Annotated in this window: 51 protein-coding genes, 2 tRNA genes and 1 pseudogene (2 of these 54 cut by a window edge); 27 read left to right on the top strand and 27 right to left on the bottom strand. The window is 65.4% G+C overall.

Annotation, left to right across the window (positions count from 1 at the left end; translation table 11 throughout):
* The 3 genes from xerD to ACFFJK_RS21285 all read right to left on the bottom strand — a co-directional run.
* Positions 1-879 carry the 5' portion of a site-specific tyrosine recombinase XerD gene (gene xerD, locus ACFFJK_RS21295; protein WP_379681674.1) on the bottom strand. The gene continues 27 nt to the left of window position 1, outside the view, so only the first 879 of its 906 coding nucleotides appear in the window; it begins with the start codon at positions 877-879; the stop codon falls past the left edge of the window.
* Positions 852-1,376 (bottom strand): methylated-DNA--[protein]-cysteine S-methyltransferase, encoded by a 525-nt coding sequence (locus ACFFJK_RS21290; protein ID WP_379681673.1) that lies wholly within the window; start codon positions 1,374-1,376, stop codon positions 852-854. Before ACFFJK_RS21290 ends, xerD begins: the two co-directional genes overlap by 28 nt.
* Positions 1,377-1,730: 354 nt before the next feature.
* Positions 1,731-2,750, bottom strand: a complete 1,020-nt coding sequence (locus ACFFJK_RS21285) for a TRAP transporter substrate-binding protein (RefSeq protein WP_379681672.1) — start codon at positions 2,748-2,750, stop codon at positions 1,731-1,733.
* Between the two features lie 133 nt (positions 2,751-2,883).
* Between ACFFJK_RS21285 and ACFFJK_RS21280 the strand changes: the two genes are divergently transcribed.
* The 3 genes from ACFFJK_RS21280 (at position 2,884) to ACFFJK_RS21270 (ending at position 6,116) form a co-directional block, all read left to right on the top strand.
* Positions 2,884-4,887, top strand: a complete 2,004-nt coding sequence (locus ACFFJK_RS21280) for a sensor histidine kinase (protein ID WP_379681671.1) — start codon at positions 2,884-2,886, stop codon at positions 4,885-4,887.
* A gap of 76 nt (positions 4,888-4,963) precedes the next feature.
* On the top strand, positions 4,964-5,545 hold the full coding sequence (locus ACFFJK_RS21275; protein ID WP_379681670.1) for a response regulator transcription factor: 582 nt from the start codon (positions 4,964-4,966) through the stop codon (positions 5,543-5,545).
* Positions 5,546-5,735: 190 nt separating this feature from the next.
* Positions 5,736-6,116 (top strand): DUF3052 family protein, encoded by a 381-nt coding sequence (locus ACFFJK_RS21270; protein WP_379681669.1) that lies wholly within the window; start codon positions 5,736-5,738, stop codon positions 6,114-6,116.
* 38 nt (positions 6,117-6,154) lie between these two features.
* Here the strand turns inward: ACFFJK_RS21270 and queG are convergent, their stop codons facing one another.
* Positions 6,155-7,267, bottom strand: coding sequence for a tRNA epoxyqueuosine(34) reductase QueG (gene queG, locus ACFFJK_RS21265; protein ID WP_379681668.1), 1,113 nt, complete (start codon positions 7,265-7,267; stop codon positions 6,155-6,157).
* Between the two features lie 65 nt (positions 7,268-7,332).
* Between queG and tsaE the strand changes: the two genes are divergently transcribed.
* Genes tsaE through ACFFJK_RS21250 form a run of 3 tightly spaced genes read left to right on the top strand, consistent with a single transcriptional unit; the run spans position 7,333 to position 10,084 of the window.
* Positions 7,333-7,821 (top strand): tRNA (adenosine(37)-N6)-threonylcarbamoyltransferase complex ATPase subunit type 1 TsaE, encoded by a 489-nt coding sequence (gene tsaE, locus ACFFJK_RS21260; RefSeq protein WP_379681667.1) that lies wholly within the window; start codon positions 7,333-7,335, stop codon positions 7,819-7,821.
* Positions 7,782-9,230 carry an N-acetylmuramoyl-L-alanine amidase gene (locus ACFFJK_RS21255; protein ID WP_379681666.1) on the top strand — a complete coding sequence of 483 codons (1,449 nt, stop codon included), beginning with the start codon at positions 7,782-7,784 and terminating at the stop codon, positions 9,228-9,230. Before tsaE ends, ACFFJK_RS21255 begins: the two co-directional genes overlap by 40 nt.
* Positions 9,231-9,283: 53 nt before the next feature.
* Positions 9,284-10,084 (top strand): D-hexose-6-phosphate mutarotase, encoded by an 801-nt coding sequence (locus ACFFJK_RS21250; RefSeq protein WP_379681665.1) that lies wholly within the window; start codon positions 9,284-9,286, stop codon positions 10,082-10,084.
* Positions 10,085-10,259: 175 nt separating this feature from the next.
* Here ACFFJK_RS21250 and ACFFJK_RS21245 read toward each other — a convergent pair whose 3' ends face one another.
* Entirely contained in the window at positions 10,260-11,345 is a 1,086-nt protein-coding gene (locus tag ACFFJK_RS21245; protein ID WP_379681703.1) for a carbonic anhydrase, read from the bottom strand.
* A 120-nt stretch (positions 11,346-11,465) separates the two neighbouring features.
* Positions 11,466-12,110 carry a VTT domain-containing protein gene (locus ACFFJK_RS21240; protein ID WP_379681664.1) on the bottom strand — a complete coding sequence of 215 codons (645 nt, stop codon included), beginning with the start codon at positions 12,108-12,110 and terminating at the stop codon, positions 11,466-11,468.
* Between the two features lie 100 nt (positions 12,111-12,210).
* Between ACFFJK_RS21240 and ACFFJK_RS21235 the strand changes: the two genes are divergently transcribed.
* The 5 genes from ACFFJK_RS21235 (at position 12,211) to ACFFJK_RS21215 (ending at position 16,512) form a co-directional block, all read left to right on the top strand.
* On the top strand, positions 12,211-13,194 hold the full coding sequence (locus tag ACFFJK_RS21235) for a peptidylprolyl isomerase (protein ID WP_379681663.1): 984 nt from the start codon (positions 12,211-12,213) through the stop codon (positions 13,192-13,194).
* Between the two features lie 124 nt (positions 13,195-13,318).
* Positions 13,319-15,235 carry a DNA mismatch repair endonuclease MutL gene (mutL, locus tag ACFFJK_RS21230; RefSeq protein ID WP_379681662.1) on the top strand — a complete coding sequence of 639 codons (1,917 nt, stop codon included), beginning with the start codon at positions 13,319-13,321 and terminating at the stop codon, positions 15,233-15,235.
* A 19-nt stretch (positions 15,236-15,254) separates the two neighbouring features.
* On the top strand, positions 15,255-16,229 hold the full coding sequence (gene miaA, locus ACFFJK_RS21225; protein WP_379681661.1) for a tRNA (adenosine(37)-N6)-dimethylallyltransferase MiaA: 975 nt from the start codon (positions 15,255-15,257) through the stop codon (positions 16,227-16,229).
* A 69-nt stretch (positions 16,230-16,298) separates the two neighbouring features.
* Positions 16,299-16,375: transfer RNA gene (locus tag ACFFJK_RS21220), tRNA-Met, on the top strand.
* Between the two features lie 60 nt (positions 16,376-16,435).
* Positions 16,436-16,512, top strand: a tRNA-Met gene (locus ACFFJK_RS21215).
* A 59-nt stretch (positions 16,513-16,571) separates the two neighbouring features.
* Here ACFFJK_RS21215 and ACFFJK_RS21210 read toward each other — a convergent pair.
* The 8 genes from ACFFJK_RS21210 to ACFFJK_RS21175 form a co-directional block, all read right to left on the bottom strand.
* Positions 16,572-18,203 (bottom strand): hybrid sensor histidine kinase/response regulator, encoded by a 1,632-nt coding sequence (locus tag ACFFJK_RS21210; RefSeq protein ID WP_379681660.1) that lies wholly within the window; start codon positions 18,201-18,203, stop codon positions 16,572-16,574.
* Positions 18,204-18,246: 43 nt separating this feature from the next.
* On the bottom strand, positions 18,247-18,852 hold the full coding sequence (locus ACFFJK_RS21205; protein ID WP_379681659.1) for an MEDS domain-containing protein: 606 nt from the start codon (positions 18,850-18,852) through the stop codon (positions 18,247-18,249).
* Positions 18,853-19,174: 322 nt separating this feature from the next.
* Positions 19,175-19,333 (bottom strand): hypothetical protein, encoded by a 159-nt coding sequence (locus ACFFJK_RS21200; RefSeq protein ID WP_379681658.1) that lies wholly within the window; start codon positions 19,331-19,333, stop codon positions 19,175-19,177.
* 99 nt (positions 19,334-19,432) lie between these two features.
* Positions 19,433-19,750, bottom strand: a complete 318-nt coding sequence (locus tag ACFFJK_RS21195; RefSeq protein WP_379681657.1) for a putative signal transducing protein — start codon at positions 19,748-19,750, stop codon at positions 19,433-19,435.
* A 34-nt stretch (positions 19,751-19,784) separates the two neighbouring features.
* Positions 19,785-21,053, bottom strand: coding sequence for a DUF445 domain-containing protein (locus tag ACFFJK_RS21190; protein ID WP_379681656.1), 1,269 nt, complete (start codon positions 21,051-21,053; stop codon positions 19,785-19,787).
* A gap of 48 nt (positions 21,054-21,101) precedes the next feature.
* A complete protein-coding gene (locus ACFFJK_RS21185; protein WP_379681655.1) occupies positions 21,102-22,253 on the bottom strand; it encodes a CaiB/BaiF CoA transferase family protein in 1,152 nt (383 codons plus the stop codon).
* Between the two features lie 21 nt (positions 22,254-22,274).
* Positions 22,275-23,420, bottom strand: a complete 1,146-nt coding sequence (locus ACFFJK_RS21180; RefSeq protein ID WP_379681654.1) for an acyl-CoA dehydrogenase family protein — start codon at positions 23,418-23,420, stop codon at positions 22,275-22,277.
* An 11-nt stretch (positions 23,421-23,431) separates the two neighbouring features.
* A complete protein-coding gene (locus tag ACFFJK_RS21175) occupies positions 23,432-24,616 on the bottom strand; it encodes a lipid-transfer protein (RefSeq protein ID WP_379681653.1) in 1,185 nt (394 codons plus the stop codon).
* Positions 24,617-24,712: 96 nt separating this feature from the next.
* Here ACFFJK_RS21175 and ACFFJK_RS21170 point away from each other — a divergent pair, with 96 nt between their 5' ends.
* Entirely contained in the window at positions 24,713-25,369 is a 657-nt protein-coding gene (locus ACFFJK_RS21170) for a TetR/AcrR family transcriptional regulator (RefSeq protein WP_379681652.1), read from the top strand.
* 101 nt (positions 25,370-25,470) lie between these two features.
* Positions 25,471-27,168, top strand: a complete 1,698-nt coding sequence (locus tag ACFFJK_RS21165) for a cation:proton antiporter domain-containing protein (RefSeq protein WP_379681651.1) — start codon at positions 25,471-25,473, stop codon at positions 27,166-27,168.
* A 106-nt stretch (positions 27,169-27,274) separates the two neighbouring features.
* Here ACFFJK_RS21165 and ACFFJK_RS21160 read toward each other — a convergent pair whose 3' ends face one another.
* On the bottom strand, positions 27,275-29,230 hold the full coding sequence (locus tag ACFFJK_RS21160) for an AAA family ATPase (protein ID WP_379681650.1): 1,956 nt from the start codon (positions 29,228-29,230) through the stop codon (positions 27,275-27,277).
* Positions 29,231-29,817: 587 nt separating this feature from the next.
* Between ACFFJK_RS21160 and ACFFJK_RS21155 the strand changes: the two genes are divergently transcribed.
* Positions 29,818-30,087 (top strand): hypothetical protein, encoded by a 270-nt coding sequence (locus ACFFJK_RS21155; protein WP_379681649.1) that lies wholly within the window; start codon positions 29,818-29,820, stop codon positions 30,085-30,087.
* 225 nt (positions 30,088-30,312) lie between these two features.
* Here ACFFJK_RS21155 and ACFFJK_RS22950 read toward each other — a convergent pair whose 3' ends face one another.
* Both ACFFJK_RS22950 and ACFFJK_RS22945 read right to left on the bottom strand, forming a co-directional pair.
* Positions 30,313-30,612: a glutathione binding-like protein gene (locus ACFFJK_RS22950; protein ID WP_446686062.1), complete on the bottom strand. Its 300-nt coding sequence runs from the start codon at positions 30,610-30,612 to the stop codon at positions 30,313-30,315.
* 124 nt (positions 30,613-30,736) lie between these two features.
* Positions 30,737-30,913 (bottom strand): annotated as a pseudogene (locus ACFFJK_RS22945) (glutathione transferase GstA); the annotation flags it as partial.
* A 154-nt stretch (positions 30,914-31,067) separates the two neighbouring features.
* Here ACFFJK_RS22945 and ACFFJK_RS21145 point away from each other — a divergent pair.
* A complete protein-coding gene (locus tag ACFFJK_RS21145) occupies positions 31,068-31,397 on the top strand; it encodes a hypothetical protein (protein WP_379681648.1) in 330 nt (109 codons plus the stop codon).
* Positions 31,394-32,236, top strand: a complete 843-nt coding sequence (locus tag ACFFJK_RS21140; protein WP_379681647.1) for an HDOD domain-containing protein — start codon at positions 31,394-31,396, stop codon at positions 32,234-32,236. The genes ACFFJK_RS21145 and ACFFJK_RS21140 overlap by 4 nt, the downstream gene beginning before the upstream one ends.
* A 158-nt stretch (positions 32,237-32,394) precedes the next feature.
* Here ACFFJK_RS21140 and ACFFJK_RS21135 read toward each other — a convergent pair whose 3' ends face one another.
* Complete coding sequence (locus ACFFJK_RS21135) at positions 32,395-32,802, bottom strand: hypothetical protein (protein ID WP_379681646.1); 408 nt, start codon at positions 32,800-32,802, stop codon at positions 32,395-32,397.
* A gap of 620 nt (positions 32,803-33,422) precedes the next feature.
* On the opposite strand from ACFFJK_RS21135, the gene miaB reads away from it, so the two are divergent.
* The 10 genes from miaB (at position 33,423) to ACFFJK_RS21085 (ending at position 44,644) form a co-directional block, all read left to right on the top strand.
* Positions 33,423-34,799, top strand: coding sequence for a tRNA (N6-isopentenyl adenosine(37)-C2)-methylthiotransferase MiaB (gene miaB, locus ACFFJK_RS21130; protein ID WP_379681645.1), 1,377 nt, complete (start codon positions 33,423-33,425; stop codon positions 34,797-34,799).
* On the top strand, positions 34,796-35,920 hold the full coding sequence (locus tag ACFFJK_RS21125; protein ID WP_379681644.1) for a PhoH family protein: 1,125 nt from the start codon (positions 34,796-34,798) through the stop codon (positions 35,918-35,920). The genes miaB and ACFFJK_RS21125 overlap by 4 nt, the downstream gene beginning before the upstream one ends.
* The gene (gene ybeY, locus ACFFJK_RS21120; protein WP_379681643.1) at positions 35,901-36,368 is read left to right on the top strand and encodes an rRNA maturation RNase YbeY; all 468 of its coding nucleotides are present in this window, start codon (positions 35,901-35,903) and stop codon (positions 36,366-36,368) included. The genes ACFFJK_RS21125 and ybeY overlap by 20 nt, the downstream gene beginning before the upstream one ends.
* Positions 36,369-36,509: 141 nt before the next feature.
* Positions 36,510-37,388 carry a CorC family transporter gene (locus tag ACFFJK_RS21115; RefSeq protein ID WP_379681642.1) on the top strand — a complete coding sequence of 293 codons (879 nt, stop codon included), beginning with the start codon at positions 36,510-36,512 and terminating at the stop codon, positions 37,386-37,388.
* Positions 37,388-38,953: an apolipoprotein N-acyltransferase gene (gene lnt / locus ACFFJK_RS21110; protein WP_379681641.1), complete on the top strand. Its 1,566-nt coding sequence runs from the start codon at positions 37,388-37,390 to the stop codon at positions 38,951-38,953. The genes ACFFJK_RS21115 and lnt overlap by 1 nt, the downstream gene beginning before the upstream one ends.
* Before the next feature lie 250 nt (positions 38,954-39,203).
* On the top strand, positions 39,204-40,130 hold the full coding sequence (glyQ, locus tag ACFFJK_RS21105; RefSeq protein WP_379681640.1) for a glycine--tRNA ligase subunit alpha: 927 nt from the start codon (positions 39,204-39,206) through the stop codon (positions 40,128-40,130).
* Positions 40,131-40,145: 15 nt separating this feature from the next.
* A complete protein-coding gene (glyS, locus tag ACFFJK_RS21100) occupies positions 40,146-42,251 on the top strand; it encodes a glycine--tRNA ligase subunit beta (RefSeq protein WP_379681639.1) in 2,106 nt (701 codons plus the stop codon).
* 121 nt (positions 42,252-42,372) lie between these two features.
* On the top strand, positions 42,373-42,927 hold the full coding sequence (gene gmhB, locus ACFFJK_RS21095; protein WP_379681638.1) for a D-glycero-beta-D-manno-heptose 1,7-bisphosphate 7-phosphatase: 555 nt from the start codon (positions 42,373-42,375) through the stop codon (positions 42,925-42,927).
* Positions 42,928-42,956: 29 nt separating this feature from the next.
* On the top strand, positions 42,957-43,697 hold the full coding sequence (locus ACFFJK_RS21090; protein WP_379681637.1) for a lysophospholipid acyltransferase family protein: 741 nt from the start codon (positions 42,957-42,959) through the stop codon (positions 43,695-43,697).
* 44 nt (positions 43,698-43,741) lie between these two features.
* Complete coding sequence (locus ACFFJK_RS21085) at positions 43,742-44,644, top strand: M48 family metallopeptidase (protein WP_379681636.1); 903 nt, start codon at positions 43,742-43,744, stop codon at positions 44,642-44,644.
* A gap of 20 nt (positions 44,645-44,664) precedes the next feature.
* On the opposite strand, the gene ACFFJK_RS21080 is transcribed toward ACFFJK_RS21085, so the two are convergent.
* The 6 genes from ACFFJK_RS21080 to ACFFJK_RS21055 form a co-directional block, all read right to left on the bottom strand.
* Positions 44,665-45,216, bottom strand: a complete 552-nt coding sequence (locus tag ACFFJK_RS21080) for a YcxB family protein (RefSeq protein ID WP_379681635.1) — start codon at positions 45,214-45,216, stop codon at positions 44,665-44,667.
* A gap of 49 nt (positions 45,217-45,265) precedes the next feature.
* Positions 45,266-46,534: a lipid IV(A) 3-deoxy-D-manno-octulosonic acid transferase gene (gene waaA, locus ACFFJK_RS21075; RefSeq protein WP_379681634.1), complete on the bottom strand. Its 1,269-nt coding sequence runs from the start codon at positions 46,532-46,534 to the stop codon at positions 45,266-45,268.
* A gap of 10 nt (positions 46,535-46,544) precedes the next feature.
* Positions 46,545-47,525, bottom strand: coding sequence for a lipopolysaccharide heptosyltransferase I (waaC, locus tag ACFFJK_RS21070; protein ID WP_379681633.1), 981 nt, complete (start codon positions 47,523-47,525; stop codon positions 46,545-46,547).
* Between the two features lie 26 nt (positions 47,526-47,551).
* Complete coding sequence (locus ACFFJK_RS21065) at positions 47,552-48,934, bottom strand: phosphomannomutase/phosphoglucomutase (RefSeq protein WP_379681632.1); 1,383 nt, start codon at positions 48,932-48,934, stop codon at positions 47,552-47,554.
* Positions 48,935-49,124: 190 nt separating this feature from the next.
* A complete protein-coding gene (locus ACFFJK_RS21060; protein ID WP_379681702.1) occupies positions 49,125-49,457 on the bottom strand; it encodes an H-NS histone family protein in 333 nt (110 codons plus the stop codon).
* A gap of 78 nt (positions 49,458-49,535) precedes the next feature.
* Complete coding sequence (locus ACFFJK_RS21055; protein WP_379681631.1) at positions 49,536-50,636, bottom strand: glycosyltransferase family 4 protein; 1,101 nt, start codon at positions 50,634-50,636, stop codon at positions 49,536-49,538.
* A gap of 616 nt (positions 50,637-51,252) precedes the next feature.
* Here ACFFJK_RS21055 and ACFFJK_RS21050 point away from each other — a divergent pair.
* Complete coding sequence (locus tag ACFFJK_RS21050; RefSeq protein WP_379681630.1) at positions 51,253-52,113, top strand: symmetrical bis(5'-nucleosyl)-tetraphosphatase; 861 nt, start codon at positions 51,253-51,255, stop codon at positions 52,111-52,113.
* A gap of 54 nt (positions 52,114-52,167) precedes the next feature.
* On the opposite strand, the gene ilvD is transcribed toward ACFFJK_RS21050, so the two are convergent.
* The 3 genes from ilvD to ACFFJK_RS21035 all read right to left on the bottom strand — a co-directional run.
* Positions 52,168-54,030 carry a dihydroxy-acid dehydratase gene (ilvD, locus tag ACFFJK_RS21045; RefSeq protein WP_379681629.1) on the bottom strand — a complete coding sequence of 621 codons (1,863 nt, stop codon included), beginning with the start codon at positions 54,028-54,030 and terminating at the stop codon, positions 52,168-52,170.
* Between the two features lie 113 nt (positions 54,031-54,143).
* Entirely contained in the window at positions 54,144-54,875 is a 732-nt protein-coding gene (locus tag ACFFJK_RS21040) for a lysophospholipid acyltransferase family protein (RefSeq protein WP_379681628.1), read from the bottom strand.
* A 53-nt stretch (positions 54,876-54,928) separates the two neighbouring features.
* A protein-coding gene (locus ACFFJK_RS21035) for a dihydroorotase (RefSeq protein ID WP_379681627.1) crosses the window boundary here: on the bottom strand, positions 54,929-55,027 show its 3' end. 1,182 nt of this gene lie beyond the right edge of the window; the window shows 99 of its 1,281 coding nt (coding positions 1,183-1,281); the start codon falls outside the window, past its right edge; it ends in the stop codon at positions 54,929-54,931.

The raw sequence follows: 55,027 nt of genomic DNA, 5'->3' as shown, positions 1-55,027 counted from the left end.
CAGGTGCTTGAGGCGCTCGCGCGCAACATGCGTGTAGATCTGCGTGGTCGATATGTCGGCGTGTCCCAGCAGCAGTTGTACCACGCGCAAGTCGGCCCCGTGGTTCAGCAGGTGGGTGGCAAATGCGTGGCGCAGGGTGTGGGGCGACAGCGGGCCCTCGATGCCGGCCTTGCGCGCATGCTTCTTGATCAATATCCAGAACATCTGCCGCGTCATCGGTCCGCCGCGTCCGGTAACGAACAGCGCGTCGTCGACCTGGCCATTCAGGATGATCCCGCGCGCATCCTCCAGGTAACGCCCGAGCCAGATGCGCGCCTGTTCGCCGAAGGGCACCAGGCGCGTCTTGCTGCCCTTGCCCGTGATGCGCAGCACGCCGTCGTTCAAGCTCACTTCGACCAGTTTCAGGGCCACCAGTTCCGATACCCGCAGGCCGCTCGCATACATCAGTTCCAGCATGGTGCGCTCGCGCAACCCCAGCGGCGTGGCCACGTCCGGGGCGGCGAGCAGCGCCTCCACCTGGGCTTCGCTCAGCGTATGGACGAAGCGCGTCGGCTGCTTCGCCGAGGCCATCTTCTGGCAAGGGTCGGCATCGATCTGGTTGCGGCGCAGCGCCAGCCCGTAGAAGCGCTTGAGCACCGACAGGCGCCGGTTGGCCGAACTGGGCCGGGTGTCCGCGTGACGCTCGGCGAAATAGGCGGCGATGTCCTCGGGCTGCACCGCCAGCAGGCCGGCGCGCTCCGGTTTCTTCACTTCGAGCCAGCGCGCGAACAGGCGCAGGTCGCGGCGGTAGGCGTCGAGCGAATTTTTGGCCAGCCCCTGTTCCAGCCAGAGGGTGTCGCAGAACTCGTCGATCAGTCCCAGATCGATTGCTGCTGCCATGGGGAAGCGGTGGCGCCTTCGTGCCGCAGCAGCCAGCGCTTGACCGAAAGGTGGAAGCCGTTTTCGTCGTCCTGGTTCGAAAAGCCGCCCAGGCCGCCGGACGCGGTGACGCGGTGGCAGGGATTCACCAGGGGGAAGGGGTTGGCGCCGCAAGCCTGGCCGACCGCGCGCGGGGCCGAGCCGATCAGCTTGGCCACCTGGCCGTAGGTCTTGACGTTGCCGCGCGGGATGGCGGCGATCTCGGCCCAGACGCGGCGCTGGAATGCGGTGCCGGCCTCGAACAGGGGCAGGTCGAAGCGGTAATCGGGGTCGAGCAGGTACTGCGCGACCTGCCGCGCGGCCTGTTCGGCCACCGGGTTGTCCGCCGCTTTCGCCTCGAACGAGGGCGGCAGGTAGACCAGTTCGCGCACGCGGCCCTCGAGCGTCCGGATGCCGAGCGCGCCGAATGCCGCCGGCACGATGGCGTTGAACAAAGTGCTTCGCTGGTCTGTCTTCATGCTCGAATCTTAACCGCTGGAACATCCCCTTCGCCACCCCTTCTGGTGCGCAGGGACGAAAAAAAAGCGCACCTGCGGTGCGCTCCAATCGGGTCACGTCCCCGGCCGTTTAGCAGTGCTAACAGCTTCTGTAAAACGTGTGTCTCCTCGATTTGTCTCCGGTATGGATTACCGTGATTTTATCTATGCTCCCCAAAACCGTGTGTGTTCTGTTCGCGCACGCACCATGTGGGTGCGATAAGGCCCCATCATAACGCAAGCTCTTGGGTCAAGCGTATCTTTTTGACCACATTACCAAAATTATTTTACTTATGAAGAAATCGCATGACCGTTCGCTTGTGTGACAGAAATGTGTCACGGTGCGGGTGATGCGGCGACCTGGCGGCGGATCGCCTGGACCACATCCTTGCCGATGCGCTCTTCCATTTGTGCATACACGGGCTGCATCGCGCGGCGCCATTCGGCCTGCTGCTGCGGGGTAAGCGTATGGACAGTGGTCGTGCCTGCACGCCGGATCGCTTCCAGCGCGGCCTCGTTGGTACGCTGGGCGATGGTTTTCTCGTAGGCCGTGGCCTCGCGCATGGCGCGCTCGAGGTTGCGCCGGATGCCCGCCGGCAGGCCGTCCCAGAACTTCTTGTTGACGATGACCGCATAACCGAGATAACCATGGTTCGAGACGGTCAGGTGGCGCTGCGTCTCGTGCATCCGCTGCGTGTACATGTTCGACGGCGTGTTCTCGGTGCCCTCCACCACGCCGTCGCGCAGGGCCGGCGTCGTTTCCGAAAAGGCCAGCGCCACCGGCTGGGCGCCAAGCGTGCGCATCTGCACGTCCAGCACCTTGGAGGCCTGGATGCGCATGCGCACGCCGCGCAGATCGGACGGTTGCAGCAGCGGCTTGTTGGCCGACATCACCTTGAAGCCGTTGTCCCAGTAGGCCAGGCCGGTGATGCCCTTCGGTTCGAGCTTGCGCAAGAGGCTGCGGCCGATGCGGCCCTCGGTCACCGCGTACAGCGCCGCCTTCGAGGGGAAAATATAGGGCAGGTCGAAGGCTTCGAATTCCTTGACGCCCAGCGGCGAGAACTTGGCCAGCGACGGCGCCAGCATCTGTACCGCGCCCAGCTGCAGGGCTTCGAGTTCCTCGCGGTCCCTGTAGAGCTGGCTGTTCGGGTAGACTTCCACCTTTACCCGGCCACGGGTCATCTGCTCGGCCAGCAGCTTGAAGCGTTCGGCGGCGCGTCCTTTCGGCGTATCCGGTGCGACCACGTGGCTGAACTTGATGACGATCGGCGCCTGCGCCCGGGCGCCAGGGCTGGCGACAAGCGCGGCGCCGGCGAGCGCGGCAAGGAGCACGGCAGCCAGGGCTTTGTTCTGCATGGCGGTTCGGTTCTTCCTGATAACGATAAACGGTGGGGCCAGTCTGCGCGGCGCGCTGCGGCCGCGCCATCGTGGACTTCCACAATATAGCTGGACAATGAGCGGGACAGTGTAACCAAGTACGGAGCCCTCGATGAAATTTCCGTTTGCCCAGCCCCCCGGCCAGTTGCCGGCCACCGAGCGTGCGCGCTCCTGGCGCTGGCTGGTGCCGGTGCTGCTGGTGCTGCTGTTCCTGGCCGTCCTGATCTGGCTACCGTGGCAGGCACGCCAGATGGAAGCCACCGAACGCCAGGAGCAGTTGATTGCCGACACGTTGTGGGTCGAGCAGACCCTGCGCTTCGAGCTGACACGCAGCGAAGAGGCACTGGCCGCGCTGGGCACCGAGCTCGTCAGCCGTCCGCCAGCCCCGCAGGTGCTGCAGGCGCGCTTCGCCCAGATGTTCAAGAACGGCCCCGAGCTGCTGCGCGTGGTCTGGTACGACGCCGACGGCCAGGTCATGGCAAGCCACGGGCAAGAACCGCCCACCGCCCTGCCCGCTCCCACCCAGCTGGCGGCCGACGTCGCCAATGCCACCCGGCGCGGGCGCTACAGCGAGCCCTATGGCGCCACGGACGCCTCTTCCGGCGTGATCGACTTTTACCTGCCGCTGTACAAGGGCGGCCAACGCGCCGGCAGCCTGGTCGCCACCTACAGCCTGCAGGTGCTGCTCGACGAAGCCGTGCCCTGGTGGTTCGCGCAGGACAATGCCTTGTCCCTGCTCGACCGCGAGGACGATGTCGTGGCCCGGCGCGCGTCCGGCGGCCCGGGGCGCGGCGTCTACACGCACCGGCGCGAGCTCGACCTGCCGGGTGCGCTCGTGGTCCTGGCCACCGACAGCGTCAAGCGCGCACCCCAGCTGCTGCCGAACCTGCTGGTAGGGTCCGTCATCGTGCTGGCCCTCGGCCTGGTGCTGAGCCTGGGCGCCCTGTGGCGCCACATCTCGCGCACCCTGGCCGCCGAAGCGGCGCTGCGCCAGCAGATGGCTTTCCGCACCGCGATGGAAAATTCCCTGATCACCGGGCTGCGCGCGCGTGACCTGGAAGGACGCGTCACCTACGTGAACCGCGCCTTCTGCGAGATCGTCGGCTTGCCGGCGGAAGAGCTGGTGGGCAAGAAGCCGCCGATGCCCTACTGGGCCCCGGAAGTCATGCTCGAGTACGAGGAACGCTTCCGTGGCGTGCTGTCTGGGAACATCACACCGCAGTTCGAGACCGTGTTCCAGCGTCCCGACGGCACGCGCGTGCCGGTGCTGGTGTACGAAGCGCCGCTGGTGGACGCCGATGGGCGCCAGACCGGCTGGATGAGTTCGGTCCAGGACATCACCGACCGCAAGCGCGCCGAAGAACTCAACCGCCAGCAACAGGAAAAGCTGGAAACCAGCGCGCGCCTGGCGACGATGGGCGAGATCTCGTCGATGCTGGCGCACGAACTGAACCAGCCGCTGGCGGCGATCTCGAGCTATACGGCGGGCGCGCTCAACGTCCTGGATCGCAGCGCCCAGGCCGGCGAGCCGCTCAAGCCCGGCATGCTCAAGCATGCGCTGGAACAGGCGCGCCAGCAGGCCCAGCGTGCCGGCCAGATCATCCGCAGCGTGCACGAATTCGTGAAAAAACGCGAGCCGCGCCGCGAGACGATCACGATCCGCAGCGTGATCGACGGCGTGCACGCCCTGGTCGACCTGCAGGCGCGCCAGGCCGGCGTGGTGCTGCGCGTCGACATGGCGCCCCAGTTGCCGCCGGTGCTGGCCGACCGCGTGCTGCTGGAACAGGTGCTGCTCAACCTCACGCGCAACGCCATCGAAGCGATGCAGGACACGCGGGCGGACCAGCGCGTGCTGCGCATCGTCGCCGCACACGACGACGGCATGGTCACGGTGTCGGTGGTCGACCGCGGGCACGGCATCGCGCCGGAAGTGGCGGCCGGCCTGTTCTCGCCCTTCTATTCGACCAAGGCCGAAGGCATGGGCATGGGCCTGTCGATCTCGCGCACGGCGATCGAGTTCCACGGCGGCACCCTGACCCATGCGCCGAACCCGGAAGGCGGCACCATCTTTACTTTCGCGCTGCCCGCGCAAGCGGCAGGCGCGGCGCTGGGCTAAAATCCGCCTGCGGGAACCCTTGCTTCCCACGGCACCAACGACAACACGGCACAGCCCGACCTGACGGAGACACCCCATGCTGCACATCGTCGACGACGAAGACGTCATTCGCGACGCACTCGCCTGGCTGGCGCAGTCGCGCGGCCTGCCCGCACGCGGCTACGCGGGCGGACAGGCCTTCCTCGACGCCCTCGATGCGCCCGATCCGGCAGGCGACTGCGTGCTGCTGGACGTGCGCATGCCCGACATGAACGGCGTCGCCGTGTTTGACCAACTGGTAAAAAAAGGGCTGTTGCCGCGCCTGCCGGTGATCTTCCTGACCGGCCATGGCGACGTGCCGATGGCGGTCGATTCGCTCAAGCGCGGCGCTTTCGATTTCTTCGAAAAGCCCTTCAACGACAACATGCTGATGGACCGCGTGGAGGAAGCGCTGGCCGCCTCGCGCAAGGCGGCCGAGGTGGCGGCGGTGCAGGCGCGCCTGGCCACGCTGTCGGCGCGCGAGCGCGAAGTGCTCGACCTGATCCTGGCCGGGATGATGAACAAGGTCGTGGCCGACAAGCTCGGCATCAGCATGCGCACGGTCGAGGTCCACCGCGCGCACATCTTCGACAAGATGCAGGTCAAGACCGCCGTCGAGCTGGCCGGCCTGCTCAAGTAGGGTGGTCCGCCGTGCCGACCGCGCGGCCATCTTGCGAACACCGATACCGCCCTCAACTGTCCTTTGTTTTCCTCCCGTACACGCTTCCCAAGCGTCCCTGCGGTTTGCGGGAAGCCTTGTAAAATGAACCTGAACGCGCCGCCGCCGAGATAGCCCGCGGCGCAGCGGCGCACGCATTTTAGGAATTCTCATGAACGAAAAGACAGTTGCAGACAAGATGTTCCTGAGGGCGGCCAAGTCGATGCTGATCCTCAACGGCCAGGCCAATCCTGCCGTGGTGGCGCAGATGCCCGCCGAGCTCGTCAAGGAAGGCGATGGACCGTTCGACGTGATCCTGATGTTCGCGCTCAACCGCAAGGAACTCGAGCAGTATTTACCGGTTGCCAAGGAGCGCCTGGGCGACAAGGGTTCGCTGTGGATCGCCTACCTCAAGCAGACCGCCTCGAAGGCCACCGACATCAACCGCGATTCGATCAATGCCTATGCCAAGGAAAACGGCATCACCGGCGTGGCGATGATCTCGATCGACGGCGACTGGTCGGCCCTGCGCCTCAAGCGCATCGAAATCTGAATCGCGCGAGCGCCCGGCAAAACCCATGAGGGGAATTGTCAGGCGCTCACCGAGTGGCGGGCGAGCGCCCATTCGACGTGCTCCCGCACCAGCGCGGACGGGTGGGCGGCCCTTAAACGCAGGGCCGCCACGATCGCCGCGTCGCCCTTGCGCCCCACGGCGGCATTGCCCAGTCCCACGGCCAGGTTGCGCAGCCAGCGCTCGTGGCCGATCCGCCGGATCGGACTGCCTTCCATCCGGCGATTGAATTCCTCTTCTTCCCACCCGAACAATTCGACCATTCCGGTATCGCCGAGCCCATTGCGCTCGTCGAAATCGGGCAGTTGCGCGCGCTGCGCGAACTTGTTCCACGGGCAGGCCAGCTGGCAGTCGTCGCAGCCGTAGATGCGGTTGCCGATCAGCGGCCGGAATGCTTCCGGAATGCTGCCCTTCAGTTCGATCGTCAGGTAGGAAATGCAGCGCCGCGCATCCAGCCGGCCGGGGCCGAGGATGGCGCCGGTCGGGCAGGCGTCGATGCAGGCGTGGCAGCTGCCGCAGTGCGCCCCGGTGGGCGGATCGACCGGCAGCGGCAGGTCGACCAGGATTTCGCCGATGAAGAAGGTCGAGCCGGCACTGCGCGACAGCAGCAGGGTGTGCTTGCCGCGCCAGCCCAGGCCGGCCTTTTCGGCCAGCGGCAGTTCCATCACCGGGGCCGAATCCGTAAACACGCGGTAGCCCAGTTCGCCGACGGCCGCCTTCACGCGCTCGGCCAGTTGTTGCAGCCGGTTGCGCAAGACCTTGTGGTAGTCGCGGCCGCGCGCATACACCGACACCACGGCGGCGCCCGGTTCCAGCTGGCGCGCGGTCTCCCGTGCGCGCCAGTCGCCACCGTCCTCCATGCGCGCCATGGGCAGGTAATCCATGCGCGCGACGATGGCGCGCACCGTGCCGGGCACCAGTTCGCCCGGCCGCGCACGCTTCATGCCGTGGCTTGCCATATAATCCATCTCGCCATGGCAGCCGGCGTCCAGCCAGGCCTGCAGCCCGCTTTCCGCATGCGCCAGGTCGACGTCCGCGATGCGCACGTCGGCAAAACCGAGCTCCGCGCCCCACGCCTTGATGGCGCGCGCAAGCTCGTGCAGGTCGTGTGGGTCGGACGGGGAAGTCGGCATGGCAGGATGAACGACGCGGCGCCGGGTGCGCCGCATATGAGCTACTCAGCACGCTATTTTATTCGATGCAGCCTTTCAAAGCCTACTTGCCCGACGAATCCGCGACCGCCGCCCTGGGCGCGGCGCTGGCGCGCGCGCTCCAGCCCGGCCTGGTGATCTACCTGCACGGCGACCTCGGCGCCGGCAAGACCGCCCTCACCCGCGCGCTGATCCAGGCGGCCGGCCACAAGGGCACGGTCAAGAGCCCGACCTACACGCTGTCCGAGCCCTACCGCGTCGTGCTCGATGGACAGCCTGTCAACATCATCCACTACGACCTGTACCGGATGTCCAGCCCGGAAGAATTCCTGGACGCAGGCTTTCGCGAAGACTTCGACGGCAGGAACATTTGCATCGTCGAGTGGCCGGAAAAGGGCGACCCGGTGTTGCCGCCACCCGACGTCCGCGTGTTGCTTGACGTCAGCGGTCTCGGCCGTGAGGTAGAATTGCAGGCGTTGTCCCAATTAGGCCTGCTATGCCTCGACCGTCTCGCCTACGCCCCGCCGACTCCTTGATCCCCGGTTCGCCGCGTCGCCGCACCCTGCTCAAGGCCGGCGGCACGCTGCTGCTGTCCGTCATTGCGCCCCTGCCCGCCAGTGCGGCGCAGATCCTCGCCGTGCGTGTCTGGCCTGCGCCCGACTACACCCGGGTGACGCTGGAGAACGACACCAATCTCAAGGCCGAGCACTTCCTGCTCGCCGATCCGCCGCGGATGGTCGTCGACATCGACGGCCTCGGCCTGAACAACACGCTGAAAAGCCTGGTCGCCAAGATCGAGTCGAACGACCCTTACATCAAGCAGGTGCGCGTGGGCCAGAACCGCCCGAACGTCGTGCGCCTGGTGTTCGACCTGAAGGAAGAGATCAAGCCGCAAGTCTTTACCCTGGCCCCGGTGGCCGGCTACCAGCACCGCCTGATCTTCGACCTGTACCCGACCAGGCCGGTGGACCCGATCGCCGCCATGATCGAAAAGGGCGAGTGGACCGTGGACGGCACGCCGTCCGCGCCCACCGCCAGCGCCGCCGACGGCGCCAACCCGGCCTCTCCCCTGCCCGCCGCCCCGCCCGCGCAGACCCGCGCCGCGCCGGACGCGATCGCCAAGCTGGAAGCCGAGATGTCGGCGCTGGACGGCACCCCGCCGCCGCAGCGGGTGCAGCCGACGCCGGGCACATCGCCCGCCAAGCCGGCCCCGGCGCCGGCCGGGCAGAAGGTGATGCGCATGGTGACCATCGCGCTCGACCCCGGCCACGGCGGCGAAGACCCGGGCGCGATCGGCGCCAGGGGCAGCCGCGAGAAGGACATCGTGCTGGCCATTGCCAAGCGCCTGAAAACCAAGCTGGAGCAGTTGCCGAATACCCGCGTCATGCTCACGCGCGACGGCGACTACTTCGTGCCGCTCGGCCAGCGCGTGCAGAAGGCGCGCAAGGTGCAGGCCGACCTGTTCGTCTCGATCCACGCGGATGCCTGGATCTCGCCGACCGCGCGCGGCTCCTCGGTGTTCGTGCTGTCGGAAAAAGGCGCCAGCTCGAGCGCCGCGCGCTGGCTCGCCAACGACCAGAACAAGGCCGACCTGGTCGGCGGCGCCAATTTCGCGGTGCAGGACAAGCAGCTGGCCAGCGTGCTGTTCGACCTCTCCACCACGGCCCAGATCAACGACAGCCTCAAGGTCGGCAAGGCGGTGCTGCGCGAGATCGGCGGCATCAACCGCCTGCACAAGGCCTCGGTCGAGCAGGCCGGCTTCGCGGTGTTGAAGGCACCGGACATTCCGTCTATTCTGGTCGAAACGGCCTTCATCTCGAACCCGGAAGAAGAAGCGAAGCTGCGCGACGACCGCTACCAGGACCAGATGGCCGATGCGATCACCAAGGGCATCGCGCGCTACTTCGCCGACAACCCGCCGCTGGCCAAGAGCCGCCAGTCCTGACGAGCTGAACCGAGCTGAGCTGAATTGATCTGAACAAGAACCCGGAACCGGACATGACCCTCGCGACCCACACCACCTTCGGCCAGCTGCCCGCCATCCACCTCGTCGCGCCCGACGGCGCCGAAGCCGTCGTCACGCTGTACGGCGGCCACCTGGTCTCGTGGAAGGGCGCGGACGGCGCCGAGCGCATGTTCTGCAGCGCGAAGTCGGCGCTGGACGGCTCCAGGGCGATCCGCGGCGGCGTGCCGGTGATCTTCCCGCAGTTCGCCGAACGCGGCAGCGGCATGCGCCACGGCTTTGCGCGCGTCTCCACCTGGCGTTTCGAGGACAGCGGCATCGAAGAAGACGGGGCGGCCTGGGCGCTGTTCGGCCTGGCGCAGGGCGATTTGCCGGTGACCGTCGCCGATGCGTGGCCGCATGCCTTTGCCCTGGAGCTGCGGGTGGCGGTGCGCGCCAACGAGCTCGGCATGACGCTCACGGTGCGCAACCTCGGCGCGGAGACGCTCCCGTTCTCGGCCGCGCTGCACACCTACCACCTGGTGCCTGACGTGTGCGACGTGCGCATCGAGGGTATTTCCTCGGACGAGATCTCGATCATCGACAAGCTGGACAAGGTGTACCCGGACGTTACCGGCCGCGCAAGCATGGCCACCGGCGCCGGTGTGCTCGCCATCGAGCAGGACGGCTTTCCCGACGTGGTGGTGTGGAATCCCGGCGCCGTGGATGCGGCGGCGCTGGCGGACATGGAGAACGACGAATACAAGCGCTTCGTGTGCATCGAACCGGCCCTGCTCGACCCGCTCACGCTCGAGGCGGGCCAGGCCTGGACCGGCAGCTACCGCCTTTTGGCCTAGGACGGCGGTAGCAGCTATGCCGTTCAACCTATAGGGTGGCCGGCTTCGCCGGCCGCGCGGTCGACGCACGGATGCGCCGCGGTAGGTCACATTTGTGGTGAACGCGGGGCCGGGGAAACCCGGCCACCCTACGACCGATGCAAAAAAGCCTGCTTGCGCAGGCTTTCTTTATTGCTCAGTTCGATTCCTTGATCATGCGCCCGTTGCTCGGCTGGATCGGCCGCGCATTGAACGGATACAGGCGCGAGAACAGCGCCATCTGCGCCGGCGAGGCCTGCATCGGCTGCTTCATCACCAGCCACAGCACGTCCTCGGCACAGGACGGCTTGGTGACGGAGCCCATGTAGGTGAAGTATTCGCGCCGCTCCGGCAGGATGTCGTTGACGTCGATGACGATCGACGGCGACACGACCATGTGCTTTTCCAGCGGCAGGTTGTTCCACACCGTCTGGATCAGGTTGTTGGCCTTGCCGCGCTCGAGCAGCACGGCGAGGATGGCCAGCTTGCCGTCGAAGCTGCGGTGCACGAGCTGGACCTCCATTTCCGTGCCCTTGCCGTTGATGCGGTGCTCGGACGAGCGGTGGAAGTGGAACTGCTGCAGTTCGTAGGTGGTGTTGCCGACCGTGATGAAGTTGCCGCCGCCGACCGTCACCTGGATCGTGTGGCCGTTGTCGATCTCGCTGAACGAACTCGGGTGGTAGTCGAAGGTGATCTGCTCGAGGTCGACCTTGATGCCGTCGCGCAGGTCGATCGGCGACTGGCGCTTGCCGGTGCTGCACCTGGCCCAGTTCGAGTTGATGTCCGACCAGTTGGCCGGGCCATACTCGCCTTCGTAGGCCCAGTGGGTGCCGTTCTTCGGCTTGTTGGCGGCGGCGATCGCGGCTTCGGCTTCCTTGCGGCGCTTCGCTTCCGCCGCCTTGCGCGCCTTCGCGGCCGCGGCGGCGCGCGCGGCCTGCTGCTCGCGCAGCTGCGCCAGGCGCTCGGCGATGCGGACCGACAGGTCGACCTCGGCCTGGTCTTCGCTGGCGACCGGGTTGGCCGCCGCAGGCACGGGGCGGGCGGCAGCGGACCGCGCGTCCGCCGCGGCGGCCAGGGCCTTGATGTCCGGCTTCACGGCGCCGACGCTGGGCTTGCCTTCAAGGATGGCCTTGACGTCGGCCGTCTTGCCGTCGGCCGGCTTGGACGGTTTGGGAGCGGGGTCGCTCGCGCTTGCGGAGGCCATGACAAGGCTGCAAGCCAACAGGGCGATGAGGTGGCGCATGAGAATCCAGGGAGTGTCTGTCCTCATGCTTATCGGCAATAAAGACGGCAAACTTGAGTGCGCCAAAAGAAGAACGCCCCGAACATCCGGGGCGCTGCAAGGATGGCAACAGGCGCCGGCCTACCTGCCGAGCATGCGGCGGCCGAATTTGTACAGTCCGCCGATTGCCAGCGGCACCATTGCCGCCGAGATCCCGACCAGTACGATCTCGGTCAAGTGCTCCTTGACGATCGGGACATTGCCGAACAGATAACCTGCCGTGACCAGGCTCGCCACCCACAATACGGCGCCGGTCACGTTAAACAGCTGAAAACGTGCCAGCGTCATGTCGGACACGCCGGCGACCAGGGGCGCAAAGCTGCGCACCACCGGCACGAAGCGCGCCACGATGATGGTCTTGCCGCCGTGCTTTTCAAAAAAATCATGGGTACGCCGCAGCGCGCTCTTGTTGATCCAGCGGTAGTCATGCGTGAACACCCGGTGGCCGATGGCCCGCCCGATCGCGTAATTCAGGGTGTTGCCCGTGACTGCCGCCGTGATCAGGAGCGCCATCAACAGCGGAAAATGCATCTGGCCGGTAGCGCAGAAGGCGCCCGCGATGAACAGCAGGGTATCGCCGGGCAGGAAGAAGAACAGGACCAGGCCGGTTTCGCTGAACACGATCGCGAACAGCACGATGTACACATAGGTGCCGTACTGGGCCAGCAGCGTGCCCAGCGTTTTATCGACATGGAGAATCATGTCGATAAATTGCATCAGATCCATAGTCGCCCTAATTGGTAGCCGCGCATCATACCACCGCGTGCCTTTACGTTCTGACCACATTCCAGCACAATCGTCCGATACCATATCGACAGGAGACTGCATGACCGTTCCGTTCACCGCCCTGCCCGGCGCCGCGCGCCTTGCCACGGCCGCGCTGGCCCTGTTCGCTGTCGCCGCCGCCGCCGCAGTTGCTGCGCCCGCTGCGCCCGCTGCGCCCGCCGCGCCCGCCGCATCGGCCAAGGCGGCAAAGGAACTGCCGCCCAAGCCCTCGCTGGCGGACGTGGTCAAGGCCTCGAAGCCGGCCGACTGGCGGCCGCTCGACCCCGAGAACACGCTGTACATGGAGTTGCCGACCGGCCGCGTCATCCTCGAACTGGCCCCGGCCTTTGCGCCGAACACCGCCGCCAACATCCGCGCACTGGTGCGCGAGCGCTATTTCGACGACCTGTTCATCATCCGTTCGCAGGACGGCTTCGTGGTGCAGTGGGGCGACCCGGACGAAGACAATCCCAAGCCCTTCAAGGCCGCCAAGGCCGTGAAGGCCGAGTTCACCGCGCCGATCAAGGCCGCCGCCAGCTTCACCCGCCTGAAGGATGGCGACGTGTACGCGCCCCAGGTCGGCCACGCGGGCGGCTTCCCGGCGGCGCGCGACCCGGCCACGGGCCGGACCTGGCTGGTGCATTGCTACGCAATGGTGGGCGTGGCGCGCGACACCGATGCCGACACCGGCAACGGCTCCCAGCTGTACGTCGTGACCGGCCATGCGCCGCGCCACCTCGACCGCAACATCACCGTGGTCGGCCGCGTCGTGTCCGGCATGCCCTTGCTGTCGGTGCAACCGCGCGGCACCGGCGCCGCCGGCTTCTACGAGAAGCCGGAACAGCGCATGCCGATCAAGGCGGTGCGCATCGCGGCCGACGTGCCGGAAGCCGAGCGCTCCCGGCTCGAGGTGATGCGCACCGAAAGCGCCACCTACCAGGCGGTGGTGGAAGCCCAGCGCAACCGCGGCGGGCCGTGGACCAAGGTCGCGGCCGGCAAGATCGACCTGTGCAATGCGCCGATTCCGGTGCGCGAGCAGCAGTAAGCGGTATCGTGCATTGGTAGGGTTGGCGGGGAAACATGAATGGTCGCGCGGCTATTCCGCTCCGGCTGAACGCGTGGGCGGCATAGCCGCCCACCCTGCAAAAGCGGCGGGATATAATCGCCGCATGAACGCCCCTGCCCCCACCCACCGTCCGATCCAGCAGCTTCCGGACCAGCTCATCTCCCAGATTGCCGCCGGCGAGGTCGTCGAGCGCCCGTCGGCCGTCGTCAAGGAGCTGTTGGAGAACGCGCTCGACGCCGGCGCCACCCAGATCACCGTGCGCCTGGAAGAAGGCGGCGTCAAGCGTATCGCCATTACCGACAACGGCCGCGGCATCCCGCCAGAAGAGCTGCCGCTGGCCCTGGCGCGCCACGCCACCTCCAAGATCGCCTCGCTGCACGACCTGGAGCACGTGGGCACGCTGGGTTTCCGCGGCGAGGCGCTGGCCTCGATCGCCTCGGTGGCGGCGGTGCGCATCACCTCGCGCACGCCGGGAGCCGCCCACGCCTATGAGATCGTCGGCTCGCACGAGGGCACGGTGGCGCCCTCCTCCGGCGCCTTCGGCACCACTATCGACGTGCAGGACCTGTACTTCAACACCCCGGCGCGCCGCAAGTTCCTGAAGTCCGAGCAGACCGAGTACGGCCACTGCGCCGAGGTCGTGCGCCGCATCGCCCTGGCCAGGCCGGACGTTTCCTTCAGCCTCACGCACAACGGCCGCACCATCGACCACTGGAACGTGAGCGAAGGCGCCAAGCGCAGCGCCCAGATCCTCGGCAACGACTTCGCCGAAGCGCGCCTGCAACTCGACGAGTCGGCCGGCCCGCTGCGCCTGCACGGCTACGTCGGCCTGCCGACCGCCTCCAAGGCGCGCGCCGACGGCCAGTTCTTCTATGTGAACGGGCGCTTCGTGCGCGACAAGCTCCTGGTGCACGCGGTGCGCGCCGCCTACCAGGACGTGCTGCACGGCGACCGCTTCCCGTCCTACGTGCTGTCGCTCGACCTCGACCCGGCGCTGGTGGACGTGAACGTGCACCCGTCGAAGATCGAGGTGCGCTTCCGCGACAGCCGCGCGGTGCACCAGTTCGTGTTTCACGCGGTGCAGCGCGCGCTGGCGCAGACTTCCGCCACCGCGCACGGCAGCGCACCGGCGCCGATTTCCGCCGCCGAGATCCGGCCCACCGGCACGTCCGCATGGGCGCCGCGCCCGCACGAGCAGACCTCGTTCGGCGCGCAGCTGGCCCCCAGCTTCTCGCCTTCGCCGTTTGCGCCGGGCAGCCGCTGGGACGATCCGCGCCCGCAGCCGCATGGGGCGTCCTCGAGCGGCGGCGTGGCGCAGCGTACGGAAGCCTATGGCGCGCTGTTCGCATCGGAGGCGCCGGCCCGGCCTGCGGCTCCCATCGGTGTGCCGCTGTCCGCCTCCGAGCGCCCGCTGTCGAACGAGGACTTCCCGCTCGGCTTCGCGCTGGCCCAGCTGCACGGCATCTACATCCTGGCCCAGAACACCAAGGGCCTGGTGCTGGTGGACATGCACGCGGCGCACGAACGCATCCTGTACGAGCAGATCAAGAACGCGCTGGACGCACGGCTTGAGGGCGAGGAACTGCAGGTGCAGCAGCTCCTGATCCCGGTGACCTTCTACGCCGACGCCGTCGAGGTGGCGACCGCGCAGGACCACGGCGAGACCCTCAAAACGCTCGGTTTCGACATCGCCGCGCTGTCGCCGACCACCCTCGCCGTGCGCACCGTGCCCACCCTGCTCAAGAACGCCGACGCCCAGACCCTGGCGCGCGACGTGCTGCGCGACGTGCGCGAATTCGGCGGCTCGCGCGTGCTGATCGAGCGCCGCAACGAATTGCTGGGCACCCTGGCCTGCCACACGGCGGTGCGCGCCAACCGCATCCTCTCGATCCAGGAAATGAACGCACTGCTGCGCCAGATGGAGAACACGGAGCGCGCCGACCAGTGCAACCACGGCCGTCCGACCTGGGTCCAGCTCGAAATCTCCGCACTCGACAAGCTTTTCCTGCGCGGCCAATGATGCCGCCGCTTTAACGAACATGACTAGCAAGAAACCGATGGCCGTGGCCATCATGGGCCCGACCGCGTCGGGCAAGACCGCGGCCGCGCTGGCGATCGCCAGGACGCGCCCCGTGGAGATCATCTCGGTGGATTCGGCTCTGGTGTACCGCGGCATGGACATCGGCACCGCCAAGCCCTCGCCGGAAGAACTGGCGAGCGTGCCGCACCACCTGATCGACATCATCGACCCGCTGGAAGCCTATTCGGTGGCGCAGTTCCGCGACGACGCGATCCGCCTGGTGGGCGAGATCACGGCGCGCGGCGCGCTGCCGCTGCTGGTGGGCGGCACGATGATGTACTTCAAGGGCCTGACCGACAGCCTGGACGACCTGCCGACTGCCGACCAGGCCGTGCGCGCGGACATCGAGGCCGAAGCCGCCCGGATTGGCTGGCCCGGCATGCACGCGAAGCTGCGCACGCTCGACCCGGCCACGGCCGAGCGCCTCAAGCCGAACGACGCCCAGCGCATCAACCGCGCGCTCGAGATCATCGCCCTCACCGGCAAGCCGATGTCCGAGCTGCTGGGACGGCGCGAAAAGCCCGAGCTGCCCTTCGACCTGGTCTCGTTCGCGCTGGAGCCTTCCGACCGCGCGGCGCTGCACCAGCGCATCGCGCTGCGCTTCGACCAGATGCTGGGCACGCGCGACGACGCGGGCCTGGTGGCGGAAGTGGCGCGCCTGCGCGCACGCGGCGACCTGACGCCCAACCTGCCCTCGATGCGCTGCGTCGGCTACCGCCAGACCTGGGACTACCTCGACGGCGCCATCGACCGCAGCGCGTTGCGCGAGCTGGGCATCATCGCCACCCGCCAGCTGGCGAAACGGCAGATCACCTGGCTGCGCGCGATGCCGGAGCGGATCGTGATAGACTGCCTTGGCAGCGATCCCACGCAAGCCCTGCTCGACCGGCTGCGTGAGCTTGAACGCGAGTTGGAAGAAAAGCATCGCCCGTAGATTTTTCGTTGCGATGCGGCGTCCAGCCTTGACAGGCCGCGCCCCAGCTTGGATAATGCCTGCCGTTGCGGTGATATAGCTCAGCTGGTTAGAGCACAGCACTCATAATGCTGGGGTCGGTGGTTCAAGTCCACCTATCACCACCACAGAATTCCATGCGAATGGCTTGGCTCACAGGGTCAAGCCATTTTGTTTTACCCGTTTTCGGTGATATAGCTCAGCTGGTTAGAGCACAGCACTCATAATGCTGGGGTCGGTGGTTCAAGTCCACCTATCACCACCAGACAAGAATGGCCCGGTTCGCAGGAACCGGGCCATTTTTCTTTCCAGCCCCAGCCGCCCTCAAGTGTCGGATGGCGTACGCCCGACATCGTGCAACTGGGACAGCAGCGCCACCAGCCGCGCCATGTCGACCGGCTTGACGAAATGATGGTCGAACCCGGCGGCGGCGCTCTTTTCGCGGTCGCTCGCATGGCCATACCCGGTGATCGCGACGATGGTTGCCCGGGCGGCCCCGGGCTGCAGGCGGATGCGGCGCGCCAGTTCGTAACCGTCCATGCCCGGCAAGCCAAGGTCGAGCAGCAGGGCGTCGAACGTGCCGCTTTTCGCCGCCTCGATGGCGCGCGCAGGATCATGCTCCACCGTCACCACATGCCCACTGGCTTCCAGGTACATGACGAGGGTCGAGGCCGCATCCTCGTTGTCGTCGACGACCAGGGTGCGCAAGGCCTGGCGCGACTGCGCATCGGCCGGGGCCTGGACCGCGTCCACTTCGTCGCCCTGCGCTTCGCTGCGCGGCAACATCACCCGCAGGCGGCTGCCGTGGCCGATTCCCTCGCTGTGCGCACTGACCTTGCCGCCATGCAGGCCCACCAGGCTGCGCACGAGCGGCAGGCCCAGCCCGAGACCGCCCTGGCTCCGGTCCGGCGTGCGTTCGGCCTGCACGAAGAGCTCGAAGGCGCGCCGGATCAGGCCCGGCTCCATGCCGATGCCGTTGTCGCTCACCTCGATCGTCACCGTGTCCGGCGCGGTGGCTACCCGCACCCCGATGCTGCCGCCCTCGGGCGTATATTTGGCGGCGTTGTTCAGCAGGTTGACCAGCACCTGCACCAGCCGTTTGGCATCCCCGTCGACACAGGCCGGCCCCGGCGGCAGCTCCAGCGCGACGCGGTGGCGCTTGGCCTCGACCAGGGGCTGCGACTGCTCCAGCGCCAGTGCAACCAGGCGTTTGACGTCGACCGGCGCGCGTTCCAGCGCCACCAGCCCGCGCGTGACGCGCGACACGTCCAGCAGGTCATCGATGAGGCCCGTCATGTGCCGTACCTGGCGGGTAATGACGCCGCTGGCATGCCTGGCCTGCTCGCCGGCAGCAGTCATCGACAGCAGGTCGGCCGCTGCGCTGATCGGCGCAAGGGGATTGCGCAGCTCGTGGGCGAGCATGGCAAGGAATTCGTCTTTCGCGCGGCTGGCCTGCTCGCGTTCGTGGGTTGCCCGCGCCGCGTGCAGGCCGGTGACCGCCAGCGAGGTCGCGGCCCGCAGGAAAGCCATTTGGTTAAAGGTAGGAAATTGCACATCCGGCGAACCGAACAGGATCTTCCCGCCGAGCTGGCCATAGCCCATGCTCAGGCGCAGCAAGCGCATCGGTCCGAGCGGGGTGTCCGCCTCGAAGACGCGTCCGTCCGCTACCGGCGTGCGCAACAGCGCTTGGCAAGCCGTTGCCAGCGTAGCCTGCGCCTCCTGCTCCACCGGCAGGCCGTCGAGGTGCATGCGCACGAGCGTCGGCTGCTCGGGCAGCACCACGGTCTCGAGGTAGGACAGGCGTACCGGTACCACCCGATAGATGGCCTGCAGCATCAGCTGCAGGATGGTTTCACCGTCGCGCCCGGCCCACAGGGCCGGCAAAGCAAGCAGGCCCATCAGGTCTCGCACGCCCTGCTCGGCAGTGTCTTGCGGCGGCGCGTCCACTGCGGGCATGTCGTGCGCTTTCACTGGTTCGGCTGCCGGTCGGTGTACAGGTTCAGGCAGGCTGGGCAGCGCACGCCAGGTCGCGGCGCTCGAGCTCGGCGAGCATGGCCGATGCCGGGATATAGAACGGGTTTTCCTGCACCACGCCGTTGACCAGGGTGAGCGGATGGGTACGCAGCAAATCCATCATCATGGCGCCGGACAGCTTGGCGGTATCGTAGACGCAGATGGCAGGCTGGCGGTGATGCGACAGGACCTCGTTGACCTCGGCTTCATAGGCAAGCAGCTCGCGCTCGAGACCGGTGTTTGCGACCGTCCAGTCCATGTTGCCCATGATGCGCACGCGCGCATAACCGGCCTCGGCGGCCTCGCGGCACACCTGCTGCAGCGTTGCCAGCATGCGTTCGCGATCGAAGCGCATCTCGCTGTCCAGGTAAGCCCCGTACCACGATGCCAGTTCCAGCTGGCCGCAAGACTCGCAGGCATGCACATCGATACCGCTTTCGGACAGGCGGGCGCGGTGGTCGTCCATCATGTCCGGATTGACGATATGCAGCACTTTTTCGTTCTGCTCCAACCCTTCACGGAAGAAAGGGGCCAGGACATCGTATTCCTGCTCACGGCTGTCGAAAAATGCGCAGAGATGGAAATGTTCCATTTCCGTACCGGCCAACGATAACTGTTTCATAAGCGAGCCTACAAAAGGTGAGAGCGACAGGGACCGGACGCATGGCGACGTATCGGCCCAGGAAAGAAGTGCAAAGCAACAATTATTCAGCCCTGCTACGCGGTTGTTGCTATGCCGCAATTACTAAGCAGCGATCGCTCCTGGTGTTATTGCGTTGCTGCGAATAATCACGCATTTTACCGCGTCCATTCGCCAATGCCTTCCCGTCGGGCGGAATATGCCTTGAGCAGGTTCGAATACAACAATGGCCGGCTTCTCGCGAAACCGGCCATTGTTCGTGCTGCAAAGCGCCTCAGTGCTTCTTGCCGCCACCCGAGATCTTGTTCTCGGTGGCCCAGGCGCGCCGCTCGGCTTCCTTCTTCGGCACGCCCTTCTTCTCGTAGCCTTCCTCGATGTGCTTGACCTGGCGCTTCTGCTTGTCCGTGTAGGACGATTTATCACCTTGGGGCATGAGGGTTCTCCTTACGATGGTGGGATGGTCCACAATTGTCAGGCTACGCTCCTGTTCGCAACTTAAACGTTCGCCATCTCACGCAAGGAGGCGTTCTACTCAGCCGTCCACCGGCACATTCTCGTCCAGCGCATAGTCGCCGCGCGCCAGTCCCTCGAGCACGGAGCCGGCCTGCTGCAGGTAGTCGGAGGGCACCAGGATGCGCACGCCGCCCAGCGCGGGCGCCAGCAGCAGGTCGGTCTGCATCAGGTGGGCGTCTGCCAGCACGGCCGGGACGCCGGCGGCAACCAGGCAGCCCTGGGCCAGCGTGGCTTCCATCGGGATCAGGTACTTGGCGATGACGAACAGGTCGCGCCCCGGGATCTGCACCACTTCCGGGTTCGCGGCCAGCCAGGCGTTCAGTGCGAGTTGTTGCATGCTGCCCTCCTTGGGATTGCGTCCATCTTACCGCTCAGCCGAACAACTGCGGCGCATGCGACAGCAGGTACAGCGTCACGCCGATCAGGCCACCGACGATGGTGCCGTTGATGCGAATGTACTGCAAGTCCTTGCCGATGTTGAGTTCGATCTGCGCCGACATCTCGCGATCGTCCCACTGCTTGACGGTATCGGCGATGTGCCGCGTCAGGAAACCGGCGAATTCGGGCGCCACGCCGCGCGCGGCCGACTCCAGGTTTTCGCTCAGCGAGGCGCGCAGCTGCGGGTCTTCGGCCAGCACCTTGCCGACCCAGGCGCCGGTGGCCACCAGGCGCTGGCGCAGGCTCGAGTCCTCGCTGTGCAGGTCTTTCTTGAGCCAGGTTTTCAGTTCGCCCCACAGCGAGCCGAGGTAGCCGTTGAGGGTTTCGTCGCCCAGCAGGTAGGCCTTGATCTCGTCTGCCCTGGCGGCAAACGACGGGTCGGCCTTGAGGCGCTCGATGAATTCCTGCGTAAAGGTATCGAAGCGCTGGCGCAGCGGGTGTTTCGGGTCGGCCGCCACCTTGTTCAGGATGCCGGAGGCGAGCCGCACTGCCAGGCCCGCGCCCTTGCGCCCGATGAGCTCCGACGGCAGCATGCTTTCGATGAAGGCGTAGTCCTCCTTGAGCCAGTCGACGATGCCTTGCGAGATGGTGGCCTGGGTGTCAGCGTTGTCGAGCAGGCGCGCGAGCTGGGTGATGCCTTCGTCGAGCAGTTCCTGGTGGCGACCGTCGCGCGTCAGGCTTTCCAGGATGGTGCCGGCCGATTTCGACAGGTCGACGCTGTTCACCATCGCGTGCACGGCGCGCCGGATGAAGCCCTGCACCGCCTTGTCCTCGATGAAGTCGAGCATCCAGATGCCGACCCGCACCAGGTGCTGTCCCAGCAGCTCGGTGTTGGCCGGCTTGACCAGCCACTCGGCCACCTTCTGCACCGGATCGTGGCGCCGGATCAGGGCGACGATGGAATCGGTGTCGAGGAATTTTTCGCGCACGAACTGCGCCAGGTTGTCGGCGATGCGCTCCTTGTTCTTCGGGATGATCTCGGTGTGACGCGAGACGATCGGGATCGGCACGCGCTTGAACAGGGCGACCACGGCGAACCAGTCGGCCAGGGCGCCGACCATCGCCGCTTCGGAAAAAGCACGCAGCAGGCCGGTCCACCAGGTCTGCGGCAGGAACAGGGTGAGCACGAACAGCGAGGCCGCGCCCGCGAAGAACGCGAGCGCGAGCAGTTTCGACTGGCGCAGTTCGGCTTCTTTGGTCATAGGCTCCGAAGGTCGTAGGGTGGACGGCTACGCCGGCCACCTGCAATGCTATATGACTTCGCTGGCCTTCAGCGCTTCGATTGCCTCGTCCGTAAAGCCCCAGTCGGCCAGGATGGCCTCGTTGTCCGCGCCGGGGCTGGACGGCGCCGCCGGGGTGGGCGGGGCCGTGCGGCTGAAGCGGGGAGCCGGCGCCGGCTGGGTGACGCCGTCGATCTCCACGAAGGTGCGGCGCGCCGCATTGTGCGGATGGCGTGGCGCTTCGGCCATATCGAGCACGGGGGCGAAGCACACCTCGCTGCCTTCGAGCAGCCGGCACCACTCGTCGCGCGTCCTGGTGGCGAACAGGGCGGCGAAGCGCTCCTTCAGTTCGGGCCAGTGCGCCTTGTTCCAGCGTTTCGTGAACAACGGGTCATGCAGGCCGGTGCGCGACAGCAGCGTGGCGAAGAACTGCGGCTCGATGGCGCCGACCGAGATGAATTTTCCATCCAGGCAGGCATAGGTATCGTAGAACGGGGCGCCGCCGTCGAGCAGGTTGGCTTCGCGCTGGCCGCTCCAGGCGCCGAAACCGCGCAGGCCGTACATCATGGCGCCGAGCAGCGCAGCGCCATCGAGCATGGCGGCATCGACCACCTGCCCCTTGCCCGACTTGCGTGCTTCCAGCACCGCGCAGGCCACGCCGAAGGCCAGCATCATGCCGCCGCCGCCGAAGTCGCCCACCAGGTTCAGCGGCGGGGGCGGCGGGCTGTCCGCGCGCCCGGTCGCATGCAGCATGCCCGACAGCGCGACATAGTTGATGTCGTGCCCGGCTGCCTGCGCCAGCGGCCCGTCCTGGCCCCAGCCGGTGACGCGGCCGTACACGAGCTTCGGGTTGCGCTCCAGGCAGCAGTCCGGGCCGAGCCCGAGGCGCTCCATCACGCCGGGGCGGAAGCCCTCCAGCAGCACGTCGGCGCGCTCCACCAGGCGCATCGCGGCCTGGCGCCCTGCCGGTTTCTTCAGGTCGAGCGCCAGCGAGCGCCGCCCGCGCGCCATGACGTCGTAGCGCGTGCCCAGCACCGGATAGGGATTGTCCTCGCCGCTTTTCGCCTTGCGGTCGATGCGGATCACTTCCGCGCCCATGTCCGCCAGCATCATCGCGGCGAACGGGCACGGGCCGATGCCGACCATCTCGACGACCCGTAGTCCTGCCAATGGTCCTGTCATCTGTTCCTCCCAGCCGGTTGATTACAGCGAGCGTGCGATGATTTCCTTCATGATCTCGTTGGCGCCGCCGTAGATGCGCTGCACGCGTGCGTCCACGTACATCTGGGCGATCGGGTATTCCAACATGTAGCCGTAGCCGCCGAACAGCTGCACGCACTGGTCCACCACCTTGCACTGCAGGTCCGAGATCCAGTACTTGGCCATCGAGGCGCGCACGGTGTCCATGCGCCCGGCGAGCATGTCCTCGATGCAGCGGTCGATGAAGATGCGCGCCACCGTCGCTTCGGTCTTGATCTCGGCCAGTACGAAGCGGGTGTTCTGCATCTCGATCAGCGCCTGCCCGAATGCCTTGCGCTCGCGCGTGTGCGCGACGGTGAGCTGCAGGGCGCGCTCGATGGCGGCCACGCCGCACACGCCCAGGATGGTTCGTTCGTAGGGCAGCTCGGTCATGAGCTGCGCGAATCCCCTGCCCTCTTCGCCCCCAAGCACGTTGGCCAGCGGGACGTGGGCGTCGTCGAAGAACAGCTCGCAGGTGTCCTGCCCCTTCTGCCCCACCTTGTCCAGGATGCGGCCCACGCGAAAGCCCGGGTTGTCTTTTGTTTCCAGCAGCAGGAGCGACACGCCCCTGGCGCCCGCGGCCGGGTCGGTCTTGGCCACCACCAGGATCAGGTCGGCCAGGTAGCCGTTCGAGATGAAGGTCTTGGAACCGCTGACGCGGTAGCCGTCGGGGCCGCGCACGGCGCGGGTAGCAATGCCCTTGAGGTCCGAGCCGGCGCCCGGCTCGCTCATCGCGATCGCCGCGATCATCTCGCCGCTGGCAAGGCGCGGGAGATAACGGCGCTTCTGCTCCTCGGTGCCCTGGTTCAGCAGATAGTGCGCGACGATGGCGTGGACGTGGATGCCGAAGGCGGTGTCGCCGGCATACGAGAGCTCCTCGAACACCACGGCCATGTGGGCGAAGCTGCCGCCCGCGCCGCCGTATTCCTCGGGGATGTCGGCCAGCAGCAGGCCCATCCCGCCGGCCTGGCGCCATACCTCGCGGTCGACATGCCGCTGCGCGCGCCAGGCATCCTGGCGCGGCGTGACCTCGCCGGCCACGAAGCGGCGCACCGCGTCGCGGAACGCCGCCAGTTCCTCGTTCATCCACGGAGACGTCGTGACATCCATGCTCGCCTCCTTCAGTCGTTGCGGTACATGGTGACGACGCAGGCGCCGCCCAGGCCCAGGTTGTGCTGCAGCGCCACGCGCGCACCCGCGACCTGGCGTGCCTCGGCCGTGCCGCGCAGCTGGTGGGTCAGCTCGTAGCATTGCGCCAGGCCGGTCGCGCCGAGCGGGTGGCCCTTGGAGAGCAGGCCGCCGGACGGGTTGGTGACCACGCGTCCGCCGTAGGTGTTGTCGCCTTCGACGATGAACTTGTCGGCGCCGCCTTCCGGGCACAGGCCCAGCGCTTCGTAGGTGATCAGCTCGTTGTGGGCGAAGCAGTCGTGCAGCTCGACCACGTCGAGGTCTTCCGGGCCGAGGCCGGACTGCTCGTATACCTTGTTCGCGGCGGCGCGGCTCATGTCGTAGCCGACCAGGCGCATCATGTCGCCGGCATCGAAGGTGTCGGGACGGTCGGTCGTCATCGCCTGCGCGGCGATGTGGACATCCATGCGCAGGCCATGGCGTTTGGCGAAGTCTTCCGACACCAGCAGGGCCGCAGCGGCGCCGCAGGTGGGCGGGCAGGCCATCAGGCGCGTCATCACGCCTGGCCAGATGGCCGGCGCATCGAGCACGTCCTGGGCACTGACTTCCTTGCGCAGCAGCGCCAGCGGGTTGTTGGCGGCGTGGCGGCTGGCCTTGGCGCGGATGCGGGCAAAGGCCTCCAAAGGCGTGCCGTATTTGTCCATGTGCGCCAGGCCGGCGCCGCCGAAGTAGCGCAGCGCCAGCGGAATCTCGGGCTTGCCCACCAGGTGGTCGGTCACCGCGTCGAACGCGTCGAAAGGCGTCGGGCGGTCGGTGAAGACCGAACCGAGCGCGCCGGGGCTCATCTGTTCGAAGCCGAGCACCAGCACGCACTCGGCCGCGCCGCTGGCGATGGCCTGGCGTCCCAGGAACAAGGCGGTGGAGCCGGTGGAGCAGTTGTTGTTGACGTTGACGATGGGGATGCCGGTCATGCCGACCGCGTACAGCGCCTTCTGGCCGCTGGTGGAGTCGCCGTAGACGTAGCCGGCATAGGCCTGCTCCACCGACTCGTACGCGATGCCGGCGTCCTGCAGCGCGGCGCGCGCGGCCTGCGCCCCCATCTCGTGGTAAGGGCTGCTCGCGCCCGGTTTGGCGAAGGGAATCATCCCGACGCCGCTCACATATACTTTGCGGCTCATACCTGTCTCCTGTGTTCGATTAGGTCGCGCGACCTACTATCGGTCGATTATAGGTCACCCGTACTATGTTTTGTATGCCTCTGCGATAATCGTGTCATGACGCGCATTTCCGACAACTCCCTCGACCAATCGCTGCGCGCACTGCGCAACAAGACCTCGACCACCACCGAGAAAGGACGCGGCCGCGCGCACGATATCCTGCAGGTTGCGCGCCGCCTGCTGGCCTCCGAGGGATATGCCGGCCTGTCGATGCGGCGCGTGGCCGGCGCGGCCGGCATGAGCCTGTCGAACCTCCAGCATTACTACGGCAGCAAGGAACAACTGCTCGAAGCACTGCTGCTCACCACCATGGACGCGTTCCAGGCCAAGATGGACGGCATTGCGGTGGCGATGGCGGGACGGCCGCAGGTGGAGCGCTTCCTGACCACGGTCGACATGTTCCTCGACGAGATCACCGAGCCGACCATGCATGCGCTGTTCTTCGAGATCTGGGCGCTGGCCTCGCGCCATCCGTTCGCATCGAGCCTGATGGGCAAGATGATGGGGCGCGAGCGCAAGGCCGTCCACGGACTGATCCACGGCCTGAACCCGGCCCTCGACGAGGACGCGACCATGGAGCGCGCGGTCCTGATCGTGGCGCAGATCCAGGGCCTGATGCTGTTTCGCCTGGACCGGCATGCGCGTCCCGCGCAATACGACGCGGTGCGGGCATCCCTGCACAAAGTTCTGTTATCGCTCGCGACCGCACCGTGAATTGCACGTAATTCTCAACAAATCGGCAATAAAAATGCCGATAGGACAGCATCCGTCGCTTATACTCGCGGGGTTAACAACCTGCCACGGAGGCCGCACGGATGCACCATGAACTCAGTTTGATCACCACGATTGCCGCCGCACTGGGCCTCGGCCTCTTGTTCGGCATGCTCGCCATTCGCCTGAAACTGCCCGCACTGGTCGGCTACCTGGCCGCCGGCGTGTGCATCGGCCCGGCCACGCCGGGCTTCGTCGCGGACGTAGCGCTGGCTTCGCAATTGGCGGAAATCGGGGTGATGCTGCTGATGTTCGGCGTGGGCCTGCACTTTTCGCTGGGCGACCTGCTCGACGTGAAGAAGATCGCCCTGCCCGGCGCGCTGCTGCAGATTACGGTCGCGACCGTGATGGGGATGGGCCTGGCCCACTGGTGGGGCTGGGGCCTGGGTGCGGGGCTGGTGTTCGGCCTGGCGCTGTCGGTTGCCAGCACGGTGGTGCTGCTGCGGGCGCTGGAAGCGCGTGGGGTGCTCGATTCCATGAACGGCCGCATCGCGGTGGGCTGGCTGGTGGTGGAAGACCTGGTGATGGTGCTGGTGCTGGTGATGCTGCCCGCGCTGGCGGGGCCGCTGGGCGGCAAGGGCGATGCCGGCACCGAATTGTGGCCGGCGCTGGGCAAGACCCTGCTGCAGGTCGGCGCGTTCATCGCCTTCATGCTGATCGTGGGCCGCAAGATTTTCCCGTGGTTCCTGTGGCGCGTGGCCAAGACCAACTCGCGTGAATTGTTCACCCTGTCCGTCATCGCGGCGGCGGTCGGCATCGCCTACGGCTCATCGGCCCTGTTCGGCGTCTCCTTCGCGCTGGGTGCCTTCTTTGCCGGCATGGTGCTGCGCGAGTCGGAGCTGAGCCACCGCGCGGCCGAGGAATCGCTGCCGCTGCGCGATGCGTTCTCGGTGCTGTTCTTCGTGTCGGTGGGCATGCTGTTCGACCCGATGGTGCTGGTCGAGTACCCGCTGCAGGTGCTTGCCGTGGTGGCGATCATCCTGTTCGGCAAATCGGCCGCGGCCTTTGCGCTGGTGCTGGCGCTGCGCTACCCGATCAACACCGCCATCACCGTCTCGGCCAGCCTGGCGCAGATCGGTGAGTTCTCGTTCATCCTGGTCGCGCTGGGCATGCAGCTCGAGCTGCTGCCGGCACTGGGCCAGAACCTGATCCTGGCCGGCGCCATCATCTCGATCGCGGTCAATCCGCTGATGTTCACCCTGGGCACGCCACTGGAAAAATGGCTGCGCTCCAGGCCGGACCTGGCGCGCAGGCTGGAACGCCCGGCCGACCCGCTGGCAGAACTGCCGATGGAGACCGCGCGCGAGAAGCTGAGCGGACAGGTGGTGCTGGTCGGCTTCGGCCGCGTCGGCCGCCGCATCGCCGACGACCTGGTGGCGCGCGGGGTGCATTTCGTGGTGGCGGAACAGAACCGCGAGATCGTCGAGCAGCTGCGCGCACGCGGCATCCCGGCGGTGGCCGGCGACGCGGCCGAGCCGGCGGTGCTGATCCAGGCCCACATCACGCATGCGGCCTTGCTCGTCATCGCCACGGCGGACACGTTCCATGTGCGGCGCATGGTGGAGATCGCCCGCATGCTCAACCCGTCGATCGAGGCGGTGGTGCGCACGCACAACGAGAGCGAGGCGGCGCTGCTGCGCGAGGATACCGGCGGCAAGGTGTTCGTCGGCGAGCAGGAGCTGGCTGCCAGCATGTCGCGCCATGTGCTGGAAACGCTCGCGGAGCGGGTGCCGGCGCATTGAGAGGCCCGCGTCACCATTGTTCCGCCCCTTCCCTGCCCGCTTCCATAAAAAAACCCGCCGGCTTGCGCACGGCGGGTTCAGGAACAGCAAGGAAAATCGGTAATCGTCAAGCGGCAACCTCTTCCACGCACAGCTTGAGGTTGGCGTGTCGCCCGTGCAGCTGCGAGTGGATCAGTTCGCTGCGCTCTTCGAGCAGCGCGAACACCGCATCCTTCGACAGCACGTACTCTTCCATCAGCGTGTCCTTGAGCGACTCGATCACCAGCTTGTAGTCGCGGATCGCGTTCAGGGTATAGCTGTACAGCTCGTCCGCCTTCTCTTCCACCAGGCGCAGCGTGTGCTCGCCGCCGACTTCCTTCGACAGCTGGCTGTAGTCGAGCTTCGAGCGCGAGTACATCGACAGGCGGCTGACCATCAGGTTGAGCATCCTGGTGATCTTCTCGATGTCGTTCTGGCTGCCCACCGAGATGCCGCGCGGGCCGTAGAACAGCTCTTCCGCCGCCACGCCGCCGTACAGGCCGACCACGTCGCGCTCCAGCTCTTCGAGCGTGCGCAGCGACATGTCTTCGCCCGACTGCAGCACATAGCCGAGCGCGCCGATCTTCGACACCGCTTCGGTGCTGATCTTCAGCAGGTGCGACTTTTCCTTCACCTCGGCCAGGCTCATGCCGGCGCGCAGGTAGGGGTCGATCTGCATGAAGAAGTGACCCAGCTCGTGCAGGGCGATGCGCTCGCGCTGCTTGGTTTTTTCGGCCGTGGTCGCGCGGTCGGTCAGACCGATGGTGGCGCGCTCGTAGGCACGGAACAGCAGGTTGGTGTTGATGATCGTCTTTTCCTGGATCGACAGCATGCTGGCGCGCTCGACCACGGTCTCCAGCAGCGCCGGGCTCAGGTTCTGGGTGATTTCCGCCACCTGGTCCAGGTTGGTGTCGTTCCAGTCCACCAGGCCCTCCTTCTTGCGCGCCAGGAAACTGCGCAGCAGTTCCCTGCGCTCCTGCTTGTTCGGCAGGCGGAAGTTGATCTTCACCGAGAAGCGGCGCAGCATCGCTTCGTCCATGTCGGTCGACGAGTCGTCGAAGTTCGACGCGACCACCCAGATCACGCCCTGGCCCTTGTCGCTCTTCACGCCGTCCAGCAGGCCCAGCAGGGTGTTGGCGGTGTCGTCTTCCCACTTCTTTTCGCTGCGGCCGCGCGGCATGAACAGGGCCTGGGCTTCATCCAGGAAGATGATGCACTTGCCTTTGGCGCAGGCCTTCTTGTACAGCGCGTTGAGCGTCTTCGAACCGCCGCCCACGTAGCCCGATTCCAGCGCCGAGCCCGAGGCCGAGATCAGCGGCATGTTCAGGCGCTTGGCCAGGTAGCCGACCAGCTTGGTCTTGCCGGTACCGGCCGGGCCGGTCAGCATCACGTTGAACGGCTTGTCGATATTGTGCGACTGGTATTCGTCGCGGTTGCGGAGCATGTCTTCCAGGTGCAGCACTTCCTGCTTGATGTCGTCCATGCCGATCAGGTCGTCCATGCTGCCCTTGAGCTTGTCCGGGGTGATGACTGCGGCGCTCGCGCCCATGGTCGGCAGGCCGAACTTGATCAGGTACAGGATCAGCAGCACCACGGCGATGTTCAGGCCGTGCTGCTTGAAGAAGGTGCCGGTCTTGGCCAGCATGGTCTCGCCTTCGTCCATCACGGCCTTGTGGCTGGCCAGGAAGTCTTCCTTGGCGATCGAATACGGGATCGCGTTCTTGAGCAGCACTTCACGCTCGAGCGACAGGTGCGAGGTGCTCGGCACCTTGACCACGTGCAGCGCCGGCGCATCCTTGAACTTGTAGACGTAGCGCGGCGACTCCGACAGCGGCTTGGCGATCAGGAGGTACTCGAGGCGGTTCTTTTGCGCAGCCAGTTCGGTGATCTCGGCAATATTTTGCGAATGCACGACCGGGCTCGTGTTTTGGGGCACATTCGATTTCCAGATTGCCACCGCTGCGATTACGCCGAGCAGCGCCGCAATGGCGATACGCACGTAAACGTTCTTGAAGGCAATTTGGAGTCGGGCGAATTTCGGCATCGTTTGATCTCTAGCAAAGTTTGGGTCGGACAGCGACAGGTACTTCCGGGGTGCCGTGCCGGCGTGGTCTCGCGGGATCGGCTGCGGCGCATGATGGCCGCCAAGGTTCCAAACGTGTTCGTTTGGTATTGTTTTGATGCCCGAAGGCAATGGGGATATGGAGACTATACCCGCAAAAAAAACCGAGGTGTATACCGTGCGTCGAAAAAAATCTCGAACACAACGATAGTAGAAAAGAATATAACGGAATTGCTTGTCAGCCTGACAGCAGAAATAATCAATTATTCAAATCCACCCCAAGTATTTGTATAATCGATAATTAAATACTGCCATTTAATTACAATAATGACAGCAATCCTTGAGGAAATTTTGCGACAGTCCCACCCGATTTGATTGATCGCAAAATGTGCTCATCTGTATGCATCCTGATGACTTCTTTCTGCAACTCATCAGTTCAATTGAGCGCAACCATTGAAACGGTTTTGGTATGCTGGCGATGTCGATCGACGCCCGACGCACCTTCTCTTATATGGGGTTTGGCGGGCTCTACACAAGTACCAGCAGGAGTAACAGCAAGAGGAACGGCTATGAAAAGATATGCATTGGCAGCAGCGCTGGCGATCTGCCTTGGTAGTCCGGCGCAGGCTGCTGTTATCGATCTCGCTTCAAACCAGCAGGCGGCGGTCCGTACCCAGCAGCCGGTACGCAACCTGTCCGTCACCCAGCGCCAGGAAATCGTGACACCACCCAGCAACATGTCCGAGTTGCCCGAGCCGGAAGTGTTCGCCATGATGCTGTTGGGGCTGATCCTCATTGGCTACAAGGCAGGCCGCGACAGCAGCGAGAAGTTCAAGTAGTACCCGCATTGATCCCTGCGGCAGGCCCGCTGGCCTGCCCTGCCTGCGCCAGCCCCTTCCAGCCCGAATGTCAGGGCTCGCTGCACAATGCGTGCAGCTTCGAGAGCGTGCTCCAGTGTCGGGACGTCACCCCCTCACCGAGCTGCCCATCACCCAGCTGTTTTTCGAGCGCCGTCGCGGCGGCGCTATCCAGGATTCCTTCCGGACACCATACGTAGCGGCCGCTCAGGCCAGACCCTCGGCGCGCAGCGCTTCCTGCACCGCAGGAATGGCAGCAACGCGCGCCTGGTAAGCCTGCAGCGCCGGCCAGTCATCCAGGCCGAATTTCGCGAAACCGGCCCAGTTCAGTACGGTGAACAGGTAAGCGTCGGCGATCGTGAATCCGCTGCCCATCAGGAATTCGCCGCCTTCCAGCTTGCCCGCCAGGTAATGCAGCGGGCGCGCCAGCCCATGCGGCGTTGCGGCCTTCCTCGGTGCAGCCCGGGGTGAAGAGCGGCGTGAAGCGCTTGTGCAGTTCGGTGGCAATGTAGTTGAGCCATTCCATCACCTGGTAGCGTTCGAAGCTGCCCGGGGCCGGGGCCAGACCGGCTGCGGGAGCCTGGTCGGCGATGTATTGCAGCAGGACGGCCGCTTCGGTCAATACCTTGCCATTGTCCAGCTGCAGGGCCGGGACCGACCCCTTGTCGTTGATCTCGCGGAAGTCGCCGCCGCTGGCGATCGCCTTCGTCTTCAGGCTCACGCGCTCGACCGTGAACGGCAGGCCGGCAGCGATCAGGGCAATGTGTGGCGCAAGGGAGCAGGCGCCTGGGCTGACATAGAGTTTCATGGTTTCCTTTCGCAATCAAATGGGCGACCGTGTCGCAGCCTTACAAGCCTACAACATTTTTCTGGGGCTGCTGCGGGAACGCGACAGTTCTGCGTTGCCCGCTCCGCCACCGGCAGGCAAGGTGTAAGATCGAGCGGAATTGTTAGGAGGAAAAATGAGCGATCACTATGAATTGGTGCCGCTGGCGCACCTGTTCCCCGGCATGGTGCTTGCCGATGTGCTGCTCGACCAGCACGGCCAGGTCCTGCTGGCCGAAGGCGCCGTCCTGAGCGAAGCAACGATCCTGTCGATGGCGCGCCATGGCATCGGCGCGGCACCCATCGTGCGCGTTATGCCTGCGCCTGCGGCGGACCCGGCTGCGGTGCAGGCGCGGCTCGACCATCTCTTTCGCCGCAACGACCGCGACGACCACGACGTCTGGGCCACTGGCCTGCTGCGCCGCTATGTCGAGGATTACCGCCTGAAGAAGGAGCCTGCGGCATGAGCGGCCTGCCGATCGACGAACTCCTCGGCGGGGTCGACGACCTGCCCTCGCTGCCCGCCGTGGTGATGGAACTGCTGGGCAGTATCGAACAGGAAGACACCGACATCGCGGTGCTGGCCAGGAAGGTGTCCAGCGACCCGGCCCTGACGGCCAAGACGCTGCGCCTGGCCAACTCCTCCGCGTTCGGCCTGCAGGTGAAGGCCACCACCCTCCAGCAGGCGATGACCTATCTGGGCTTCCAGACCACGCGCAACCTGATCACGGCCGCAGCGCTCACCGGGTGCTTCCCGGCCGGCCGCTGCCCCGGCTTCAACGACAAGGCGTTCTGGCGCCACTCGATCGCGGCCGCCGCCTGCGCCCGGGTCCTGGCGCGGCCCTTGCGCTTCAATCCGGATGTCGCCTTCACGGCCGGCCTGCTGCACGACATTGGACGGCTGGTGCTGGTGGCGCGCTTCCCGGAGCGCTACCAGGCGGTACTGTCGCTGCGCGACAAGCGGGACTGCGAACTGATCGAAGCGGAGCGCGCCCTGCTCGGCGTGGACCATGTGGACGCCGGCGTGGCGCTGGCGGAACATTGGAATTTTTCCGACACCATGCGCCATGCGATCGCCTTCCACCATGCGCCGGAAGCGCCCGGTGCCGGCTTCCTGGCGACCATCGTGCATGTGGCAAGCGCGGTGGTGCACGCACTGGACCTGGCGGACAATCCGGACGAGCTGGTGCCCCGCGTATCGGCGGTGGCATGGACGGCGCTGGGAATGACGGAACAAGCCTGGCTGCAGGCGTTCCACGATACGGAGCTGCAGTACGAAGAGATGACGGCCATCCTGATGGCCTGAGGGCAAACCGAAAAGGTGAAAAGGCACGCCGCGCGAAACAACGACGCGGGAGCCGGAGAGCTGGGTCCAGACCGCCGGCGCGGCACTGCGCTCAGCGCGCGGTGCCGCAGCCCGCTGAAGCCGAAGGCATGACAGGCGCGGCTGTCATGCCCACGGCATCAGTGAGCATAATTGCCGGACGACGACTGGCCTTGTTCGGTGGTTTGCTGCTGCGGCTGTTGCTGCTGCTGTTGCTGGGCTGCCGCCGCGGCGGCGGCCTGGGCTGCCTTCTCTTCTGGCTTCGGGCGGCCCTGGGCATCCGACAGGCGGTACTTGGTGCGGCGGTCGCCCATCAGGTCGCGCAGGTCACGGATGCTCATCCCGGTCACTTCGTGCATACGGATCAGCAGCGAGGCGCCGACCGGCAGGCGGTGGTGGCGGATCTTGCTGATGACTGGCGGCGCAACTTCGAGCATGCGCGACAGCGCGGCGTCGTTCTTCAGCTGCATTTTGCCGAGCAGGATGTCCAGCAGATGGTTCGGGTTGTAGCTTTCTTGCGAAGACAAAGCATGGTGCTGTTGTGCCATGATATTTACCTCTTGAGTTTGGTTAAAATAGTTCCCTTACGAACTTTTGTTAAAGACTACATTTCATCAACATAAGTTCCCGGACTACTCTTAGGAAATTAAACAGGTCAAACCTGAAGAACTCCTTAAGAACGTACCGGTCGCATGCCCCGCGTTATCCCCCCGCATGCGCACTTGTCTTTCAAACAAATTATCAGGCTCATACGCCCCCAGTACATCCGAGCGGCGCATGTGACTCATTGTCGGAACTCAAGCTATCGTGCGGAAAGCTTGTCACATAGGCATTTCAGCACATGGGGATTATTTGTGGCGCACGCAAGAGATTTCCGCAATAAATTTTCCTAGTCAGAAGTTGACTGGAAGCTGTTGATTTACAAGAAGAAATAGTTTGATCCAGCCGACATTCCATGACCCTGTGTCGGATTCAGCGATGAAATTCACATTTAACAATCTGAGCACATTGGCAATAACTTTAGGTTAAGAAACTTATCATTCCGGATGGCACAAGAATTTCCTCCAAGCGGGTCGCGCACGGCCCCTTTTTCGGGCCTGCGGGAGATTTAAGCTACACTGGAACCTGTATTGCCAAAGCATCAGCTCTCCTTTCAATTTAGTATTCCATGCAGAAAAAAGTATTCATCAAAACCTTCGGCTGCCAGATGAACGAGTACGACTCGGACAAGATGGCCGACGTCCTCGGGGCCGCGGAGGGACTGGTCCGGACCGACTCGCCCGAAGACGCCGACGTGATCCTGCTGAACACCTGCTCCGTGCGCGAAAAAGCGCAAGAAAAAGTGTTTTCGGATCTGGGCCGCTTCCGCGCGCTCAAGCGCGACAAGCCGGACCTGGTGATCGGCGTGGGTGGCTGCGTGGCCTCGCAGGAAGGGGAAGCCATCGTCAAGCGTGCGCCGCACGTGGACGTCGTGTTCGGTCCGCAGACCCTGCACCGGCTGCCGCAGATGATCCGCGAGCGCCGCAATACGGGCACGGCCCAGGTCGACATCAGCTTCCCGGAAATCGAGAAGTTCGATCACCTGCCGCCAGCCAAGGTGGAAGGCCCGGTCGCGTATGTGTCGATCATGGAAGGCTGCAGCAAATATTGCAGCTACTGCGTGGTGCCCTACACCCGCGGCGAGGAAGTCTCGCGCCCGTTCGAAGACGTGCTGACCGAATGCGCGGGCCTGGCCGCCCAGGGCGTGAAGGAAATCATGCTGCTGGGCCAGAACGTGAACGCCTACCGCGGCACCATGGAAGGCGGCGAAGTAGCGGATTTCGCCCTGCTGCTCGAATATATTGCCGACATCCCCGGCATCGAACGCCTGCGCTACGTCACCAGCCACCCGAAGGAATTCACCCAGCGCCTGATCGATGCGTACGCGAAGATCCCGCAGCTGGTCAACCACATCTACCTGCCGGTGCAGCACGGTTCCGACCGCGTGCTCGGCGCCATGAAGCGCGGCTACACCGCGCTCGAATACAAGTCGATCATCCGCCGCATCCGCGCGGTGCGTCCGGAGATGGCGTTCTCGTCCGACTTCATCGTGGGCTTCCCCGGCGAAACCGATGCCGACTTCGAAGCCATGATGAAACTGGTCGAAGATGTCGGTTTCGACAACAGTTTCAGCTTTATCTTCAGCAAGCGTCCGGGCACCCCGGCCGCCAACCTCGAAGACGATACGCCGCATGAAGTCAAACTCGGCCGGCTGCAGCGTCTCCAAGCCCTGATCGATGCGAATACCCGCAGGTATAGTGCAGCAATGGTCGGCAGCGTCCAGCGCGTGCTGGTCGAAGGCCCGTCGAAGAAGGACCCGGAGCAGTTGCAGGGCCGGACCGAGAACAACCGCGTGGTCAATTTCCTGTCAGATGAGACCGGCATGTCCGCGACCGGCACGTCCCTGGCCGGCCAGCTGGTCGACGTACGCATCGTCGCAAGCCACGACTACTTCCTGCGCGGCGAACTCGTCGCTAACCTTGATACGATTGCCAAAGCCAGTTGAAAAACACACCTACCCAGCCTTCGTACTTCATCCCCGAGCCGCTCGACAACACGCGACTCGCCCACCTGTGCGGCCCGCTCGACGAAAACCTGCGCCAGATTTCGGCCGCGCTTGACGTGACCGTCTTCCGGCGCGGCGAGAAATTCATCGTCAGCGGCGCCAATGCCGAGCGCGCGGTCGAACTGCTCGAACGCTTCTACGCGGTGGCCAACAAGGTCGTGCCGATCGAGGAAGTGCAGCTGGCGCTGGTCGAGCAGCGTTCCGGCCTGAAGCCGCGCACCGGCGCCGATGCCGACGCGGCCGACAGCTCCGCCGGCAGGCAGGGCGCCGAGCGCCAGGCCGAGAAAGGAACGGACAAGGGGACCGACGAGGCGGCCGACGGCCAAGCGCCGCTTGAACTGGTCAGCCCGACGCTCAAGACCCGCCGCAGCGACCTGCGTGGCCGCACGCCGCACCAGATCCAGTACCTGAAAGCCGTGCTCGAGCACGACATCAGCTTCGGCGTCGGCCCGGCCGGTACCGGCAAGACCTACCTGGCGGTGGCCTGCGCCGTGGACGCCCTCGAACGCGACGCGGTCAAGCGCATCATCCTGACCCGTCCTGCCGTGGAAGCCGGCGAGCGCCTCGGCTTCCTGCCGGGCGACCTGAGCCAGAAGGTCGACCCCTACCTGCGCCCGCTGTACGACGCGCTGTACGACCTGCTCGGTTTCGACCGCACGCAAAAGATGTTCGAGAAACAGATCATCGAGATCGCCCCGCTGGCCTACATGCGCGGCCGCACCCTGAACCACGCGTTCGTGATCCTCGACGAGGCCCAGAACACGACGGTCGAGCAGATGAAGATGTTCCTGACCCGTATCGGTTTCGGCAGCAAGGCCGTGGTCACCGGCGACGTGACCCAGGTCGACCTGCACAAGACACAGCGCTCTGGCCTGGTCGACGCGATGCACGTCCTGAAAAACGTGCGCGGCATTGCGTTCACCCAGTTCTCCAGCGCCGACGTGGTGCGCCATCCGCTGGTGGCGCGCATCATCGATGCCTACGAGACCAATTCGTCCATCGAGGAACTCGCCGCCCTTCCCAAACCGACCCCGGTAAAAAATGCAAGAAAAAAATCATAAGCTCGACCTCGAGGTCCAGTACGCCGACACCCGCCTGCAGGAAGCCATCACGGAAGAGATGCTGCAGCGCTGGGTGCAGGCCGCCCTGCTCGCGCCCGCCGAACTGACCATCCGCTTCGTCGACGCCGAGGAAGGCCAGACCCTGAACCGCACCTACCGCGGCAAGGACTACGCCACCAACGTCCTCACCTTTGCCTACAACGAAGACGAGGACCTGGGCGACGAGGATCCGACCCAGGCCGACATCATCCTCTGCACCGATGTGTTGCAGCGCGAGGCGGACGAGCAGAAAAAGACGGTCGAGGAGCATGCCGCCCACCTGGTGGTGCACGGCGTGCTGCACGCGCAGGGCTACGACCACGAGCACGACGAGGAAGCCGAGGAAATGGAACAGTTCGAGCGCGATATCATGGAAGTGCTCGGCTATCCGGATCCGTACGCGGATTGATTTGCCATACCTGGATGGCCCGTCGGGTGGGCGGGTCTTTCCGCCACCCGGCGACACCCGGATACGTACACACCGCCGGATTCAGCCCTCTGCCCTTTTGGTGTATCCTATACCCATCGCAACAACGGCTTCACGCCAACTATGCCCGAGTATCCCAGTGACGTCCGATCGGACGCCAAACCCCACCGGTCGCTGTTCGAACGGCTGACCGCGCTTATCTCCCCCGAGCCTGAAAACCGCGCAGAACTGCTCGAAGTCCTGCACGAAGCCCACGAACGCAAGCTGATCGACGCCGACGCACTCTCGATGATCGAGGGCGTGTTCCAGGTGTCGGACCTGTCCGTACGCGACATCATGGTGCCGCGTTCGCAGATGGACGTGATCGACATCACCAAGCCCATCGACGAATGGCTGCCGATCGTGCTGGAAACCCAGCACTCGCGCTTCCCCGCCATCGAAGGCGAACGCGACAAGGTGGTCGGCATCCTGCTGGCCAAGGACCTGCTGCGTTACTACGCCGAGGAATCGTTCGACGTGCGCGCCATGCTGCGCCCGGCGATCTTCATCCCGGAATCGAAGCGCCTGAACGTGCTGCTGCGCGATTTCCGCGCCAACCACAACCACATGGCCATCGTCGTCGACGAATACAGCGGCGTGGCCGGCCTGATCACCATCGAGGACGTGCTCGAGCAGATCGTCGGCGACATCGAGGACGAGTACGACTTCGACGAGGAAGAAGACAACGTCCTGTCGATCAAGGAAGGCCAGCTCGGCCCGCGCTGGCGCGTCAAGGCCCTGACCGAGATCGAGCAATTCAACGAAGAGGTCGGCGCCGACCTGCCGGAAGACGAAGTCGACACCATCGGCGGCCTGGTCGCGAGCCACCTCGGCCGCATGCCGCACAAGGGTGAGGTATTCGACCTGCAGAACCTGCGCTTCGAAGTGCTGCGCGCCGACGCGCGCCAGATCCACGTGCTGCTGGTCGAGAAGCTGCCGCTGTCCGAGGACCACGACGACTGATGCTGCGCCGCCGCACCCAGCCCGGAACGCCGGAGCGTGCTACTGGCGCCCGGGGCGCCGGGCCGTCTCCCAAGGCCCTGGTGGCGATGGCGCTGGCAGGCAGCACTGCCCTGCTGTCGTTCGAGCCCGTCGGCTGGTGGCCGGTGCAGTTCCTGGCGCTCGCGTATTTCTTCTACCAGGTCGGCATGGACAGCGCGCCGCGCCGCGGCACCCTGCTGGGCTGGGCGTTCGGTTTCGGCTGGTCGGTGGCCGGCATGCACTGGCTGTACATCGCCATCACCCGCTTCGGCGGCCTGCCTGCCATCCTGGGCGCCATTGCCATCGTCCTGCTCGGCCTGTACATGGGCTTGTTCGGCGCCTTTGCCGGCGGCGTTGCCACCTGGCTGCGCCGTAAATGGTCGCTGCCGGTCAGCGCCTTCGTGCTGCTGGTGCTGCCCGCCATCTGGGGCGTATCGGAATGGATGCGTGGCTGGGTCTTCACGGGCTTCCCGTGGGCCGCTTCCGGCTACGCCCATAACGTCTCCCCGCTCGGCGGTTACGCCCCCATCGTCGGGGTGTACGGCGTGGGCATCCTCGCCGCGTTGTGCGCCGGCGCCCTCGTGATGCTGACCCAACGCGCGCGCTGGCCTGCGCTCGGGCTGTTCGCCGCCGTCATGGCGGCAGGTTTCGGTTTGAAACAGATCGCATGGACCCAGGAAGTGGGCCAACCGGTGACGGTGCGCCTGCTGCAGGGCGACGTGCGGCAGGACCAGAAGTTCGACGCTGCCTACCTGTTCGACATCATCGAGCGCTACCGCGGCATGATCACGGCGGCGCCGGCCGACTTGATCGCCACGCCCGAAACCGCGATCCCCGTCACGCCGCAGCAGTTGCCGGACAGCTATCTCGCCGCGCTGGACAATTTCGCCAAGGAGAGCGGCAGCCATCTGATGATCGGCATTCCGATGATGGACAGTCCGACGCGCTACGCCAACAGCGTCATTGCGATCGGTCCCGAGACGACGGCTTACCGCTACGACAAATTCCACCTGGTGCCCTTCGGTGAATTCATCCCGCCGGGCTTCCGCTGGTTCACCGACCTGATGAGCATCCCGTTGGGTGACCAGACCCGCGGCAAGGCGCTGCAGGCGCCGTTCCCGGTGAAGGACCAGATGGTGCTGCCGAATATTTGTTACGAAGACGCCTTTGGCGAAGAGATCGCCGCCCAGTTGCGCAACGCGCCGCAACCGGCGACCTTGTTGCTGAACGTGTCGAACCTGGCCTGGTACGGCGAATCGGTGGCGATACCGCAGCACCTGCAGATCTCGCAGATGCGCGCGATCGAAACCGGCCGCCCGATGCTGCGCTCGACTAACAACGGTGCCACCGCCATCATCGACGGGCGCGGGAATATCCTGCACCGCCTGCCGTTCTACGAACGCGGCGTGCTGTCGGCAACCGTGCGCGGCACCGAAGGTTTTACTCCCTACGTCCGCTTCGGTAACTATGCGTTCCTGCTGCTCGGCGCCTTGATGCTGCTGGGCGCATGGTTCGCCGGCCGAAGCTACCGGCAGAAGGTTTCGTAGGGTGGGCGGGTCTTCCCGCCCACGCGTTCAGCCATGGCATACGTAGCCACAACGCATCCGTGAGTTGAACGCGTGGGCAAGAAACTTGCCCACCCTACGAACAACCATTACAAAAATAAATCCCCAATTCGAACGGCTGAGCTGAATCCGCCCCCAGAGGGCCGGGAAAATTCAGTAGAATTGGTCATTTGGCAAACTTACCGTGTTCGCGGCCCCGTCCCGCGCCGCCCCACATGTCGCTTACATTCCGATGCTCACATTCCAACAAATCATCCTGACCCTGCAGACCTACTGGGACAAGCAGGGCTGCGCCCTGCTGCAGCCGTACGACATGGAAGTCGGCGCAGGCACCTTCCACACCGGCACCTTCCTGCGCGCGATCGGCCCGGAGCCGTGGCGCGCCGCCTACGTGCAGCCGTCGCGTCGCCCGAAGGACGGCCGCTACGGCGAGAACCCGAACCGCCTGCAGCACTACTACCAGTACCAGGTGGTGCTGAAACCCGCGCCGGAAAACATCCTCGACCTGTATCTCGGCTCGCTCGAGGCGCTGGGCCTGGACCTCAAGAAGAACGACGTGCGCTTCGTCGAGGATGACTGGGAAAGCCCGACCCTGGGCGCCTGGGGCCTGGGCTGGGAAGTCTGGCTCAACGGCATGGAAGTGACCCAGTTCACCTACTTCCAGCAGGTCGGCGGCCTCGATTGCAAGCCGGTGCTGGGCGAGATCACCTACGGCATCGAGCGCCTGGCCATGTACCTGCAGGGCGTCGAGAACGTGTACGACCTGGTCTGGACCGAGTGGGAAGAGAATGGGGTGAAGAAGACGCTGAGCTACGGCGACGTCTTCCACCAGAACGAAGTCGAGCAGTCGACCTACAACTTCGAGCACGCGAACACCGAACTGCTGTTCCAGGCTTTCTCGAATCACGAAGCCGAGGCCAAGCGCCTCGTCGAGCTGCAACTGACCCTGCCGGCCTACGAACAGATCATGAAGGCCTCGCACAGCTTCAACATGCTGGACGCGCGCGGCGCGATCTCGGTGACCGAGCGCGCCGCCTACATCGGCCGCGTGCGCACGCTGTCGCGCCTGGTCGCCCAGGCCTACTACGACTCGCGCGAGAAGCTCGGCTTCCCGATGCTGCCGGCTTCTGCTGAAGCCATCGACAAAGCCGCCGCCTGAAAAGAACAAGACACCATGAATCAGACTCTCCTCGTCGAACTGCAGACCGAAGAACTGCCGCCGAAAGCACTCGTCAAGCTGGGCGCCGCATTCGCCAACGGCATCGCCAACGGCCTGAAGGCCCGCGACTTCCTGAACGCTGACAATGCCGACAGCGTCGTCACGCCGCATGCCACCCCGCGCCGCCTGGCAGTCACCATCACCAATGTACGCGCCACCTCGCCCGACAAGACCATCCGCGAGAAGGTCCTGCCGGTCTCCGTCGCGCTGGACAAGGATGGCAACCCGAGCGCACCGCTGGCCAAGAAGCTGGCCGCGCTGGGCTTCCCCGACCTGACCGTCGCCGACCTCGAACGCGCCCAGGACGGCAAGGCCGAATCCTTCTTCCACACCTACACCGCAGCCGGCAGCCAGCTCGCCGGCGCCCTGCAGGACGTGCTGCAGGACACCGTCGCCAAGCTGCCGATCCCGAAGGTCATGAGCTACCAGCGCCCGGACGGCGCCACGGTGCAGTTCGTGCGCCCGGTGCACCTGCTGCTCGCCCTGCACGGCGAACAGGTGCTGCCGCTCTCGCTGCTGGGCCTTTCCGCCGGCCGCCACACCATGGGCCACCGCTTCCTGTCGCACGGCCAGCCGATCGCCGTGCCGCACGCCGACCAGTACGCGGCCGTGCTGGAACGCGAAGGCAAGGTGCTGTCCTCCGCCGAGGCGCGCAAGGAAAGCATCCGCCGCCAACTGCTGGAAAAGGCTGGCGGCGACCAGGTCCTGATGCCGGAATCGCTGCTGGAAGAAGTGGCGGCCCTGGTCGAATGGCCGGTGGTCTACGAATGCCGCTTCGAGGATGAATTCCTGGCCGTGCCGCAGGAATGCCTGATCCTGACGATGCAGACCAACCAGAAATACTTTGCCCTGACCGATGCGTCGGGCAAGCTGCGCTCGCGCTTCCTGATCGTGTCGAACCTGGAAACCGACGACCCGTCGGCCATCGTCGGCGGCAACGAGCGCGTGGTGCGCCCGCGCCTGTCCGACGCCAAGTTCTTCTTCGAGCAGGACAAGAAGAAGACGCTGGAGTCGCGCCTGCCGCAACTGGCGAACGTCGTCTACCACAACAAGCTGGGCACCCAGCTCGAGCGCAGCCAGCGCGTCATGACCCTGGCCAGCGCCATCGCACGCCGCCTGGGCTTCGACGTGGCGCTGGCCGAGCGCGGCGCGCGCCTGTCCAAGGCCGACCTGCTGACCGACATGGTGGGCGAGTTCCCGGAACTGCAGGGCATCATGGGCACCTATTATGCGCGCCACGACGGCGAGCACGAGGAAGTCGCCCTGGCCGCCTCCGAGCACTACCAGCCGCGCTTTGCCGGCGACCTTCTCCCCTCGACCAATACCGGCCTGGTGGTGGCGCTGGCCGACAAGCTGGAAACCCTGGTCGGCATCTGGGCCATCGGCCTGCAGCCGACCGGCGAAAAGGACCCGTTCGCGCTGCGCCGCCACGCCCTGGGCGTGATGCGCATGCTGGTCGAGAAGCGCCTGCCGCTGTCGCTGTGGGACCTGGTGGACGATGCATGCCGCGTGTTCGAGGGCCAGGCGGCATTCAAGGATCCGCGAGGCGAGGTCATCCCCTTCATGCTCGATCGCCTGCGCGGCATGCTGCGCGAGCGCGGCTTCTCGCCGAACGAGGTCGAGGCCGTGCTGGCCCAGAACCCGGACCGCGTCGACGACGTCGTCCAGCGGCTGGAGGCGGTGCAGGCATTCGCCGCGCTGCCGGAGTCGAGCTCGCTGGCCGCCGCCAACAAGCGCATCACCAACATCCTCAAGAAGAACGAGGACGCGCTGCCGCAGGAGGCCTCGATCAAGGACGACCTGCTGGTCGAGCAGGCCGAGGCCAAGCTGGCCGCGAAGATGAAGGTCCTCGAAAGCGACGTGAACGATGCGTTCGCGAAGGGCGACTTCGCCGGGGCCCTGAAGACGCTGGCGCTGATGAAGGAGGAAGTGGACGCCTTCTTCAACGACGTGATGGTGATGGCCGACGACCTGGCATTGCGCAACAACCGCCTGGCGCTGCTGTCGCAGCTGCACGGCATGATGAACCGCGTTGCCGACATCTCCAAGCTCGCGGCTTAAGAGTGCGTGAAAAATTCGTCCATGGCTGCGTTGCCTCGTCTCGCCGTACAAGCGTACTGTCTTCGACTCGGCACCTTGCCCTGGCCGTTTTTTCACACACTCTACGTTTTAAGGTAATGCCATGAAACTCATCATCCTCGACCGGGATGGGGTCATCAACCACGATTCGCCGGACTTCATCAAGTCGCCGGCGGAGTGGACTCCCATTCCCGGCTCGCTGGAAGCGATCGCCCGCCTGAACCAGGCGGGTTACCGGGTCGTCATCGCGTCGAACCAGTCGGGCATCGCGCGCGAACTGTTCGACATGACGACCCTGAACGCGATCCACCAGAAAATGCACGACAGCGCCCAGCTGGTCGGCGCCGACATCGACGCCATCTTCTTCTGCCCGCACTCGGCAAGCGACAACTGCGACTGCCGCAAGCCCAAGGCCGGCATGTTCGAAGAGATCAGCAAGCGCTTCAAGGTGAGCCTGAAAGGCGTGCCGACGGTCGGCGATTCGCTGCGCGACCTGCAGGCCGGCTTCATCATGGGCTGCGTGCCCTACCTCGTATTGACCGGCAAGGGCGAAAAGACCCAGCAGACCGGCGGACTGCCGCCCGGCACCCAGGTCTTCCCCGACCTGGCGAGCATGGTGAATGCCTTCCTCAAGACCGCGACACAGCGGCCAGAATAACCATAACAGTAATCCAGTCCGGAGCCCCTTTGCGTACTTTCAGCCTGTTCCTGCGTTCCCTGCTCTTCAAGATCGTGATGATCGTGGCCACCGTGGTGTGGGCCTGTATCTGCTTCCTGGCGGCGCCGCTGCCCTACAACCAGCGCTTCTGGGTGACCTCGCGCTGGAACGTCTTCATCATCTGGTGCGCAAAGGTGATCTGCGGGATCCGCTACGAGTTCAAGGGCTACGAGAACCTGCCGGACGGCCCCGCCATCATCCTGTCGAAGCACCAGTCGGCATGGGAGACCATCTTCCTGCTCCCGAACCTCACGCGCCCGCTGGTCTACGTGTTCAAGAAGGAAATCCTGTATATCCCCTTCTTCGGCTGGGGCATGGCGCTGCTGCGCATGATCCCGATCGACCGCTCGCAGGGCAAGAACGCGTTCGCGCAAGTGGTCAGGCACGGCCGCCGGCGCCTGGCCGACGGGCAGTGGATCATCATGTTCCCCGAAGGGACGCGCATCCCGGTGGGCCAGAAAGGCAAGTACAAGAGCGGCGGCACACGCCTGGCTGTCGAAACCCAAACGGTCGTCGTGCCGATCGCGCATAATTCAGGTGAGTGCTGGCCGAAGAATTCCTTCATCAAGCGCCCTGGCCTGATCACGGTCTCGATCGGCAAACCGATTTCGCCAGAAAACCACACCCCCGACAGCATGATGCAAGAGGTCGAAAATTGGATAGAATCCGAAATGCGCGTCATTTCGCCCCACGTCTACAGAGGTGGCTGAGCGATGTCAGCGCCCAGATCAGGAATTCGAAACCGCAGCACGATATGAACGCTTCCAAGATCGACGGGCACCAACTGGAACTGTTCGCTCAGGACTTCTTCGCGGCGCTCAAGCCCTCGGATAAACCAGCGCAGCCCGCACAACCCCTCTTCAAGGCGCCGCCCCCGGCGCCGCGTCACATGATCCCATCGCCGCCGGTCGCGATGGGCGACCCTCCCCTCAAGCGCATCGTGCTCGGCCCCCATACCGTCGATTACGCCCTGCGCCGCTCCTCGCGCCGTTCGATCGGCTTCATGATCGACGACGACGGCCTGCGCGTGACCGCGCCGCGCCGCTGCACCCAGCCCGACATCGACAATGCGATCCGCGCCAAGCAGCGCTGGATCCTGAGCAAGCTGCTCGAACGCGGCGAGCGCCGCGCCCAGCGCCAGGAACGCCCGCCGCTCGAATGGAAGGATGGTGCGCGCCTGCCCTACCTGGGCGGCGAGATCACGCTGCGGCTGGAAGAAGCCTCGCGCAGCCACTGCCAGTTCGACGCGGCCAGCCAGGAGCTGTGGATCGGCGTGGTACCCGGCCTGTCGGAGTGGCAGCTCAAGGAGCGCGTGAAACTGTGGTTCCAGGGCGAGGCGAAGAAGCTCTTCAAGACGAGGCTCGAGCACTTCGCGCCGCTGCTCGGTGTGACCTACAAGGCCTTCGCGCTGTCGTCGGCCGGCACGCGCTGGGGTTCGTGCACGATCGAAGGGAACATCCGCCTGAACTGGCGCCTGATCCACTACCCGCCCCTGCTCATCGACTACGTGGTGGCGCACGAACTGGCGCACCTGCGCGAGATGAACCACAGCCCGCGCTTCTGGGCGGCGGTGGGCGAGGTGTATCCGGATTACGACGGGGCGCGCCTGGCGCTGCGCAAGCGTTCGCACGAGATGCCGGTGTTGTTCACCGACTGAGACCGTTGGCGATCGCGCCTCTACAGGAGCGAATCGCGGCGCGCCGCCGCCAGTTCCTTCATCGCCCCCATCTGCGCATCCGACAGGGCACGGTACGGAATGGGTAGCGTCCCGCGCTTGAGTACCATCATGAAGCCGCGCGAGTAGGTGCGCACGCCGATGACGTCTTCCCACCCGATCAGGGTCACGCCGCCGCTGGTGCGCACGATGCCATGCTGGTCGATGGTGAATTCATAGGTGCGCCGCCCGCGCCCGAGCAGGATGAAGTGCAAGGCCGCGCTCAGGGTGCTCTTGAGGCGCAGGTACAGGCTGGCCGGCCAGCGGATGCGCCTGCGGCGGATCAGGAAGCCGCCATGCTGCCACATGAAGCTGATGTATTCGCCCAGCGTGTAGCGCACGAAGAAATGCAGCTCGCATACGGGAGCGGGGACCGGGATCGATGGCGTGACGGTGGCGTCTCCGCTTCCGGTACCGACAGGCATGTGCAGGATCTTGTCGCCAAGCTGCTGCTGCGCCAGGGAAGCGACGGGCTTCCCGTTGTTGACCGGTCTCGGGTGATTAAACGACAACATTGCGCATCCCCTTGTTATATCCGAGCTCGAACCGGAATGGTAGCAAAACCTACCCGATAAGTTGTCGCAGGAGTTCAACAGTGCGCAGGGTCGCTCCCCGGTGGCGGCCCGCGAATGCCAGGGCATGCGCGCCCATCCTGGCGCGTGCGTTTTCGTCGTCCAGCAGGCGCAGCGCGGCGGCCACCAGCGCCTCGGCGTGCGCCAGGCGCAGCGCCGCGCCGTCGCTCACCGCTTCCTCGGTCGCCTCGGCGAAATTGAAGGTGTGCTGGCCCACCAGCACCGGTTTGCCGAGGGCGCAGGCTTCGATCAGGTTCTGGCCGCCCAGCGGCATCAGGCTGCCGCCGATGAAGGCGCAGTCGCAGGCTGCATAGTAAGCGAACATTTCGCCCATCGAGTCGCCCAGCAAGACGTCGGCCGTGCCGATGCCCTGTTCGAGCTGCGAGCGCCGCGCGACACGCAGGCCGCGCGCGGCGATCATGTCCTCGACCTCGTCGAAACGCTGCGGATGGCGCGGCACGATCGCCAGCAGCGCGTCATGCCGCTTGTCCGCCACCCGCTGCCAGGCATCGAGGATCAACGCTTCCTCGCCTTCGCGCGTGCTGGCACACAGGAAGACCGGGCGGCTCCCGACCTGGCCGCGCAGCCATGCGCCCTTCTCCAGCGCCGCGGCGGGCGGCACCACGTCGAACTTGATGCTGCCGGTGACCGCGACGCGCGGCGCGCCGAGCGAGCGGATACGGGCCGCATCCGGCTCGGTCTGGGCGGCAACCAGCGTGATCGCCCGTGCGGCGTCGGTCATGAGGGCGCCCATCTTGCGCCCGCGCCGCAGCGAGCGCTCCGACAGGCGCGCGTTGACCAGCGCCACCGGCACCTTGTTTTTCGCGCAGCCGGCAATCAGGTTCGGCCACACCTCGGTCTCCATCAGGACGCACACGCGCGGATGAAAGCGGCGCAGGAAGCGCGCCACCATGAAGCCGGTGTCGTACGGCAGGTAGGATTGCACCACGCGCTCGCCGTGGTGCCCGAACAGCGATTTGCCGGTGGCGCGGCCGGTCGGCGTCATGTGGGTGAGCAGGATGCGGCTGGCGGGATACTGCGCCAGCAGGGCTTCGACCAGGGGCTCGGCGGCGCGGGTCTCGCCCACGGACACGGCATGCACCCACAGGGTCGGGCGGTCGAGCGGCGCGGCGCCGGGAAAACCCAGGCGCTCGGCCCAGTGCGTTCGATAGCCGGGTTCCTTGCGCCCGCGCCACCACAGCCGCGCCAACACCAGCGGCAGCGCCAGCCACCAGGCCAGCGAGTACAGCAGACGGCTCACACCCGCCCTTTCACACGGCCTCCAGCAGCCGGCGTGCGGCCGCGATGACCTCCGGTGCGGACGGGGGCGCCTTCATGTCGCCCAGGTTGACGATATTGGCCGACCAGTTGCCCTCGGTCTTCCACTTCGGCGAATCGCAGTAGATCTCGACGGTGGGACGCACGAAGGCGGCGGCGATGTGGGTCAGGCCGGTGTCCACGCCGACCGCGAGCCGCGCGTGCTGGGCCGTTGCCACCGCGTCCATCATCGACAGCTTCGGCAGCACGCGCGCATTCGGCAGGCTGCCGGCAATCGACTGGGCTTCGTCCAGTTCCCCCTGCGAGCCCCAGGGCAGCAGCACCGGCATCGGCGCCAGCGCGCGCCCGAGCGCGATCCAGTTCGCGTGCGCCCACTTCTTGGCGTCGCGCGCCGTGCCGTGGAAGAACACGGCGTAGTCTGCCTCGGGCAGGAAGGCCGGGCGCAGCGCGGCCTGCGGCGCCGGCAGGCCGAAGTCGGGCGGGGTGTCGACGGCATAACCCAGCGCCGCACCGGCCACCATGCGCCCGCGCGCCACGGCATGCGTACGCGGGCTCAAAGGGATGCTCTCGGTGTGGAAGATGCGCGAGATGCCTTCGTAGCCGGAGCCTTCGCTGCCGTTGGCCAGGCCGACCTTCTTCCCGCCACGCTTGACGCGGGCGGCGCCCATGATGATGCCGGTCTTGAGCAGGCCCTGGGTGTCGAACACGACATCGTATTCTTCCTCGCGCAGGCTGCGGAAGAAAGCCTTGATCTCGGCCCGCGTTTCAGGCTTGCCGAGGCTCTTGCGCCAGCGCCGCAGCGCCCACGGGATGATCCGGCGCACGTGGGGGTTCAGGCGCACCAGGCTGGTATAGCCCTCTTCCACCACCCAGTCGATCGTCGCGCCGGGATGGTGGCGCAGGATGTCGGCCACCATCGGCAGGTTGTGCAGCACGTCGCCGAGCGACGACACGCGCACCAGGAGTATCTTCAAGCGCTATTCCTTACTATTGAACAAGCTTAGAACGGCAGTTCGGCGTCCGGCTTGGCGGCCAGGATCACCCCCTTGAACTCGGCCTGGATGCGTGCGAGGGCTTCCGGGTTCTCGCCTTCGAAACGCAGCACCACCACCGGGGTCGTGTTCGAGGAACGGGCCAGGCCGAAGCCGTCCGGGTATTCCACGCGCAGGCCGTCGATGCCGTTGATTTTTTCCGAGGTCGGGAAGGTCGCATTGGCGCGCAGGCTGTCGATCAGGGCGAAGTTCTCGCCTTCCTTCAGGTGCAGGTGCAGTTCCGGGGTGCTTGCGGTGATCGGCAGGCTGTTGAGCAGCGCCGACGGGTCCTGTTCCCTGGTCAGGATCTCGAGCATGCGCGCGCCCGCGTACAGGCCGTCGTCGAAGCCGTACCAGCGGTCCTTGAAGAAGATGTGGCCGCTCATCTCGCCGCCCAGCGGGGCGCCGGTTTCCTTGAGCTTGGCCTTGACCAGCGAGTGGCCGGTCTTCCACATCAGGGGGCGTCCGCCGGCTTTCTCGATCCAGGGGGCGAGGTGGCGGGTGCACTTGACGTCGTACAGGATCTCGGCGCCCGGGTTGCGCGACAGGACGTCGCTGGCAAACAGCATCATCTGGCGGTCCGGGAAGATGATCTGGCCATCCTTGGTGACGATGCCGAGGCGGTCGCCGTCGCCGTCGAAGGCCAGGCCGATCTCGGCGTCGGTGTCCTGCAGCGCCTTGATGAGGTCCTGCAGGTTTTCCGGGTGCGCCGGGTCAGGGTGGTGGTTCGGGAAGTGGCCGTCCACCTCGCAGAACAGTTCGACCACCTCGCAACCCATGCCACGGAACAGATCGGGGGCAAAGGCGCCGGCCACGCCGTTGCCGCAGTCGACCGCGATCTTGATCGGACGCGCAACCTTGACGTCGCCAATGATGCGCTCGAGGTAGGCAGCACGGATGTCATGGGTGCCGTAGGCGCCGCGCTGCTCGGCGATCGCACCATCGTAAGCGGCGATGCTGTCGTGCAGGCCCAGGATGGCGTCGCCGTAGATCGCCTCGCCCGCCATGACCATCTTGAAGCCGTTGTAGTCCGGCGGGTTGTGGCTGCCCGTGACCATGATGCCCGAACGGGTGTCGAGCACATTGGTGGCGAAGTACACCATCGGGGTAGCGACCATGCCCAGGTCCACCACGTCGACGCCGGCGTCGCGCAGTCCTTCGGCCAGGGCCGCGGCCAGCCCGGGGCCCGACAGGCGGCCGTCGCGGCCGATCACGACCTTGCGCTCGCCCTTCGCCAGCGCCGCGGCGCCGAATGCGCGGCCGATGTGGCGCGCAATCCCTTCGTCCAGCGTCTTGTCGATGACGCCGCGAATGTCATAGGCCTTGAAGATCGTTTTCGAAAGAGCAACCATGGTTTCCTTGGAAAGCTGGGGCGTGGGCAGGCTCGTCAAGCCGGTGACGGTGGACGTCGACGCCAAAAATTGGTGGAATGACAAATGACCGCTATTGTAGCGGCAAGCGGCGCCCTTGGGGAATCGGGCGGACCGCTTGCGGGACGCTATGACTGATGCGCCGGCAAGGCCGGTGGGGACCGGCGAAAGCTTAGACGCGCAGCTTGTCGAGCGACTTGCCGCCTTCGACCCATTCCTTGACCCACTTCGGCTGGCGGCCACGGCCGGTCCACTGCTGCGATGCATTGTCAGGGTGGCGATAACGCACGGCGACGGTATTGCCTTTGGTCGAATTGCCCTTGGACGAGGCATTGCGGCCGCCGGTTGCCAGCAGGTCTTTCAGAGGAACGCCAACGCTCTGAGCGATCGCCAGGATTTGCTCGCGCGCTTTTTGCACTTCCTGTGCTTCGCGCTGTTTCATCTCCTGCTTGATTTGCTCCTGCAGGTTGCGCAAATCGCCTACGGACATATTAGACAGATCCATCTTCGTTCCCTCGATAGTTAAGGTTGATACGGCACGGCGAAAACTCACCAAAATGTCGCAATATACTACATTAATAACTTATTTCCAGTCTTTCCTGTGCAAAAAAAGCCAGCGCGGTGACTTAAATCGAACAATACGCGCATATAACCACAGGTAACTGATTATAAACAACAAACTGAAGAAGATGAGCACACCTGTATTTTTCCAGAACACGGTAGCGGGTATCACCGCCATCAGCGAAAACAACCATAAATAAGGCGAGGTGCGCGCGTTCCGTTTCATCAGTGCGCGCGCTTCCCGCGGGCCCACGGTCCATTGCACGATACGCCGGAATATCAAACTGTGCAGGTGAATACCATCCGGCAGCGCCGGCGATTTACCGCGCACGAACATGCGCCGGTACGCCGAGAATATCGTTTCGAAAGCGGGATAGATCAACAGCAGCGCGGCATACCAGGTGGACACGCCGGGATTGCGCATCACCAGCAGCAGCGCCAGTTCGCCGAGCATGAATCCGATGAAGTAGGCGCCGCCGTCGCCGAGGAAAATCAGGCCCGCCGGATAGTTCCAGATCAGGAATCCGGCGGCGGCGCCGGCCACCACCAGCGAAGTCACCAGCACCGGCATGTCGCCGACCTGCAGCGCGACATAGGCCAGCGACATCAGCATGCAGATGCTGACCACGCTCGCCAGGCCGTTGAATCCGTCGATGATGTTGACCGCATTGGCGATCCCTGCGACGGCGAGCACCGTCAGCGGCAGCACGATCCACTCCACCTGCAAGGGCAGCACGCCCCACGGCGTATCGAGGCGCACGAGCTTTGCGCCGAGCAGGTAGTACGCGAGCAGCGCCGCGATCATCGTGAGCAGCAGGCGGCGCGCGGGCGACACCCGGCCCGTATAGTCTTCGACGATCCCGCCGGCCATCGCAATGCATCCGCACCCGAGCAGGGAAGCGAACCATGGGCCGAGCACCGGTTCACGCAATGTGGAAATGGCAGCGGCAATCAGGGCCGCAAGATAGATCGGCACACCGCCAATGCGCGCGACCAGATGGGAATGGAACTTCTGCACGCCGCCATAATCATTGTCGAGCGCCGTACCTTTGCGCTTCGCATACTTAATGACTAGCAGAGTCAAGAGCGCGCAGGAAACGAAACTGACGAAAAAGGAGAACATTATTATTCTTTCGGTGCAATTAGGTGGACCGATTCCGCCTGCGGTTCCGCGGAAATGCCACGGCACTCTTAGCGCCCCTGACAAAAACCCCTATGGCCGCGTTGCATCGTCTTTGCCGTACAAAAGTACTGTCTTGACCGATGCGTCGGATCGCCGCATCCCTTGCCCTGAAGGTTTTGTTGGACGCGCTTATGGGCACCTCGACAAGCTGCTGCGCCTTGCATTCGCGACGAGGCTGCCCGGGATGTGGTGCCCAGCGTACTCCAAGTACGCTGGCGCTTTCCGACCACGACTGCTGCCGCACGCGACGGTTTTTCGAGCTGCCTTTTTATCAATGAGATGATAAAGCCCATTGTACCGGAATGGCTCAGCCGCCCGGGCTTCAAATGACTTCCGTGGCGCGCGCTTAGATTGGGTCAAATCAGTATGCGCGGCGACATGCGCATCTATGCGTTGCGCGCCGCCTCGCCGGCGGTAAGGTGTTATCGGCTGCGCCTGGGAGCGAAATCATTTAGTATCCGCAAAAGCATGCAGGGTTCGCGCATTACGGCGCCGCCCCGCTCCTGAATCAAAATACGATGCCACGCGGCGCGCAAGCGGCGCGCAGAAGAAGAACATGAGAACTTACGCCATCGGCGACCTGCAGGGCTGCGCTCACGAAGCCCTGCTCCTGATCGACCGCATCCTCGAGGACGCGCGGCAGCACGGACAGGCGCAACCGCGCATCCTGTTCGTCGGTGACCTGATCAACCGCGGTCCCGATTCGCTGGGCGCGCTGCGGCGCATGAAAGCCTTGAACGAAGCGCATCCCGGCCGCATCGAAGCCCTGCTCGGCAACCACGACCTGCACCTGGTGGCCGTCGCCGTCGGCGCGCAACGCACCAGCCGCTCCGACACGCTCGACGAGATCCTGGCCGCGCCCGACCGCGACGAACTGATCCAATGGCTGCGCCACCGCCCGCTGGCGATGTTCGTCGATGCCCACCTGCTGGTGCATGCGGGCGTCGCACCGGAATGGGATGCGGCGCAAACGATGACGCTGGCGCACGAAGTCGAGACGGCCCTGCGCGGCGAGGGCTGGATCGACTTCCTGGGCGCGATGTACGGCAACGAGCCGAACCGCTGGGACGACAGCCTGGCCGGCATGGCCCGGCTGCGCTGCATCGTCAACGCCCTCACCCGCATGCGCCTGTGCGCACCCGACGGCAGCATGGACTTCCTGCACAAGGAAAGCGAACGCGGGCCGGAAGGTTCGGGGCTGGTGCCATGGTTCGACCTGCCGCAACGGCGCACCGCCGGCGTGACGGTGGTGTTCGGGCACTGGTCGGCGCTGGGACTGGTGCTGCGGCCGAACCTGGTGGGCCTGGACAGCGGCTGCGTGTGGGGTGGCAAGCTGACGGCGGTGTGCCTGGACGACCGCTCGCTGCTGCAGGTGGATTGCCCGGAGTACCGGGAGCATGGCGGCAAGAAGTCGTGATTGCGCCGCGCACGGGTTTCGTAGGGTGGTCGGCAGAGCCGACCACCCTACGGTTCAGCGCTTCAGTTGCGACAGGTCGCGCACCGCGCCGCGGTCCGCCGACGTGGTGAGGGCCGCATATGCCTGCAAGGCCTGCGACACGTAGCGCTCGCGATTGACCGGCTGCCACGCCGCGCTGCCGCGTGCTTCCATTGCCGCGCGGCGCTGCGCCAGCTCTTCAGGAGTGACGCGCAGGTTGATGGTGCGCGCCGGGATGTCGATGTCGATCAGGTCGCCCTCTTCCACCAGCCCGATGGCGCCGCCTTCGGCCGCTTCCGGCGATGCGTGGCCGATCACCAGGCCCGACGACCCGCCCGAGAAGCGCCCGTCCGTGAACAGCGCGCAGGCCTTGCCCAGGCCTTTCGACTTGATGTACGAGGTCGGGTACAGCATCTCCTGCATGCCGGGGCCGCCCTTCGGGCCCTCGTAGCGGATGATGACGACGTCGCCGGCGTGCACGGTATCTCCCAGGATGCCCTCGACTGCGGCGTCCTGGCTTTCGAACACACGCGCCTTGCCGGAGAAGACCAGGATGCTCTCGTCCACGCCGGCGGTCTTCACGATGCAGCCCTTCTCGGCGATGTTCCCGTACAGGACCGCCAGGCCGCCGTCCTGCGAATACGCGTGGGCGCGGTCGCGGATGCACCCGAGGCTGCGGTCGAGATCATTGTCCTCGTAGCGCTCGGACTGGGAGAACGCGACCTGGGTCGGCACCCCACCCGGCGCCGCGCGGAACAGTGCGTGTACCGCCTGGTCGTCGCTGCGCTTGATGTCGTATTTCTCGATCGCCTCTCCCATCGTCGCGCTGTGTACCGTCGGCAAGGAGGTATCGAGCAGGCCGGCGCGCGCCAGCTCGCCCAGGATCGCGATGATGCCGCCGGCGCGGTGCACGTCCTCGATGTGGTACTTGTCCGTCATGGGGGCCACCTTGCACAGGCAGGGCACCTTGCGCGAGATGCGGTCGATGTCGGCCATGGCGAATTCCACGCCGGCCTCGTGCGCCGCCGCCAGCAGGTGCAGCACGGTATTGGTCGAGCCGCCCATCGACACGTCGAGCGCCATCGCGTTCTCGAACGCGGCCTTGGTGGCGATCGAGCGCGGCAGCACCGAATAATCGTCCCCTTCGTAGTGGCGCTTGGCCAGCTCGACGATCAGGCGGCCGGCGCGCAGGAACAGCTCCTTGCGATCGGCATGGGTGGCGACAATCGTCCCGTTGCCCGGCAGGGACAGGCCCAGCGCCTCGGTCAGGCAGTTCATCGAATTCGCGGTGAACATGCCCGAGCACGAGCCGCAGGTCGGGCAGGCCGAGCGCTCGATCTCCGCCACGTCGGCATCCGAGACGCTGGTGTCGCCGGCCTTGATCATCGCATCCACCAGGTCCAGCTTGATGACCTTGCGATCGTTGTTGACGACCTTGACCACCTTGCCCGCTTCCATCGGGCCGCCCGAGACGAACACGACCGGGATGTTCAGGCGCATCGCGGCCATCAGCATGCCGGGGGTGATCTTGTCGCAGTTCGAGATGCAGACCATCGCATCGGCGCAGTGGGCATTGACCATGTACTCGACCGAGTCGGCGATCAGGTCGCGCGAAGGCAGCGAATACAGCATGCCGCCGTGGCCCATGGCGATGCCGTCGTCCACGGCGATGGTGTTGAATTCCTTGGCCACGCCGCCGGAAGCCTCGATCTCGCGCGCGACCAGCTGCCCCAGGTCCTTCAGGTGCACGTGGCCCGGCACGAACTGGGTGAACGAGTTCACCACCGCGATGATCGGCTTGTCGAAGTCGCCATCCTTCATGCCGGTGGCGCGCCACAGGGCACGCGCGCCCGCCATGTTGCGGCCTTGGGTGGTGGTGCGGGAACGGTAGGTGGGCATGTGGTCTCCTCGAACGGCTGACGATAGAAAGCACCAGCGTGCCGCGTCTGCTGTGAGTTGTCCAATATATGATTTATGGCCCTGTGATTCGTTTTGCGAATCACAGGAGGACGCTAGCGGCGCAGGGCGCCGGCGACGGCATCGTGCGCCGCTTCCGCCAGTTCGCGGCGATGCGCGCCGGCGCCGTCGATGGGCTGCAGGGGCTCCAGCCGCGCCCGTACCGGCGGGCCTTCGAGGATGGCGAACATGCTGTCGACGAAGGTCGTGTCCTCCACGTAGTCGATCGAGGGGTGATAGGCGCCGCCCGCATCCACATACGACAGCGCGTAGGGCTGCACCGGCACTTTCGCATCGATGGCCGCCTCGAACAGGTTGGCATGGAACGGCAGCACCTCGCCCTGGCGCGACGTGGTTCCTTCCGGGAAGAAAGCGACACGCTCGCCCTGCTGCAACACCGTGACGAGGCCCTTGAAGATGTGGCGCAGTTCGCGCCGGTTGCCGCGCGCAATGAACACCGTGCCGGCGCTGGCGGCCAGCCAGCCGAGCACCGGCCAGGCGCGGATCTCGGCCTTGGCCACGAAGCGGCACGGATGCAGTGCGTTGATGACGAAGATATCGAGCCAGGACACATGGTTGGCCACGATGAGCGCGTGTTCCAGCACCGGCGCGCCGGGACTCTGCTCGACCGTCACGCGGCACATCGCGAGCAGCTTGCGCGACCAGCGCCGCGTCAGCCGCTCCTTCAGGCCGGTCGAGGCGAGCGGAAAGACGAGCGCGCACGTCGCCAGGCCCGCCACCAGGTGGACCATGACGCGCGCAAGGCGCAGGGCAAGCCGGATGTTCACGAGGCCGGGAAGAAGGCGGGCGGCCGGGTTGTATCCGGTTTCGCCCACCCTGCTCAGCGCTGGTAGGCCACGCGCCCGCGCACGATCGTGGCGCGGACCTGGCCGGCCAGTTCGTAGCCCAGGAAAGGCGTGTGCTTGCCCTGGCTGGCCAG

The organism is Massilia consociata, assembly GCF_042432755.1.
In the GTDB taxonomy this organism is placed as follows: domain Bacteria; phylum Pseudomonadota; class Gammaproteobacteria; order Burkholderiales; family Burkholderiaceae_D; genus Telluria; species Telluria consociata.
The sequence above is the reverse complement of the archived record's forward strand: the minus strand, read 5'-3'. Positions and strand labels throughout refer to the sequence as shown.

What these genes read in the sequence shown, in the direction of transcription:
- ACFFJK_RS21235 (WP_379681663.1), top strand. Translation starts at nt 12,211, where the DNA reads ATGACCGTTCCGTTCACCGCCCTGCCCGGCGCCGCGCGCCTTGCCACG.
- ACFFJK_RS21280 (WP_379681671.1), top strand. Translation starts at nt 2,884, where the DNA reads ATGAAATTTCCGTTTGCCCAGCCCCCCGGCCAGTTGCCGGCCACCGAG.
- ilvD (WP_379681629.1), bottom strand. Translation starts at nt 54,030, where the DNA reads ATGCCCACCTACCGTTCCCGCACCACCACCCAAGGCCGCAACATGGCG.
- ACFFJK_RS21165 (WP_379681651.1), top strand. Translation starts at nt 25,471, where the DNA reads ATGCACCATGAACTCAGTTTGATCACCACGATTGCCGCCGCACTGGGC.
- ACFFJK_RS21270 (WP_379681669.1), top strand. Translation starts at nt 5,736, where the DNA reads ATGAACGAAAAGACAGTTGCAGACAAGATGTTCCTGAGGGCGGCCAAG.
- ybeY (WP_379681643.1), top strand. Translation starts at nt 35,901, where the DNA reads ATGCAAGAAAAAAATCATAAGCTCGACCTCGAGGTCCAGTACGCCGAC.
- ACFFJK_RS21140 (WP_379681647.1), top strand. Translation starts at nt 31,394, where the DNA reads ATGAGCGGCCTGCCGATCGACGAACTCCTCGGCGGGGTCGACGACCTG.
- ACFFJK_RS21240 (WP_379681664.1), bottom strand. Translation starts at nt 12,110, where the DNA reads ATGGATCTGATGCAATTTATCGACATGATTCTCCATGTCGATAAAACG.
- ACFFJK_RS21145 (WP_379681648.1), top strand. Translation starts at nt 31,068, where the DNA reads ATGAGCGATCACTATGAATTGGTGCCGCTGGCGCACCTGTTCCCCGGC.
- ACFFJK_RS21285 (WP_379681672.1), bottom strand. Translation starts at nt 2,750, where the DNA reads ATGCAGAACAAAGCCCTGGCTGCCGTGCTCCTTGCCGCGCTCGCCGGC.
- glyS (WP_379681639.1), top strand. Translation starts at nt 40,146, where the DNA reads ATGAATCAGACTCTCCTCGTCGAACTGCAGACCGAAGAACTGCCGCCG.
- ACFFJK_RS21135 (WP_379681646.1), bottom strand. Translation starts at nt 32,802, where the DNA reads ATGGCACAACAGCACCATGCTTTGTCTTCGCAAGAAAGCTACAACCCG.
- ACFFJK_RS21155 (WP_379681649.1), top strand. Translation starts at nt 29,818, where the DNA reads ATGAAAAGATATGCATTGGCAGCAGCGCTGGCGATCTGCCTTGGTAGT.
- ACFFJK_RS21050 (WP_379681630.1), top strand. Translation starts at nt 51,253, where the DNA reads ATGAGAACTTACGCCATCGGCGACCTGCAGGGCTGCGCTCACGAAGCC.
- ACFFJK_RS21195 (WP_379681657.1), bottom strand. Translation starts at nt 19,750, where the DNA reads ATGCAACAACTCGCACTGAACGCCTGGCTGGCCGCGAACCCGGAAGTG.
- ACFFJK_RS21065 (WP_379681632.1), bottom strand. Translation starts at nt 48,934, where the DNA reads ATGGTTGCTCTTTCGAAAACGATCTTCAAGGCCTATGACATTCGCGGC.
- ACFFJK_RS21085 (WP_379681636.1), top strand. Translation starts at nt 43,742, where the DNA reads ATGAACGCTTCCAAGATCGACGGGCACCAACTGGAACTGTTCGCTCAG.
- glyQ (WP_379681640.1), top strand. Translation starts at nt 39,204, where the DNA reads ATGCTCACATTCCAACAAATCATCCTGACCCTGCAGACCTACTGGGAC.
- ACFFJK_RS21275 (WP_379681670.1), top strand. Translation starts at nt 4,964, where the DNA reads ATGCTGCACATCGTCGACGACGAAGACGTCATTCGCGACGCACTCGCC.
- ACFFJK_RS21290 (WP_379681673.1), bottom strand. Translation starts at nt 1,376, where the DNA reads ATGAAGACAGACCAGCGAAGCACTTTGTTCAACGCCATCGTGCCGGCG.
- ACFFJK_RS21250 (WP_379681665.1), top strand. Translation starts at nt 9,284, where the DNA reads ATGACCCTCGCGACCCACACCACCTTCGGCCAGCTGCCCGCCATCCAC.
- ACFFJK_RS21190 (WP_379681656.1), bottom strand. Translation starts at nt 21,053, where the DNA reads ATGACCAAAGAAGCCGAACTGCGCCAGTCGAAACTGCTCGCGCTCGCG.
- ACFFJK_RS21200 (WP_379681658.1), bottom strand. Translation starts at nt 19,333, where the DNA reads ATGCCCCAAGGTGATAAATCGTCCTACACGGACAAGCAGAAGCGCCAG.
- ACFFJK_RS21210 (WP_379681660.1), bottom strand. Translation starts at nt 18,203, where the DNA reads ATGCCCGCAGTGGACGCGCCGCCGCAAGACACTGCCGAGCAGGGCGTG.
- ACFFJK_RS21055 (WP_379681631.1), bottom strand. Translation starts at nt 50,636, where the DNA reads ATGTTCTCCTTTTTCGTCAGTTTCGTTTCCTGCGCGCTCTTGACTCTG.
- miaA (WP_379681661.1), top strand. Translation starts at nt 15,255, where the DNA reads ATGACTAGCAAGAAACCGATGGCCGTGGCCATCATGGGCCCGACCGCG.
- lnt (WP_379681641.1), top strand. Translation starts at nt 37,388, where the DNA reads ATGCTGCGCCGCCGCACCCAGCCCGGAACGCCGGAGCGTGCTACTGGC.
- ACFFJK_RS21255 (WP_379681666.1), top strand. Translation starts at nt 7,782, where the DNA reads ATGCCTCGACCGTCTCGCCTACGCCCCGCCGACTCCTTGATCCCCGGT.
- ACFFJK_RS21205 (WP_379681659.1), bottom strand. Translation starts at nt 18,852, where the DNA reads ATGGAACATTTCCATCTCTGCGCATTTTTCGACAGCCGTGAGCAGGAA.
- gmhB (WP_379681638.1), top strand. Translation starts at nt 42,373, where the DNA reads ATGAAACTCATCATCCTCGACCGGGATGGGGTCATCAACCACGATTCG.
- ACFFJK_RS21175 (WP_379681653.1), bottom strand. Translation starts at nt 24,616, where the DNA reads ATGAGCCGCAAAGTATATGTGAGCGGCGTCGGGATGATTCCCTTCGCC.
- ACFFJK_RS21060 (WP_379681702.1), bottom strand. Translation starts at nt 49,457, where the DNA reads ATGGATCTGTCTAATATGTCCGTAGGCGATTTGCGCAACCTGCAGGAG.
- ACFFJK_RS21245 (WP_379681703.1), bottom strand. Translation starts at nt 11,345, where the DNA reads ATGCGCCACCTCATCGCCCTGTTGGCTTGCAGCCTTGTCATGGCCTCC.
- ACFFJK_RS21080 (WP_379681635.1), bottom strand. Translation starts at nt 45,216, where the DNA reads ATGTTGTCGTTTAATCACCCGAGACCGGTCAACAACGGGAAGCCCGTC.
- ACFFJK_RS21185 (WP_379681655.1), bottom strand. Translation starts at nt 22,253, where the DNA reads ATGACAGGACCATTGGCAGGACTACGGGTCGTCGAGATGGTCGGCATC.
- ACFFJK_RS21170 (WP_379681652.1), top strand. Translation starts at nt 24,713, where the DNA reads ATGACGCGCATTTCCGACAACTCCCTCGACCAATCGCTGCGCGCACTG.
- ACFFJK_RS21115 (WP_379681642.1), top strand. Translation starts at nt 36,510, where the DNA reads ATGCCCGAGTATCCCAGTGACGTCCGATCGGACGCCAAACCCCACCGG.
- queG (WP_379681668.1), bottom strand. Translation starts at nt 7,267, where the DNA reads ATGCCGACTTCCCCGTCCGACCCACACGACCTGCACGAGCTTGCGCGC.
- miaB (WP_379681645.1), top strand. Translation starts at nt 33,423, where the DNA reads ATGCAGAAAAAAGTATTCATCAAAACCTTCGGCTGCCAGATGAACGAG.
- ACFFJK_RS21180 (WP_379681654.1), bottom strand. Translation starts at nt 23,420, where the DNA reads ATGGATGTCACGACGTCTCCGTGGATGAACGAGGAACTGGCGGCGTTC.
- tsaE (WP_379681667.1), top strand. Translation starts at nt 7,333, where the DNA reads ATGCAGCCTTTCAAAGCCTACTTGCCCGACGAATCCGCGACCGCCGCC.
- ACFFJK_RS21160 (WP_379681650.1), bottom strand. Translation starts at nt 29,230, where the DNA reads ATGCCGAAATTCGCCCGACTCCAAATTGCCTTCAAGAACGTTTACGTG.
- mutL (WP_379681662.1), top strand. Translation starts at nt 13,319, where the DNA reads ATGAACGCCCCTGCCCCCACCCACCGTCCGATCCAGCAGCTTCCGGAC.